Raw genomic sequence first — 57,671 nt, 5'->3', positions numbered from 1 at the left:
TCGGCAATGACTTTGCCCTGGGCGCCGAGCTGGTCAAGGCGGGTGTTCTGATCAATCCGTTCATTCTGGCTTTGGCGGCCACCGCCAATCAGGCCGAGTTGAGTATCACGCGCAGGCCGAGCGTCGGCGTGCTGGCAACGGGCGATGAACTGGTGCTGCCGGGGCAGCCACTGGCGCCGGACACGATTGTTGCGTCCAACACGTTCGGGCTGATGCCGTTGCTGGCCCCTTTTGCCAGCACGATCACCGATTTCGGTATCGCCAGGGATGACCGCGCGCAATTGCAGGCGGCGCTGGCCGGCGCCTTTGACGCCGGCATCGACGTGCTGGTCACCACTGGCGGCGCCAGCGTGGGTGACCACGACATTGTCCAGGAAATTCTCAAATCGCTGGGCGTTGAGCTGGACTTCTGGCGCATCAATATGCGGCCCGGAAAACCGCTGATGTTTGGCCGGCGCGGCAAGACACTGGTGTTCGGGCTGCCGGGAAATCCGGTGTCGGCCATGGTAACCGCCTCGGTGTTCATCAAGCCGGCGCTGCGGCAGTGGCAAGGCCTGGTCATGCCGGTGCCATCGCCACTCCGTTTGCCGCTGGCCGGACCGACGCCACCCAATAGCCCGCGCCGCCACTTCATGCGGGCAACCTTGCTGCATGGGCTGAACGGCACGGCCGTGCTGCCGATCAGCGAGACGGACAGCGGGCATACCTCGTCGCTGGCGCAGGCGGACATGCTGATCGTCCAACCCGAGAACGACCCCGGCCAGCCTATCGGCACACTGGTCGATTGCCTGCCTCTGGGCTCGTTCTAGCCAATATTGGCAAAACTAGTCGCGATTCAGATAGATATTGCAGAACATAATCAGAACACGTAATATCGTTCTGTCTCTGTTCTGATTCCGCCCGAGGGGCCCATGCTAACGCGCAAACAACACGAATTGCTGATGTTCATTCACGAGCGGATGAAGGAAAGCGGCATTCCGCCGTCATTCGACGAAATGAAGGATGCACTGGATCTGGCCTCAAAATCGGGTATCCATCGACTGATTACCGCTCTGGAAGAACGCGGTTTCATCCGCCGGCTGCCGAACCGGGCGCGCGCGCTGGAAGTGGTCAAGCTGCCGGATTCGATGAACCCGTCGCTGGGTGGGCGCAAGGCGCGATTTGAGCCGAGCGTGATCGAGGGCAATCTGGGCAAGGTGGCGTCACCCCCTGCCCGCGCGACTGCTTCCAATGGCGATGACTATGCGCGGCCGATCGCTGTCCCGGTCATGGGCCGTATCGCGGCCGGTACGCCGATCGAGGCGATCCAGTCCAATTCCCACACCATCATGGTGCCGCCGGAAATGCTGGGCGCTGGCGAGCATTATGCGCTCGAGGTACGCGGCGACTCGATGATCGAGGCGGGGATATTCGACGGCGACACGGTGTTGATCAAGAAGCAGGATACTGCCGGCACCGGCGAGATTGTCGTGGCTTTGGTCGATGATATCGAAGCAACGCTGAAGCGCCTGCGCCGCAAGGGCAATACCATTGCGCTCGAGGCCGCCAATCCGGCCTATGAGACCCGCATCTTCGGGCCGGACCGGGTCAAGGTGCAGGGGCGTCTGGTCGGGTTGCTGAGGAAGTATTGATGCGTGCTGTCCTGCTTGTCGCGGTCGGACTTCTGTCCGTCATGTCTGGCCCGAGCCTGGCCCAGGAGGCGAGCGCAAGCGTGAAGGAAACGCGCTGCTGGGTGGGTAACGTGACCTTTTCGGCCGGAGTCGGCATCAATGCCGGCGGTGGTGTTGCGGTTTGCAATGCCGGAAGCGGCTGGGGGGCCGGGAAGGCGGATACTCCGATCGCTGGTTGCCTGCTCGAAGGTAAGTTGTCGTCGGCTGGGGCTATTGTGGGCATCCGCAACAGCGACACCATGCTGCTGCAGTGCGATCCCAGCGGTCGGTGGGTGACAATCGAAACGGCGGGCAAGCAATAGCGCGGTACTGGGGCTGATGGCGGAGCGGCTGGCCGAGAAGGTTTGTGCAGTCGTTGTGCGCGGCGTTGCTGACGCGCTGGAGGTTTTGGTGTTTCGCCATCCTCTGGCCGGGGTGCAAATTGTCAAGGGAACGCGGGAGGCGCGCGAGGCAATCGTCGCCGGGGCGTTGCGCGAACTAGCGGAGGAGGCCGGGATTGTCGAGGGGGTGAGTGGGGCTTTGCTGTGCTCAAGCTCTGCAATTGTGCCGGGGCAACTTTGGCACTTTGTGCTGGCGGAAACTGCCAGCTTGCCGGAAAGCTGGACCTTCGACACCGCCGACGATGGCGGGCATCGTTTTGAATTTTTCTGGTGGCGGCTGGACGCAGAACCGGATTTCGAATGGCAGGCGGAGTTCGTGCGCGCGTTGCATTTGGTGCGCGAGGCAGTAGGCGCAATGCCGCCAAAATCGGACGCGGTGATGATGCTGTCACGGTACGCCGAGTGCATCAATACCCACTGTTTTGACGATGTCGCCGCCTTGATTGACCAAGATGCGGTGTTCTGGTTCGGAGACGGATCGCATGAGGGACTACCGGCAATCAGAGCCGGCTGCGAGACGACATGGCACAACCTGGTGGACGAAATCTATTGGCTCGAGGATGTTCGATGGATTGCGTCAAGCGTCGATGTCGCCAGTTGCATCTACCGTTTCCATTGGCAGGCGATCGTGGGCGGTGAGTGCCGGGCGGGATCGGGTCGCGGTACCAGCGTTCTTGCCTGGCGGCGTGGCAGATGGAAGATCATCCATGAGCATCTGAGTGCCCTGCCCGGCTGAGGCAGGAGGATGATGGCTGCGCGGCAAATGGCAGCGGCGTGTGACTGGGCGGCATGACCGTGATAAAAGAAAGGCCCGCCAGATTGGCGGGCCGCTGCATTGGTGGCTGCTAGTATTAGTGGTTGTCGCGCGGAATGCCGTTGGTCTGGGCGATGCGCTGATACTTCTCGGCTGGCTTCAGGATGGCGCCATCGCCAAGTTGGCCGACGATACCGCGCTGGATTTCCTGCCATGGGGTCTGGTGCTTGGGGTACTTGTAACCACCCATCGACTCCAGATCGGCGCGGCGCTTGGCGATCTCGTCGTCGGAAATCAGGATATTGGCCTGACCCTTGTTGAGATCAATCCGCACCTGATCGCCGGTGCGCAGGATGGCAAGATTGCCACCGGCTGCGGCTTCGGGGGAAGCATTGAGGATCGAGGGCGAGCCCGACGTGCCCGACTGGCGACCATCACCGATGCATGCCAGGGCAGTGATGCCCTTCTTGATCAGGTACGACGGCGGACGCATGTTGACGACTTCGGCAGCGCCCGGATAGCCGATCGGGCCAGCGCCGCGCATGAACAGCAGCGTGTGCTCATCGATGTTCAGCGACGGATCGTCGATGCGGTGGTGGTAGTCTTCCGGACCATCGAACACCACGGCCTTGCCTTCGAACATGCCGGGATGGGCCGGGTTGTTGAGGTAGCGGTCGCGGAACTCGGTGGAGATGACGCTGGTCTTCATGATCGCGTTGTCGAACAGATTGCCGCGCAGCACCAGGAAGCCCGCTTCGGTCTTGAGCGGGTTGTCGAAGTGGCGGATGACCTTGTCGTCCTGGATCGTGGTGTTGCGGCAGTTCTCGCCGATGGTCTTGCCGTTGACGGTGGGGGCATTCTCGCGAACGAGGCCCTGGCTCATCAACTCGTTGACCACGGCCGGGACGCCGCCGGCATGGTAGAAATCCTCGCCGAGATATTCGCCGGCAGGCTGCAGGTTGACCAGCAGCGGCACCTTGTGGCCGTAAGTCTGGAAATCCTGCAGTTCCAGTTCGACGCCGATATGCTTGGCGATGGCCTGGATGTGGATCGGGGCATTGGTCGAACCGCCGATGGCGGAATTGACCACGATGGTGTTGATGAAGTTGTCCTTGGTCAGGATGTCCGAGGGCTTGAGATCTTCATGGACCATGTCGACGATGCGCTTGCCGGTGCGGTAGGCCATTTCCTGGCGATCGCGGTACGGTGCGGGGATCGCAGCCGAGCCCGGAAGCTGCATGCCCAGCGATTCGGCCAGCGAGTTCATGGTCGACGCGGTGCCCATGGTGTTGCAATAGCCGGTCGACGGCGCCGACGACGCCACCAGTTCGATGAACTGGGCATAGTCGATTTCGCCGGCGGCCATCATCTGGCGGGCCTTCCACACGATGGTGCCGGAGCCGGTGCGTTCACCCTTGTGCCAGCCGTTCAGCATCGGGCCGACGGAAAGAGCGATGGCCGGAATATTGACGGTTGCGGCGCCCATCAGCATGGCGGGCGTGGTCTTGTCGCAGCCAATGGTCAGCACCACGCCATCAAGCGGGTAGCCGTACAGCACTTCGACGAGGCCGAGATAGGCGAGGTTACGGTCAAGGCCGGCGGTCGGGCGCTTGCCGGTTTCCTGGATCGGATGGACTGGAAATTCGATGGCTATGCCGCCCGCTTCGCGGATGCCTTCCCGCACGCGCTCAGCCAAAACGATATGATGGCGGTTGCACGGGGACAGGTCAGAACCGGTCTGGGCGATACCGATGATCGGCTTGTCGGACTGGAGTTCTTCGCGCGAGACACCGAAATTCATGTAGCGCTCAAGATAGAGCGCGGTCATGTCCGGATTGTCGGGGTTATCGAACCAGGCGCGCGAGCGCAATTTCTTGGGGGCGTCGCCCTTATTTGCCGTCATTTTATGAGTTCCTCAACCGCGCGACCGAGAGCTGGCCACGCCTCAACGATTTCATCCTGCTTCTAACATGCCAGTGCAAAGATTGAACGGAAATCTGATGCAAAATTGTAGGCAATTGGGCCAAGCCGAGGCGCAAATCTTACTCCGCGACCTGTCTGCCTGACCCTTTGCGCAATCGGGTCGATGCGGCAACAAAGCTGCCATTGCCAGCAATTTTACAGCCGATTTCTGCTGGATGAAACAAGCCGTTCCGATTAGGGTCGCGCGCGTTACGGCCATTGCGGCTGAATCGGATTTGCGAGGCATTTGTGACCACCAGAGCTGAATGGGTTGCGGTTGATTGGGGTACCTCCAACCTGCGCGCATGGGGAATCGATGCCAGCGGAAACACGGTATTCACCCGCTCGTCGCCCAAAGGCATGGGAAAGCTGACGCGGGAAGAGTTTCCGGGGGCGCTGACCGAATTGCTCGAGGGCGCCGAAACCGGCTCGGGCGCAGTTGACGTGCTGATTTGTGGGATGGCGGGCGCGCGTCAGGGCTGGCTTGAAGCGCCCTATCTTGACACGCCGGCTGATCTGCGCGGCCTGTTCGCCGGCGCAGTGCGCCCCGAAATGCCCGGTTCGCGCTACTTGCCGGCAATTTTGCCCGGCGTGTGCCAGAAGACCATCGGCGCAGAAAACGTCATGCGCGGGGAAGAAACCCAGTTGCTCGGCCTGCATGTTTTGATGCCGGAATTTTCGGGCGTCGTTTGCATGCCCGGCACCCATTCGAAGTGGGCAGCCCTGGAAGCTGCGCGGATCACCCGTTTTGCAACGGCGATGACCGGCGAAATGTATGAGGTGCTGCGCACCCATTCGGTGCTGCGCCATTCCCTTGCGGGCGATCTGGACGGCCCCGGACGAGCCGAGGGTTTCGATGCCGGCGTCGATGCCGGGCTGGCACGGCCGGATAATCTTTTGGGTCTGCTGTTCAGCGTGCGCGCCGGATCGCTGCTGTCGAACCGCCAGCCGGACTGGTGCGCGGGCTACCTTTCAGGCCTGCTGATCGGCTGCGAAATTGGCGCCCACCGCGACTGGATCGGCGATGCCGAAGTGCCGCTGATCGGTGCATCGGCGCTCTGTGCGCTCTATGTCAAAGCACTGGCCAAGGTCGGCGCCAAGGCGCGGCTGATCGATGCCACCGAAGCTGTTCTGGCAGGCCTGAAGGCCGCACGCCAATTTGCCGTTTAGTTTGGAGCTCTCCATGACGCACCGTCACCTCATTGCCATCCTGCGCGGCATCACGCCCAAGGAAACTGTTGCTGTTTGCGAAGCGCTGATCGCCGCCGGGATCGGCCGGATCGAAGTGCCGCTCAATTCACCCGAGGCCTTGACCAGCATCTCGCTGGCCTCCAACGCGCTGGGCGACCAGGCCGCAATTGGCGCGGGCACCGTGCTCAGCAAGAAGCAGGTCTGGGCCGTGGCCGATGCTGGCGGCACGTTCATTGTATCACCCGACACCAATAAGGCGGTGATCGAGGAGACGGTGCGGATCCAGCTGGAATCCTATCCCGGCGTGTTTACTCCGAGCGATGCCTTCAAGGCGATCAAGGCGGGCGCGACCGGCCTGAAGTTCTTCCCAGCCGAAGTGCTTGGCCCCAAGGGCATCAAGGCGATGAAGGCAGTGTTGCCGCCGGAAATTCCGCTTTATGCGGTAGGTGGCGCCAATCCGGATAACTTCAACGAGTACTTTGCCGCCGGTTGCGCCGGTTTTGGCCTGGGTACCTATATCTACAAGCCCGGCATGAGCGCCGACGAAGTTGCCGAGCGCGGTCGCATCGCCGTTGCCGCCTATGACGCAGGAAAGCCAGCATGAGCCGTACCGCCAAACTGCTGATCGACAGCCAGTGTTCGCTGGGCGAAGGCCCGATCTGGCACCCGCTGCGCAACCAGCTGTTCTATTTCGATATCAACAACAAGAAGTTGTTCGCTGCCGAGGCTGACGGCACGGCGGTCGATACCTGGTGGTTCGACGAGATCGTCGCCGCCGCTGCGGTGATCGACCGTGACACGTTGGCTATTGCCACTGAGACGGGCTTGAAGAAGCTCGATCTCAACACGCGCATGATCACGCTGATTGTCGATATCGAAGCCGACAATGCCGATACGCGCACCAATGACAGCCGGGTGGATCGCACTGGCGGCTTCTGGATTGGCACCATGCGCAAGGCCGAGGATGCGCCGGGCGGCTCGGTTTATCATTACCGGGCCGGCAAGCTGGCCAAGATCATCACCGACGTTTCGGTGCCGAACGCCACCTGTTTCTCGCCGGATGGCAAGATTGCCTATTTCACGGATTCCGGCACCAAGCGCATCCTCAAGAGCGCGACCGATCCTGAAACCGGCAAGCCGGTCGGCGAATGGAGCCTGTTCGCCGTCAGTGAGCGCGGCTATCCCGATGGTGCGGTGACCGATAGCGAAGGCTATCTGTGGAATGCACGCTGGGGCGGCGGTTGCGTCGTGCGCCACGCGCCGGACGGCTCGATCGACCAGATCATCGACGTGCCGGTGAGCCAGGTGAGTTGCCCTGCCCTTGGCGGACCCGATTTGAAGACGCTGTTCCTGACCACCGCCAACAAAAACCTGTCGGCGGCGCAATTGACCGCCGAGCGCGTGGCCGGTGGCGTATTCGCCATTGATGTCGATGTGCCCGGCCTGCCCGAAAACCTGATCAAGCTCTAGGCCTGTTGATGAACCCCACTCTTGGCGTCTGCTACTACCCCGAACACTGGCCCGAGGCGTGGTGGGACGGCGATGCGCGGCGGATGGCCGAAGTGGGCATCACATTCGTGCGCATCGGCGAATTTGCCTGGTCCAAGCTGGAGCCGACGCCGGGCAACCTGACTTTCGACTGGCTGATCCGCGCCATGGACGTGTTGGGCAGCCATGGGCTCAAGGTGATTTTCGGCACGCCCACAGCTACGCCGCCGCGCTGGATGATCGACAAGCATCCCGACATGCTGGCGGTCGACGCGCAGGGCCGGCAAAAGGGTTTTGGCTCGCGGCGGCACTACGACTTTTCGCATCTGGGCTATCGCGAAGAGTGCGCGCGTTTCGTCAAGCTGCTGGCCGACGCCATTGGGCAGCACCCTGCCCTTGCTGGCTGGCAGACCGACAACGAATATGGCTGCCATGGCACGACGTATTCCTATTCGCCGGCCGCGACCGCGGGATTCCGCGGCTGGCTCGAGAACAAGTATCATACCGTGGATGCGCTCAACGAGGCGTGGGGCAATGTATTCTGGTCGATGGAATACAACACTTTCGAGCAGATCGGCCTGCCTAACCTGATGGTGACCGAAGCCGCGCCCGCGCATAGCATGGATTTCCGCCGCTATTCGTCGGATCAGGTGGTGGCCTTCAATGGCTTGCAGGTCGATATCCTCAAGGCCGCGCGTCCTGACCTCCCGGTGATCCACAATTTCATGGGTCGGTTCAGCGAGTTCGACCACTACGACGTCGGCCAAAAGCTCGATATCGCCAGTTGGGATGCCTACCCGCTCGGCCATCTGTATCAGGGGCCAGAATCGGATGAGATGAAGGCGCAGTTCCTGCGTCAGGGCGATCCGGACTATCAGGGCCTGCACCACGATCTCTACCGCGCCGTGGGCCACGGCCGCTGGTGGGTGATGGAACAGCAGCCCGGCCCGGTGAACTGGGCGCATCACAATCCCGATCCGCTGCCCGGCATGGCAAGGCTGTGGGCCTGGGAGGCGTTCGCGCATGGGGCGGAGGTGGTGTCCTACTTCCGCTGGCGGCAAGCGCCGTTTGCGCAGGAGCAGATGCATGCCGGCCTGTTGCGGCCTGATAGCGAACCGGCGCCGGCCTATGCCGAAGCGGTGCAAGTGGCGCAGGAGCTGAAAAGCACCGGCATCGGTGGCACCACCGCCAAGGGTCGGGTGGCAATCGTTTATGACTATCAGAGCGAATGGGCCTGGCAGATCCAGCCGCAGTCGCAGGGCTTTACGCACTACGCGCACGTCAAGGCGATTTACGCCGCCTTCCGCAAGCGTGGCATCGATATCGATATTCTGCCGCCCAGCACGAAGAGTTTTGCCGGGTACGATATCGTCGCCATCCCAGCGCTGTTCGCCTGGAACGATGATCTGCGCGCTACCATTGCCGAGTTTGATGGCCATTTGCTGATCGGGCCGCGTAGCGGATCGAAGACGCAGAACTTTGCCATTCCGGCCACGCTGGCGCCGGACCTGCCCGCAAACATGCTCGACCTCAAGGTGTCGCGCGTCGACAGCACCGATCCACGCCATGGTGTGCTGGTGAAAGACGGCGGCGCGGTGCATCTGTGGCGCGAGCGCGTCGATACCCGCGCCGAAGTGGTCATGGAAGACGAGGAAAACTTCCCGGTGCTGCTGTCGCAGGGCAAGCTGTTCTACCTTGCCGCCAGCGGCGACAGGGCGCTGATGCAGCGTGTGGTGGATTATCTCATCGCCGAGGCCAACACACCGATACTGGCTCTGCCAGCCGGCGTACGATGCCGCGTCCGCGATGGCTTCCGGGTCTACTTCAACTATAGCGCCACAGCCGCCACGCTGACCAAGGCGGCCGACGAAACCGGCTATGTGGTGGGTGATGCCGAAATTCCGGCGGCCGGCGTCACCGTGGCGTCACTCGCCAAGGTCTAGTCAAATTGGGGATGGCAGCGCGAATTTCGAACGCCCGCCGTCCCTCATCCCAGCGCAGCCATTGGACACCGCCCCGCGCCAACGTGCCGGCATCGATCACCGTGGTTTGGGTGGCACAGAACGTCGGCGCGTAGAGCTTGGTCACGACCAGATCGTTGCGCGCGCAATCCTCGGCAAAGGCATCCGGCGTTTTAACCAGCGACATGGAAAACCCCTCGGCCTGATAGACGCAGCCGGAGCTATCGCAGCCAGCGCCATCCAGCGTTGGGGCAATTACCTGCTGAAATTGATCGCCCCATACTTCGACGGCAAAACTGCCTACTTTGCCGCCGAGTAGCCCCATGCCGTCTGCGGTGCGGACCGCGACCGCCTGAGTGGTGTCGGCCACCAGAATGTCGGGCCTTGGATCAAAGCCGAACAGCAGCACGGCGGGAATAGCCAAGATGGGTGCAGCATAGCGCCAGCGACCTTCGAGGAAGGCAAACCAGGCCAGCGCCGACAGCCCAATCATCAACGCCGTGGTGGTCAGCAGCGGGTTGCTGTCGAGACCCGCGCTCCAACCGGCGACGAGCCGCGCCACATCGAGCATCCGTTCGATGCCCCAGCCCATGACGGTGAGAAACACCCCGTCCAGCCCGAGTGGCATCACCAGCAGCGCCAACATGGCGGCGGGCATGATGACCAGACTGACTACCGGCAATGCCAGCAGATTGCCCAGCACCCCGAGCGGCGCCGTTTGCTGGAAGTGATAGGCCGAGAACAGCAGTGTCGCCGAACCGGCGATGAGGCTAGTCAAAGCGGTGGTCCAGAGCACATTGATGGTGTGGCCAATAAAGCCGCGCTTCCCCGTCAGTTTCCTGCGGGGTGCTTCATAGACGCCGATCAATCCGACAACGGCAGCAAAGGACAACTGGAAGCTGGCGCGGAAGATGCTGGCCGGATCGATCAGGATGATGGCAATGGCCGCCAGGGCGACATTGCGCATGGTCAGCGCCCGCCGACCGGCCAGCACCGCACCAAACACCAGTCCCAGCATCAGCGTCGAGCGCAGCGCCGGAACGTTGGCGATGCCGCCGGCCAACAGCAAATATCCGGCGACAGTAATGATGCCGCCGCCCGCCGCGATCTTCTTGACTGGCAGGGCAAGCGCGACCCCATAAATCGAGGCCAACAGCAGGCGCAGCAGCGCAAACATGCCGCCGGCCACAAGGGACATGTGCAGGCCCGAGATCGAATAGATATGTGCCAGCCCGGAGGCCGCCATGACGTCCCGCGTTTTGTCGGTGATGGTGCTCTGGTCCCCCACCACCATGGCCCAGCCGATGGACGCAGGATCGCCTTTGAGCACCATATCGATGCGGCGGCCGATGTCGCGACGCAGGGTGTCGATCCAGCGGGTGGGATTGAAACTGGTATCGGCGGTCGTCACCGTCAGAGCGCCGGTGACGTTGCCATAGGCGCCGACACCTTCGAAATAGGCATGAAACTGGCTGTCGAAACCACCGGGGATGACCGGACCGGCGACAGGCGCCAGCCGCAGGCTGGCATGGATATGGTCGCCGGGCGCCAATGGCGGCGTTGGCTTTAGAAATAGCCGGGCCCGCTTGATCGGCACCGTTTGCTCCGGATCGGCCGGGATCAGGTTTGAGACAATAATGCGCTGCTCAGTCGGACTCGCGGAGAGAATTTCATCGACCGTCGCGTCAAACTCGCCGTAAACCGGGTAAGCGAGCATGGGCGTGCCAAACAGGGCGGCATGAATCGGCAGCAGGCAAAAGCCGAGACAGGTCGCGCTGAGCAAAGTTAGTGAACGGGTTCGTACGAGGTGGCGTGTCGACAGGGCAAGACCCGTAGCCAGCACAATCGCTATAGCGATCAGCGCCCAGGTTTCGGGCTCGGTGGGCAGCGCGGCGTAGACCACCAACCCGGCGATCATCCCGAACGGAACCAGTACGATTACCCGGCGATGCTCGAACGCCCGAACAATTTGGCGCGGCAGGTCAAAGCCGCGGCGGATCGGCCTGGCCGTGTCCATCTGCGGCAGGCGCGCCGTGGGACGACGAGGCGCGACGCGGGCAATCACCCCCGCGTCCTGCCGTTCCGCCTCGATGGTGTCAGCCCCCTGCAACCGGCGCCCCCGCCCTTGCGCTCATGGCCTTCTATGGTACACACGGCTTTCAAACTCGTCCAACCGTTCCGGTCTTCATGTCTCAGGTCGTCACTCGTTTTGCTCCGTCTCCCACTGGTTATCTGCACATCGGCAGCGCCCGTACTGCACTGTTCAACTGGGCCTATGCGCGCCATACCGGCGGCAAGATGCTGCTGCGCATCGAAGATACCGACCGCGAACGCTCCACCGAACCGGCCATCCAGGCGATTTATGATGGCCTGAGCTGGCTGGGCCTGCAGTGGGACGGTGAGCCGACGCTGCAGTTCGGCCGTGCGGCGCGCCATGCCGAGGTCGCCGACGAACTGGTGGCGATGGGCCATGCCTATAAATGCTATTGTTCGCCTGAAGAACTGACCCAGATGCGCGAAGAGGCTCGCGCTGCCGGCAAGCCACCGCGCTACAATGGCTACTGGCGCGACCGCGACCCGTCTGAAGCGCCAGTCGGTGTTGCTCCGGTGGTCCGCATCAAGGCGCCGCTGAGCGGCGAGATCGTGGTCAATGACCACGTGCAGGGCAAGGTGGTGTTCAAGACCGAGAACCTGGATGATTTCATCATCCTGCGGTCGGACGGCACCCCGACCTATATGCACGCGGTGGTGGTGGACGACCATGATATGGGCGTCACGCACATCATTCGCGGTGATGACCACCTGACCAATGCCGCCCGCCAGATCATTATTTACAACGCGATGGGCTGGACCGTGCCGGAGATGACCCACATCCCGCTGATCCACGGCGCCGATGGCGCCAAACTGTCCAAGCGCCACGGCGCACTGGGCGTCAACGCCTATCGCGAGATGGGTTATCTGCCCGAAGCACTGCGGAATTATCTGGCTCGCCTCGGCTGGAGCCACAATGACGATGAAATCTTTTCGACCGAGCAGATGGTCGAATGGTTCAGCCTGGAAGCCCTCAACAAGGGCGCGGCGCGGTTCGATTTCGTCAAGCTCGAGAACATCAACGGCCACTATATCCGCGAGGCCAAGCCGGACTATCTGTATGGCGTGATGATTGCGACCGCCAAGGAAGTCGGCCGCGCCGTCGATCTCGATGGCCTGACTGCCAACAAGGATACCGTGCTGGCCGCCCTGCCCGAATTGCAGCCGCGTGCCAAGACCATCCTGGAGCTGATCGACCTGGCTCAATTCATCTATGCCGTCCGACCGCTGACCATCGATGCGGCGGCCTCGGCGCTGCTCACCGATGAGTCGCGAGCGGTGCTGGCAGAGATGCTGGACCTGCTGCGCGGGCTCAATGACTGGAGCGTTCCGGCCATCGATGCTGCCATGCGGACGCTTGCTGAAGCCAAAGGCCTGAAGTTGGGAAAGCTGGCGCAGCCCTTGCGCGCTGCGCTGACCGGGCGCACCGTGTCGCCGGGCATTTTCGAAGTCATGGTGCTGATAGGAAAGGACGCTAGCCTGGATCGGCTAGCAGACCAGGCCCGCGCTTAGTATTGCCCGATTGAGGGTAAGCCATGCTTACCCATCAGTTGCCTGGGTCGGACCAAAACTGCTACGCCAGAGGATAGGAATACGCCTGAACCAATTTGCTGGCCCCGCCTTTCGCACCATCCTGTTCGGCGGGCTGCGGGCCATCGAGGAGAGCTGAATGACCGATAAAGTCGCCAAACTCGTCATCGGGGAAAACACTTATGAGTTTCCCGTTCTTGAAGGTTCGATCGGCCCGGATGTGATCGATATCCGATCGCTGTATGCCAAGACCGGCTTGTTCACCTACGACCCCGGCTTCACCTCAACTGCAGCCTGCGACAGCTCGATCACCTATATCGATGGCGACAAGGGCGAACTGCTGTATCGCGGTTATCCGATCGATCAGCTGGCTGCCAAAAGCTCCTATATCGAAGTCTGCTACCTGCTGCTGTACGGCGAACTCCCCAATGCCGAGCAGCTCAAGGAATTTGAAGAGGTGGTGATCCACCACACCATGGTGCATGAGCAGATGCACTATTTCTACCGCGGTTTCCGTCGCGACGCGCATCCGATGGCGATCATGACCGGCGTGGTCGGCGCGATGGCCGCGTTCTACCATGACTCCACCGACATTTCCGATCCGCGCCAGCGCGAGATCGCCTCGATCCGCATGATCGCCAAGATGCCGACCATTGCAGCGATGGCCTACAAATATTCGGTCGGTCAGCCATTCGTGTACCCGCGCAACGATCTGGATTATTCGAGCAATTTCCTGCGCATGTGCTTCTCGGTTCCGGCCGAGGAATATGTGGTCAATCCGATCATCGCCAAGGCGATGGATCTGATTTTCACGCTGCATGCCGATCACGAACAGAACGCGTCGACCTCGACCGTGCGGCTGGCCGGTTCGTCCGATGCCAATCCGTTTGCCTGTATCGCTGCCGGCGTCGCCTGCCTCTGGGGCCCAGCTCATGGCGGCGCCAATGAAGCAGCGCTCAACATGCTCAAGGAAATCGGCACGGTTGACCGCATTCCGGAATTTGTGGCGCGCGCCAAGGACAAGAATGACAGCTTCAAGCTGATGGGTTTTGGTCACCGCGTGTACAAGAACTTCGACCCGCGCGCGACGGTGATGCAGGCGACAGCCAAGGAAGTGCTCGGCCTGCTCGGCGTCGAGAACAACCCGATCCTGCAGGTTGCGCAGGAACTGGAAAAGATCGCGCTCGAAGACCAGTACTTTATCGATCGCAAGCTGTACCCGAACGTAGACTTTTACTCCGGCATCATCCTGGAGGCCGTCGGCTTCCCGACCTCGATGTTCACCGTGCTGTTCGCCATGGCCCGTACCGTTGGCTGGATTGCGCAGTGGAAGGAAATGATCGGCGATCCGCAAAAGAAGATCGGCCGTCCCCGCCAGCTCTACAAGGGTTCGCCCGCTCGCGATTATGAAAGCCTGGCTTCGCGCTAAGCCTTACGCCAATGCGACAGCACCCGGTCGGCCGGGTTCTGTCGGGGCGCATCAGCTGTGCCGGTCTGCATTACCTTCACAAGCTCGCCAAAGGCCGTGATCTGGTCCTGGCGGGCTTGTTTGTTTTGAACCAGAGATTTTGCCTCGGCGGTCACCGCTGCGACGTCGGGCGTTGCAGTGACGAATTCCGGCACAACCTGCCGACCGCTGATAATATTGGCGAGGCCGACTTGCGGACGACCCAGCTTGTCGAACGTCCGGGCCTGCGGGCCATCCATAACGTAGGTCAGAATGGTCGGAACGCCGGCCAGTGCAAGCTCCAGCGTCGCCGTGCCAGCAACACTGATCGCCAGCAGCGACTGACCATAGAGTTCCTTGCGATCGTCGCGGTTGGCAGCAATCTGCACCGGCACCGGCCAGGACGCCGTTTCGCGTTGCAGCCGTTCTGACAGGCCAGGCAATGTCGGCATGAAGAAGCCGGTTACGTTAGGCTCGCTGATCAGCGCCGCCGCCAGTTCGCGCATCAATGGCAGGTGACGCCGCAGTTCTCCGTCCCGGCTCCCTGGCAGCAACGCGATCAGCCCGCTTTCGACGGGTGCCGACGGCAGGCTGACCTCACCGAGTGCCGGATGACCGACATAGCAGGTTGGCGGGCCACCAAGACGCTGCATGGCTTCCGGCTCGAACGGCAATACTGCCAGCACTTCATCAAACAACGGTTTGAGCTTGGCGGCGCGGTCCGGACGCCGGGCCCACACAGTGGGGGCCACATAAAGCAGCATGGCACCACGATAGCCCATTCGCCGGGCCCGTTTGGCAACGCGCTTGGAAAAGTCCTGCGCGTCGATCAGTACCACGATATCGGGTTGGGCATGGGCAATGGCGCGCGCGGTCTGCTCGATGCGCCAGAGCAACAGCGGCAGGCGCATCAGCACATCGGTAATGCCCATCACCGCCAGATCGTTCATCGGAAACAGTGACTTCAGCCCCTGCCCGACCAGTTCGTCGCCACCCACGCCGGCAAAGGCCAGCGGGACGCGCCGCTGTAGTTGGGCGATCAGGTCCGCGCCGATGCGATCGCCGGATGGCTCACCGGCAACCACGAATAGCTTCAACGGCTCAGCCATTGCCGAGGACCGCGCCATGAACGGCAATGCCAAGCTGGGCGGCGAGCACGACGAGGCGTTCTCGCTCGATCACCAGACTACGCCCGGCTTCAACGGCGATAATGCCGATGCCGGCCCTGGCGCAGTTGCTGACGGTGTCCGGCCCGATGGCAGGCAGATCCGCAAACAGCGGTTGCTGTGGCTTGACCGCTTTGGCCAGGATCAGCGGGCCGGAGCCATCGCCGGTGAGCCCGGCGCGAACCAGTTCACCGACGCGGGCAATCAGCGCATCGGTGCCGCCGATATCCTCAACCGCAATCACCCGTCTACCCAAAACGACGGCCGCCTGGCCGATATCAAGTGCGCCGATCGCCTGCGCGGTTTGCAGCGCGAAAGCAATCGAGCCGTCCAGCCCATGGGGGACGGCGGGGCCGCCAACGGTTCCCTGCTCCGCCAGCAGGTCCGGCGCGATTTCATGGACACCAACCAGATCGGCGCCGGTCATTTTCTTGAGTACCGAACCAAGCGCCGCCAATGTGGCGTCTCCGACCGAGGTTGCGGCGGCTTGTGCCGGTGTCTCGCCGCCATTGGCAAAGCGGATCAGTCCCTCACGCGCCTTGTCTGGCAGGTGAATGGCGCCGGCCATGACAATATGGGTGGTGCGAAAAATCTTCAGCGACCAGATGATGCCGAGCGGGTTGGCAAGATCGGCAGTGATGACCTTGACGTCAGTCAGGTCTGGGCGAGGGCTCAGCGCCAACACCTGCACCTTGTAGCCGGCGGCCTTGGCCGCTGCCACTGCATGAGGCACCAGGCCTCCCGTGCCGGCGAAAATCGATAGCCTGCCGGCCATGGCGGGGCTCCGTGTTATTCGGCGCTGGTCCCGTTTCGGGGCGTCATGATCGGCCGGTCAGATGCTGCCGCAATAAAGGCCACCACGTCCTGGACCAGGGCGTCGTTCTTGAACAGCTCCGACGCATCCTCGACGCGCTCGCGCAATGTGCCTTCGCTGGCAAAGATCAGCCGATAGGCGGCGCGCAGACGATGGATCGCTTCACGGTCAAACTTGCGGCGCTTCAGGCCGACCAGATTTAGCCCGGCGAGGCTGGCGCGATTACCGAGCGCCATGCCGTAGGGGATCACATCGGCATCGATCATCGATTGCGCGCCGATAAAGGCATGCGAGCCGATGCGGGTGAACTGGTGGACCACGCAGATGCCACCAAAAATGACATTGTCGCCAATGACGCAGTGGCCGGCGATGCCGACATAGTTGGCCATGATGACATTGTTGCCGATGATGCAATCATGGGCGACGTGGGCGTTGGCCATCACCAGGCAGTCATTGCCGATCTGGGTCAGCATGCCGCCGCCCTGCGTGCCCGGATTGATGGTCACGGCTTCACGGATGACGCAACGCTCGCCGATGACGAGGCGCGATGCTTCGCCCGCATATTTCAGATCCTGCGGCTGATGACCGATCGATGCGAATGGAAAAACCCGCGTGCCGGCACCCAACTCGGTGTGGCCATCGATAGAGACATGCGAGATCAGCTCTACACCGTCATGCAGGATGACATCGTCGCCGACGATGCAGAACGGGCCGATCTTGACGCCAGCGCCGAGTTTGGTCCGTGGCCCGACAATCGCCGTCGGGTGGATATTTGGTTGGCTCACAGCGGAGCCTCGACGATCATCGCGGTGATTTCGGCTTCGGCGATGATGTTGCCGTCAACGATGGCCTTGGCCTCGTAGCGCCCGACATTGCGGCGGCGCTGAATCTTGGAAATATGGAATTCGATGGTGTCGCCGGGCCCCGCCGGTTTACGGAACTTGGCCTTATCGACGCCCAGCATCAGCACGATGTTTTTCTTGCCGCTTCCGGCATCGTGCTTGATGACGATGGCACCAGCCGTCTGCGCCATGCCTTCGATGATCAACACGCCGGGGAAAATCGGATTATCGGGAAAATGGCCCTGGAAAATCGGCTCATTGAACGTGACGTTCTTGATGCCGACGGCGGTTTCATCGCCATTGATCTTGATGATCCGGTCGATCATCAGCATGGGGTAGCGATGGGGCAAGGCCTTGAGGATTTCGGCAATATTCATCGCAGTGAGCTCGGTGCTCCCAGTCGAGATTTCGTTCATTGCCCCTTGGCCCCCTTTAACAATTTCCGCATCGTCGCCATTTCGCGCCAGAACACTTTAAGGTCCTGAGCTGGCGCCCCAATCAAATTCGAGCCCGCAGGCCAGTCTTTGGTCACTGCCGCGCGGCCATGAACCACCGAACCGGCGCCGATGGTCATGTGGCCCGATGTGCCAACATTACCACCCATTAGCACGCCTTCGCCGAGTATTGTCGACCCTGACAGGCCCGACATCGCCGCAATCAGGCAGTTACGGCCAATCCGGCAATTGTGGCCGATCTGGACCAGGTTATCGATCTTGGTGCCTTCGCCGATCACCGTGTCGCCCAAGGCGCCGCGGTCGATGGTCGAATTGGCCCCAATTTCCACGCGGTCCTGGACGATGACACGACCAAGCTGCGGCACCTTGCGGTTGGTACGACCGAAATCGAGCCAGCCAAAGCCTTCAGTTCCAATCCGGACGCCGGAATGGATTACCACGTCGTTGCCAAGGTGGGCGCAGTCGATCGTGGTATTGGCGGCAATGGTGCAATTGCGACCAATGGTGACACCGGTGCCGATAACCGTATTGGCGCCGATGATGGTGCCGCGGCCGATTTCCACGTCCGCGCCGATCACCACTCCCGGGCCAATCAGCACGCCTTCTTCCAGCACCGGCGCATGGACCGCTGCACTGGATGCAGCCAGAATGGATCTGGTGTTGGACGGATAGAGGTAATCCAGAATATCGGCGAACACTTCGTGCGGCCGCGCCACTTCCACCGCGATGGTGCCAGCCGGCACCGCATCGCGCAGCGACGGCAGAATGATTGCTACGCCGGCATGGCTATCACGTAGGTGATCGGCATATTTTGCATTGGCGGCCAGCACGACATGACTTGGCCCAGCCAGATCAATCTCGGTGGCGCCATCAACAATATGGCTGGCCCCTGCAAGACCCTCGACCAGAGCCGATTGGCCAATGGCTGAAAGAATAGCGCCTAATGTGGCCGGTCCGGAAAAGCGGTGAAAGCGGGTATCGACCATAATGTCACTTAATAAAAGCAAGAGCCGCGGCGCTACCGCCCCGCGGCTCCATGAACTGTGGCACGCAGACTGCCCTAGAGCAAGGTCTGGATCGTGAGCTGGAACACCTGCGTCCGGTCGGACGTAGCCTTGTTGAGCACGTGAGCGAAGTCGCCACGCAGCGGCCCAAACGGCGAGTCCCAGATGATCGAAGCGCCGATCGATGTCCGCAACTGAGTGTTGGTGCTGCCCGCATCGATGGTATTGGCACCAAAGCTTGGCAGACCGTCAACCCAGGCCGCATCGGCCCAGATCGCACCGGTCAGGCCATAGCTTTCCGGCAGAACCGGGATCGGGAACTGGATTTCAGCGGAGACGCCAGCATACATCGTCGAACCAAGATATTCGCCAGTGGTCAGACGCGGCCCAAGACCACGACCCTCAAACCCACGGATAAGCTGGGAGCCGGGATTGAACGCCTCAGCCGAGTTTACCCCGTTGCCGCTCAGGTCGTTGATGACGCCAACCTGGCCCTTGATGCTGGCAATAACGCCACTGTCTTCCATCACGGGCACAAAGTAGCGTGCCTTGGCTTCCGACTTCACATAGCTGAAGTCCCACCCGACATATTGCTGAGTAAAGGTCGCATAGAGGCCTTCGGTCGGCTTTTTGGTATCGTCAAGCGTGTTCCAAGTCAGAGTGTAACCAGCGAAGGCCTTGTTATAAACCTTGCCATCGACCTGCAGCGTCGACTTCGGCGCGTCCTTGTCGACGATGGTCTTGTGCTCACCGCCAGCAAATACGGTTGCCGACAGGTCACGTGTGATCGGCAAGCCCATGCGCAGCTGGCCACCGGTGGCGGTGCTGCCATAGAAGCCCGACGAGGTCTCGTCGCTGATGCGATGATAGGCATCGACGCCAGCAGACACTTTCAGACCCGCAAAGCGAGGTTCGGTGAACGAGAAGTCAAAGGTGCGGCCCGATTGCGAGGCGCCGATAGCTGCACGCAGATACTGACCACGACCAAGGAAGTTGCGTTCAGTCAGCGAGATTTCGCCCAGCACACCTTCGGTGGTCGAGTAGCCTGCGGTCGCACCGTAATCGCCGGTCGACTGTTCGGTCACGGCAATGTTGAGCACGATCTTGTCCGACGACGAACCCTGTTCGGTGGTGATGTCGACAGCCGAGAAATAGCCCAGGTTCTGGATGGCAGTCCGGCCACGCACAACCATGGAACGGTTGAAGGGGTCGCCTTCGGCGAAAGACAGCTCACGACGGATCACGAAGTCGCGGGTCTTGGTATTGCCGGTGATGTTGATCCGCTCGACATAAACGCGCGGGCCTTCATCGACGAGATAAGTGATGTTGAACTTGTGGTTGGTAGCATCGCGATCCAGACGAGCACGCACGTCGGCGAAGGAGTAACCCTGCGTCGTGGCATCGTAGGACATGCCCTCGACCGACTTCTGCAGATCGCTGACCGAATAGCGCTGGTTCTGGCCGGTGCGGATCGAGCCCTTCAGGCCGTCTGCATTCAGGCCATCAATGCTGGTTTCAATGCCGACAGTGCCAAATTCATACTTCTCGCCTTCGTTCACCGTGAAATTGATGAAATAGGCGTTCTTGGCTTCGTCGTACTGACCAACCGAGGTCACCTGCGTGTCGGGGAAGCCGCGATTGGCGTAATACAGCCGGATGCGCTCGCGATCGACGGCAATTTTCTGCTCGTCATAGGTATCGTCCTTGAGCAACCAGCTCAGGAAGCCGCTTTCCTTGGTGCTGATGGCGCTTTTCAGCGAGCCGGCACCGATTGCATTATTGCCGGTGAAATTAATTGCAGCGATGCCAGCGCGCTTGCCTTCGTCAACCACGAAGGTGACGCGGACGCGACCATCGTCAACGGGTTCGGTCCTGGCCGTGACGGTCACCTTGGTAAAGCCATCCGCATCATAGGCCTGACGGATGCTTTCGGTGTCTGCCTGCAGACGCTGCTGCGTGAAAATGCCCGAAGAAGACAGGTCCACCATTTTGATGAGCTGCGCATCGGTGAAGCGATGGTTGCCATCGAACAGAACCGATGAAACCAGCTGTTCCGCTGCCTGGGTGACTTGCACACCAACCAGAGGAACCGCTGTACCAGCGAGAGGAGCGGCGCCCAGGATTGCGAGCGCGAGAATAGCGCCGCGCATCAACTTGGTGGGATCAATCATAACTTTTATTGCCTTCTGCGACCTGCCCGGGGAATCGCCATGCACAGCGCTCCCCCAAGCTAACTCCATTGAACCGTTTTACTGTATTTTTAACCAAGGGCAAGGCGGAAGCCGCCACGCGGTTAGCAAATGATTGGCGGCTGTGTATTCGTGCAACACATCACGAACAAAGGTTAATCAACCCTTACCAGTGCCGCGCAGATAGGCGAACAAAGTGTCGTTGAACAGCGTGAAAACCATCAGAGCCAGAACCAGCGCAAAGCCGAGTCGGAAACCGATTTCCTGCACGCGCTGACTGAGAGGACGCCCCCTGACCGCCTCGACGAGGTAATAGGCCAGGTGACCACCGTCGAGCATTGGTATCGGTAAAAGATTGAAAATTCCGATATTGAGCGACAGCAGCGCGGTGAGGTTGATCAGCGCGACGATGCCGAGAGTAGCGACCTCGCCGGAGACCTTGGCAACCTTGACCGGCCCGCCCAATTGCTCGACATCGCCCCGGCCGACGAAGAAGTCACCCAGGAATGCTCCGGTGCGGTTGACGATGAAATGGATTTCTTCAAACGTCATGCCGAAGGCCTCGATCGGGCCGGGCCGGTAAAGCGTCACATCGGTATTGCTGACATCGCGACTGACGCCAATACGGCCAATGCGCTGCGGATTGCCGAATTGATCCTTGGTGTCGATGGCTTCAGGCACCACCGAAAGGGTTTTCTCGGCCCCTGCCCGGTCCAACACTACCGTTACCGGTCGCGCGGGGCTGGTCGCCACGAAGCGCTGGAAATCCTCGAACCCACGAACTTCATAACCGTCTACCGAAACGATGCGGTCGCCAGCGACAAAGCCAGCCTGTTCCGCGACCGATTGCGCCACAACGGCGCCGATCACCGGGGGAATAGTGTAGCGGCCATAGCCGAGCAGCAGCACATAGAGGATGACGAAGGTCAGGATAACGTTGGCGACTGGGCCAGCCAACACCACAGAAATACGTTGCCAGACGTTCTTGTTGACGAACAATCGTGGTTGCAATGCCGGATCGATGGCTTCGATCGCCTCGGCATCAGGGACGCTTGCGGCGTTCATATCGCCGAGGAAGCGCACATAGCCGCCCAGCGGAACGGCCGACAGGCGCCAGCGTGTACCATGCTTGTCGTTCCAGCCGAACAGTTCCGGCCCGAAACCGAGTGAGAAGGTCTGGATGGCGATGCCGTTCCAGCGGGCGACCAGGTAGTGGCCCATTTCATGAACGAAAACGATGACGGTCAGCACCACCAGGAACGGGACGGCATACGACAAGATCCAGGGGACGAAACCGAGCATGAAAATCCCTTCGCGCCCTTCAGGGCAGCGGCATTACCAATGAAGCAGGCCCTGCGCGACGGCGCCAAAGCCGGCGTGGAGCGAGCCTAGCATAAGAACGAACAAGACGCCGAATGTGAGGCTATCCAGCCGGTCCATCAGCCCGCCATGACCGGGGATGATATCGCCGCTGTCCTTGACGCGAAAATGCCGTTTGATGGCGCTTTCGCAAAGGTCCCCGACCTGACCTAGAATGCTGATGGAAATAGACAAAACGAGGCCAATCCACCACGGCGAGTCATTGATGACCAGCCACACGATCAAGCCTGAAACCGAGCCCAAGGCCAGTCCGCCCAAGGCGCCCGACCAGGTCTTGGATGGCGAAATCTCCGGCGCCAGTTTTTCGCCGCCGATCTGCCGGCCGGTAAAGAACGCCGCCGAATCGGTCATCCAGATCACGGTGCTGAGAAACACACCGGCCAGGATGCCCGAGGTGTCGGTGCCGCGCATCGCCAGGGCCGCAACAATTACCAGACCGAAATAGATAACGCCGGCAGCGCGCCACCAGACGCCATCCCCGCCAAATGCCACGGCCACGCCACAGGCCAGCACGATGACGACAGCGGAGCCGATGACGCCAAAGGCTGGAAACGCCAGTGCCGAAACGGCTACCAACCCAATCAACACCATGCCGATCGGCTTAAGCGGCGCGCGCGTCACCATGGTTTCCCATTCGCGGTAGGCACCGGCGAACACCGCGCCAACGGCGGCGGCGAAAACATAGCTGCCGATGTAGAGCGCAAAGGCGGTAAAGGCGATCAACACCGCTGCCGACAACAAGCGGGGCCGCAGATCCTTCCAGAGATTGCGACTGGCCGCAGGTGACTCGGTGTTGGGTTCGCCCGGTGCGGTCAAGGTTTACGCGCCTCGACGCCACCAAAGCGGCGGTCGCGCCGCGTATAGGTCTGCAGGACCCGAACGAAGCTGGCCTCGTCAAAGTCGGGCCAATTCTCATCAACGAAAACAAATTCGGCATAGGCCGCCTGCCACAGCAGGAAATTGGAAATCCGCTGCTCGCCACTGGTGCGGATGATCAGATCGGGGTCCGGCAGGCCCGCCGTGTAGAGTTCGCGCTCGATGGTTGCCTCGGTGATGTCGTCGGGCGACAAGGTGCCGGCGGCGACGGCGCGAGCGATCTGGCGGGTGGCGTCGGTGATCTCCGCCTTGGCGCCATAGTTGAACGCGACAATCAGCGTCAGTCCGGTATTGGCCGCCGTCTTGGCCTCGACATCATCGATCAGGCGGATCAGCGAGGCTTCGAGCCCGGTGCGGGAGCCGATGATGCGCACCTTCACATTGTTGCGGATCAGCCGTTGCAGGTCCGATGCAACAAACCGGCGCAGCAGGTTAAAGATAAAGGCGATCTCGTCCTTTGGCCGCGTCCAGTTTTCCGAGGAAAAGCTGAACACAGTGAGGTTGGCGATGCCATAATTGATGCACAGCTCGACGACATTGCGCAGCGCCTTGACGCCCTCGATGTGACCCTCGGTGCGCAACTTGCCGCGCGCCTTGGCCCAGCGACCATTGCCGTCCATGATCACCCCGAGGTGAACTGGAATACGCAGGGCGGCGCCCGGTGCGTTTGCGGCAGTGACTGCAGGGTCCATCGACATCCACGCCCTCCCAGCGCAGCAGAACTAAGGCCTAGACCTGCAGGATTTCCTGCTCTTTGAGCGCCAGTAAGGTATCGATTTCCTGCACGGCGGTGTCAGTGGCCTTTTGCACCAGATCGCCCTGAACGCGGCTGTCGTCCTGCGCCATGTCGCCGTCTTTTTCGGCCTTCTTGAGCAGATCCATGCCATCACGGCGGATATGACGCACGGCTACCCGCGCCTGCTCGGCATAGTTATGGGCAACCTTGGCTAGTTCGCGGCGGCGCTCGGAATTGAGTTCCGGCAGCGGTACGCGGATCACCTGCCCCTCGCCCATCGGGTTCAAACCCAGGCCGCTATCGCGGATGGCCTTCTCGACGGCGTTGGACATCGAGCGGTCCCAGACCTGGACGCTGAGCATACGGGGTTCCGGCACGGTTACGGTGGCAACCTGGTTCAGCGGCATGCGCGAGCCATAGGCTTCCACCATCACTGGCTCCAGCAGGCTGGGGCTGGCACGACCGGTGCGCAGACCGGCCAGTTCGCCATGCAGCGACTCGATGGACTTGGCCATGCGGCCTTTGAGCTCGGTGAGGTTATAGGCAACAGCCATAACGTTAGTCCTTCTATTTACGCGGGTTGCCGACGCGAGTGCTGCGCACACGACCGGCAAGCACGCCCGACAGACCTTCTTTGTCGTCGAGCGAATATACAATTATCGGCATGTTATTGTCGCGGGCAAGGGCAAACGCCGCCGTATCCATGACCCGCAAATTCTGCGAAATCACGTCCTCATGGCTGATTTGTTCGTAGCGGGTCGCCTTGGGGTCCTTCTTCGGATCGGCCGAATAGACGCCATCGACATTGGTGCCCTTGAGCACGATGTCACATTCCAGCTCGATCGCGCGCAACGCCGCTGCGGTATCGGTGGTGAAAAACGGGTTGCCGATGCCGCCACCGAGCACGACGACATAACCATCTTCGAGCGCTGCCTTGGCGGCGCGAGCGGTGTATGTATCAGCCACTGACGGCATGGTCGTGGCGCTGAACACCTTGGATTTGATGCCGCGGGTGACCAGGGCTCCCGAAAGCGCGAGTGCGTTGATGACCGTGCCAAGCGTGCCCATCATGTCAGCGGTGACACGGTCACCGCCATTGGCTGCGACAGCCATGCCACGGAAGATATTGCCGCCACCGGTGACAATGGCGACCTGCACGCCCGAGCGCGCTACTTCGGCGATCTGCTCGGCCACACCGGCCAGAAATTCGGGCTGAATACCAAAGCTTTGGTCGCCAGACAGGGCTTCGCCCGAGACTTTGAGCAAAATCCGTTTGTACGCATTTGCCATCGGCAAGCCCCTAGCTGAAATGGATGGGGCGCCGAATCCGGCGACGCCAGCGCGACCGTAAAGCATTTGCCGCGAAAGTGGAAACCGGAACGACCCTGAACAGGTGTCCGTTTGAGCATTTTCAGCTCTATCCTCAACAGAGGAAAGGCGGACCTCGCGGCCCGCCTCAATGGCTTACTGCTTGACGCCCGACGTGGCGGCGACTTCGGCCGCGAAATCGGTGACGGTCTTTTCAATGCCTTCGCCGAGCGCGAAGCGCACGAACCCGGTCAGCTTGATCGGCGCGCCGACGTCTTTTTCAGCGTTCTTGATGGCGACGCCAACCTTGGTCTCGCCATCGATCACGAAAGTCTGCGCCAGAAGCGTGACGTCTTCGTAGTACTTGCGCATCCGGCCTTCGACCATCTTTTCAGCGATCTCGGCCGACTTGCCCGATTCCTTGACCTGCTCAAGAATGATGGCGCGCTCGCGCGCTACAACAGCCTGGTCGAGGTCCGCAGGATCGATCGACAGCGGGTTGGTGGCTGCAATGTGCATCGCCAGCTGCTTGCCGAGAGCCGAAAGAGCCGCCTTGTCGCCGGTCGATTCCAGACCGACGAGAATGCCGATCTTGCCCAGGCCGGTCTTGACCGCGGAGTGGACATAGCTTTCCACGACGCCATCGCTGACCGAAACAACGGCGGCGCGGCGCAGGTTCATGTTTTCGCCGATCTTGGCGATGGCTTCCGTCAATTCGGCCGAAACCGAATGGCCCGAGCCGGGGAACGGCATTTCGCCGAGCTTGACCACATCGCCGTCGCTGTCGAGCGCGAGCTTGGCAACATTGGCAACGATGGCCTGGAACTGGTCGTTACGGGCGACGAAGTCGGTCTCGGAATTGACTTCCACGACAGCGGCCAGCTTGCCGGTCGAGGCGATGCCAACCAGACCTTCGGCAGCAACGCGGTCAGCCTTCTTGGCGGCCTTGGCGAGGCCACGGGTGCGCAGCCAATCGACCGCTGCTTCCATGTCGCCGGCGGTTTCAGCCAGAGCCTTCTTGCAGTCCATCATCCCGACACCGGTCGAGTCGCGGAGCTGCTTGACCATACCTGCAGTGATTTCCATGATTCACCTTTCGGCGACCCCGAAACGGGGCCGCATGGTTCATATCAAATGTGAAACCGGGAAGACCCGATTAGTTGGCTTCAGCAGCCAGAGTGGGCTCGACCGGAGCCTGCTCGGAAGCGCCCAGATCAGCACCGAGAGCCGAGGACGAACGGCCGATACCGTCGATCGCAGCCTTGGAGATCAGCGACACATAGAGCTCGAGGGCGCGCGAAGCGTCGTCATTGCCGGGAATGGCGAAATCGACGGTGTCGGGATCGCAATTGGTGTCGACGATGGCGATGACCGGAATGCCCAGACGACGGGCTTCCTTGATCGCATTGGCTTCCTTGTTCGTGTCGATCACGAACAGCAGCGACGGCAGGTTGCCCATGTCCTTGATGCCGCCCAGGTCACGCTCAAGGCGTTCCTGCTCGCGGCTCATCATCAGGCGTTCCTTCTTGGTGCGGCCTTCGAGGCCTTCAGCACCCATCGATTCCAGCGTCCGCAAACGAGCGATGGAGTTCGAAATGGTCTGCCAGTTGGTCAGCGTGCCGCCGAGCCAACGCGAGTTGACGAAGTACTGCGCCGACGAACGGGCAGCTTCGGCAACCAGGGGAGCGGCCTGACGCTTGGTGCCAACGAACAGCACGCGGCCGCCATCGGCAACGGTGTCGGACACCAGCTGCAAAGCGCGGCTCAGCATCGGCACGGTCTGGCTCAGATCGAGAATGTGAATGTCGTTGCGCACGCCAAAGATGAAACGCTCCATCTTGGGGTTCCAACGGTGCTTCTGGTGACCAAAGTGGACGCCAGCTTCAAGCAATTGGCGCATAGAAAAATCGGGCATTGCCATGATGGCAGCTCCTTTACCGGTTGATGCCTCCACGAAACCTTGCGACGGTAAACCGCCACCGGATGGACAGCTGGGCTGGCCTGCTTCGTGTGTGAAATCGCGCTGACCGCAGCCAAACGCTGGCGCGGATATAGGGGAAGTCGAACGGGAACGCAAGGGTTGGCGGGGACTTGCTGTCACCGGCGGGTGCGCCGTTCCGTGCCGACAGGCCGCACGGGGTGACCCTGCGGGTTGAATGGTGGACGGGTCCCGAGGCGCATGGCGTCCCGATGATAATTTAGTAGTGAGACACCGTATGCCTCGGGACGCCGGGATTTATGGCGATGGCGCGCAGTGCCGGACTTTGCGCTGCCCGGCTCATGGCCCATACGCCCAAGGAAAGCACGGTCCTTTCCTCTCCCGGCAGTCGTCTTGTCATTGGCCGTTGCAACGCCGTCCGCAAGACTGATGCGGGCAGTATGGCATGGGGTGATGGGAGGGGGATTTGTTGCGGTTGATGCGCAACCTGATGAGAATGCCGATTGGAAGCCCCCCGCCCGTCAGTTCAGCCGAACGTCCGTCACGCCATCGAGCGCCTTGATGCCGCCGGCGATTTCGCTGGTCAGCCGGAAGCGGCCCGGCAGTTCGATTTCATATTCGCGGGCGCCGCCATCACGGATGACCACAAAGCTCACCGAGCCTTCGCCGCCGGGCTTGAGCTGGGTGCGGATCGGGCCGAGGCATTTGTCGCTGGCGGCAAATACAGTGAGCCGACGACCGACCTTTTCGGCGGCGCCATCGATCAATTCGGCGTCGAGCAGACGCACGCTCACCCCGTCGGGGCGCTCATCGGCGCCGACATGCAGGATCACCGATTTGCCCACCGTCAGCATGGCGCCGAATTCATTGATCTGCTCGGAGAAGGCGATGCACTCGTAACTGCCGCTCTGATCCGACAGCGTCAGGATCATCATCGGCGTACCCTTGCGGGTGCGGCGGTCCTGCCGACCGGAAATGGTGCCGGCCAGCCGGCCAGCCGAGGCGCCGTCTTTGACCGCGCGCTCGAAATCATTCCACTTCTGCACCCGCAGCTTGTCGAACACCTCGGAATAGGCATCGAGCGGGTGCGCCGACAGGTGGAAGCCGATGGCCGACAGTTCGCGGTCGGCGCGCTCCGTGGTGCTCCAGGCTGCAACGCCCTGCGGTAGCTTGATATCGTCCGGCTCAGCGGAGTCGAACATATTGCCCTGCCCCGCATTGCGCTCGGTGCTCAGGGCCTGGGCGGTGCCCATGACGGTTTCGATGGCAGCAAAGGCCTGTTCGCGGCGCGGCACGATATCGTCGAAGGCGCCGGCATTGGCCAGCGTTTCCAGCGTGCGTTTGGACAGGATACGCGGATCGACGCGGCGGGCGAAGTCGCCGAGGTCCTTGAACGGGTGATCGCCGCGCGCCTCCACGATATGCTCGGCAACCTGACGGCCCACGCCCTTGACGGCGCAGAGGCCATAATGAATGCGCTTGTCCTTGACCGAGAACACCGCCGCCGAGCGGTTGACGCAGGGCGGCACCAGTTCGATCTTGTGCTTTTTCGCTTCGCTGCGGAATTCGGCCAGCTTGTCGGTATTGCCCATGTCGAGCGTCATCGAAGCGGCAAGGAATTCGTGCGGGTAATGCGCCTTGAGATAGGCCGTCTGGTACGACACCAGCGCGTAGGTCGCGGCATGGCTCTTGTTGAAACCGTAATTGGCGAACTTGGCCAAAAGGTCGAAAATCGTATCCGCCAGGCTTTGCTTGAGCCCGAACTTCATGGCGCCTTCGCGGAAACGCTCGCGCTGCGCATCCATTTCGGCCTTGATCTTCTTGCCCATGGCGCGCCGCAGCATGTCGGCTTCGCCCAGCGAATAGCCGGACAGCAACTGGGCGATCTGCATCACCTGTTCCTGATAGACGATGATGCCGTAGGTTTCGTCGAGCACAACTTTGAGCGCGTCGTGCGGATATTCGATCTCTTCGTCGCCACGCTTGCGGGCGCAGAAGGACGGAATATTGTCCATCGGACCGGGACGATAGAGCGCCACCAGCGCGATGATGTCCTCGAAACGGTCAGGCTTCATGTCAACCAGAGCCCGGCGCATGCCGGCGCCTTCCACCTGGAACACGCCGAAGCTGTCGCCTTGTGAATAAAGCTTGTAGGTGGGCAGATCATCGATCGGGATGTCTTCGATGCGGAAGTCGCCACCATCAAGATTGATCATCTTGACCGCATAATCGATGGTGGTCAGCGTCTTGAGGCCGAGGAAGTCGAACTTCACCAGCCCCGCCGCTTCCGACCATTTCATATTGTACTGGCAGACCGGCATGTCCGAGCGCGGATCGCGATACAGCGGCGCCAGATCCTGCAAGGGACGGTCGCCGATAATGATGCCGGCGGCATGGGTCGAGGCGTGGCGGTAAAGCCCCTCAAGGTTCCTGGCGATAGCAATCAACTCGCCGACCGTTTCGTCATCTTCCGCCATCCGGCGGAACTCCGGCACGTCATTCATGGTGCGTTCGATCGACCACGGATCAGCTGGATTGGCCGGCACCAGCTTGCAGATCCGATCGACCTGACCATAGGGCATTTGCAGCACACGCCCGACGTCGCGCAGCACGGCGCGCGCCTGCAGCGTTCCGAAGGTGATGATCTGCGCCACCTGTTCGGTGCCGTATTTTCGCTGCACGTATTGAATGACTTCTTCGCGCCGATCCTGGCAGAAGTCGATGTCGAAATCCGGCATCGAGACGCGTTCAGGATTGAGCATGCGCTCGAACAGCAGGTTGTAACGCAGCGGATCAAGGTCGGTGATGGTGGTGGCATAGGCCACCAGCGAACCCGCACCCGAACCGCGCCCCGGACCAACCGGAATAGCCTGCGCCTTGGCCCAGCGGATGAAATCGGCCACGATCAGGAAGTAGCCCGGAAATTTCATCGACTGGATGATGCCCAGCTCGAACTCCAGCCGGTCGCGATAATCCTGTTCGGTCTTGCCTGGCGAAACACCGACGGTGCGCAGGCGCTCGTCCAGCCCCTCCTCCGCCATCTTGCGCAAGGCGGCTGCTTCGACGGCTACGGCTTCGTCATCGGTCAGATCAGGTGCTGCGGCGAACTTGGGCAGGATCGGGCTGCGGCTGCGGGGGCGATAGGAGATGCGCTGGGCGATCTCGACGGTCGACTCCAGCGCCTCAGGCAGATCGGCAAACAGTTCGACCATTTCGGCGCGGGTCTTGAAATAGTACTGGTCGTTGAGTTTGCGCCGTTCGGTCTGGGCCAGCACGGTGCCGCCAGCGATCGCCAGCAGCGCGTCATGCGCCTCGAATTCCTTGACCGATTTGAAGAATGGCTCATTGGTCGCCACCAGCGGCAGGCCCTGCCGATAGGCATAGTCGACCAGGCGCGGTTCCACATTGGCTTCGACCGGGCGGCCATGGCGCTGGATCTCGACATAGAGCCGGTCATCGAAGGTTTCGCGCAGCAGATTGAGCCGCTTGATGGCGTGGGCGTCCTGCCCCGCAGCAAAACAGGTGTCGATGGCCCCCTCCGGGCCGCCGGTCAGGCAGATGATGCCATCGAGCCCGTCGCGGCTCAGCCAATCGAGCCGCGCGCGCGCCAATCCCCCATCGCCTTCGAGATAGGCGCGACTGACCAGGCGCGACAGGTTGGCAAAACCAGTCTCGGTCTGCGCCATCAGCACGACGCTGCTCTTGGCCGAATGGCTGTGATTGCCGCGCTCGCTGGTGCGCTCTTCGGTGGCGGCAAAATCGATGGCGAACTCTACCCCAATCAGCGGCTGAATGCCCTTTTTGGCGGCTTTCTCGGAGAATTCCAGGGCCCCGAACAGATTGCCGGTATCGGATATGCCCAGCGCCGGCTGATGATCGGCCTTGGCCAGCTCCAGAATCTTTTCAAGCTGAATCGCGCCCTCGAGCAGCGAGTAAGCAGAATGGACGTGCAGATGGATGAAGCCGGGGCCGCTCATATGGGTCTTTCCTAGACCGCCTTTGTGACAGGCTCGGGGCGATCCGCAAACCGCCCCAGACGATCAATCCACATAAAGCGTCAGAGCAGACGCGTGACGCCGTCCATCCACGCCAGCGAGCCGACTGTGAAGGCGCACAGGGTAATGAACGCAGCGAAGTCCTTGAGGAAGATCAGCATGTTCGTGTCCTTTGTTTCGGTTATGTTCTTATATGTTCGTATTTTGTTCCTGTCCATCGCCAAAGCGGGTTTAGCGGGGATTGGGAAAGTTTGGTTAGGGATTCGTTAGCGAATGGACTGCGGCGCGTACCGGATGGGACGGGTGTTCCCGGGCGGATCGATCGCCAGAATGTGTCGGTGAGAGGTCCATGCGGCAGCCGAAAGGCCGCGCCGCAGCTGCGCTATTTGGATCATGATGGTCGTCGTCGCCCCCAGATATCCCTCTGGTAGCAAGCGGCATGCCAAGTGATTCGGGGGTGTGAGACCGCGCTTACGGGCGGTTTCGCATTTTGGCAGAGCAAGTTTTGCCGATGACGGCGGAAATTGCCGGTTCAGGCTGCCGTCACAGTGTGTGATCGACCACCAGGCCATCCCGCAGCGTCACGATGCGGTCAGCGCGGCGCGCCAGATCGTGGTTGTGGGTGGCGATGAGGGCGGCGGCGCCCACTTCCTTGATCAGCGTCTTGAGCGCTTCGAACACCAGGTCGCTGGTGGCGGGATCGAGGTTGCCGGTCGGCTCATCGGCCAGGATGACGCGCGGGCGGTTGGCGGCGGCGCGGGCGATGGCGATGCGTTGCTGTTCGCCGCCGGAGAGTTCGGCGGGTCGGTGGGTGGCGCGCGGCGCGACGCCGAGGATTTCCAGCAGTTCCATCGAGCGGACGTCCGCCTGCTTCTGCGACTTGCCGGCGATCAATTGCGGCATGGAGACGTTTTCGAGCGCGGTGAATTCGGGCAGCAGGTGGTGGAACTGATAGACATAGCCCACCGTGCTGCGGCGCAGCTGGGTGCGGCCACGGTCACCGAGCGTGCTGGTGGGAATGCCGGTGATTTCGACTTCGCCGCGCTGCGGGATTTCAAGCAGGCCGCACAGGTGCAGCAGCGTCGACTTGCCGGCTCCCGACGGGGCCACCAGGGCCACCAGTTCGCCGCTGGCCACTGTCAGGTTGGCGGCTTCGAGCACGCGCACCATCTTGTCGCCTTCGCCGTAGTGACGGTGGACGTCGCGCAGAACCAGATGCGGACTATTCATAGCGCAGTGCCTCAACCGGATCGTATTGGGCGGCGCGCCAGGCCGGATAGATGGTGGCAAGGAAGCTCAGGCCCAGCGACAGGGAAATGACCACGGTCACCTCCATCGGATCGATCTTGGACGGCAGCGACGACAGGAAGAACACTTCGGGCGGAAAGATCGCCACACCGAGCGTGTTGGACACCGCCGAGCGCAGCGCTTCGGCATTGGCGGCAACGATCAGGCCAAGCACCAGCCCGGTGCCGGTGCCGATCAGGCCGATGGCGGTGCCGGTCATCGAGAAGATGCGCATGATCGAGCCACGCGTGGCGCCCATGGTGCGGAGCACGGCGATATCGCCGCCCTTGTCCTTCACCAGCATGATCAGGCTGGAAATGATGTTGAACGCCGCCACCACGATGATCATCGAGAGGATGGTGAACATCACCACCCGCTCGACCTGCAGTGCCGAAAAGAAGGTTTCGTTGCGCTGCTGCCAATCGGTCAGGATCAGTGGCCGCGCCTTGGGATCGGCTTGCAGCCGCTGGCGCATGACAGCAGTGTTGTCGGGGTCGTCGATGAAGATTTCCGCGGCCGTGGCGCGATAGACGCGGGTATAGGCGGCGTCGATTTCTGCGTCGGTCGCCAGCGGATCAAGCGGCGGTTGGCCGGGCTTGAGCACGTCGTCGTAGAGCTTGAAATAGTTCTGCGCCAGTTGCAGCGGCATATACATGTAGAAGCTGTCGAACTCGACCATGCCGAGGTTGAAGATCACATCGACCTTGTACGAGCGGAACTGCGGCGTATTGCCGAACGGGGTCTTGGGACCATCCTGGCTGATCAGCGTCACGGAATCGCCGATACCGACGCCCAGGGTTTGCGCCAGCCGATAGCCGATGGCGACGCCCTTGGACTGGTCCCAGCTATCGAAGCCGCCTTGCTCGGCGCTGTGATAGAGCAGATCGAGTTTTTCGAGATTGGCTTCGTCCATGCCGCGCACGGTGACGCCGGTGGATTGGCCGGCGCCGGAGGCCAGCACCTGCCCTTCGGCGTAATAGACCGCAAATTTGACGCCGTTGACCTGCTGCAGGGCGTCGACGGTTTCCTTGTAGTCGGTGAACTTTTGTTCGATCGGGAAAGCGGTGAAGTGACCATTCAGCCCGAGGATTTTGCTGAGCAATTCCTCGCGAAAGCCGTTCATCACCGACATCACCACGATCAGCGTGGCCACGCCGATGGCGACACCGACCATGGTCAGGCTGGCGATCACCGAAATGAACGCCTCCTTGCGGCGCGCCCGCAGGTAGCGGCCGGCGATGATCCATTCAAAGCGCGAGAACGCGCGCGTACCGGTCGTCGGTGCAGCCGCTGCCTGTTCGGTCAAATGTCATTCCGCCTTTGCGGTTCAATCAGGCCCTTGAGCCGCGCGACCGCTGCCGCAATCGGCAGGGTTTCGCGTTCGCCGGTCTGGCGGTGCTTGATTTCGGCCTCGCCGGACTTGAGGCCGCGTGGCCCCAGGATCAGCTGGTAGGGAATGCCGATCAGATCGGCAGTGGTGAACTTGGCGCCGGCGCCCTGATCGCGGTCGTCATAGAGCATGTCGATGCCGGCAGCATTCAATTCGGCATAAAGCGCGCTACACGCAGCGTCGCATTCCGCGTCGCCAGCCTTGAGGTTGATCAGCACCGCCTCGAACGGGGCAACGCTGACTGGCCAGACAATGCCGGAGTCATCGTGGAATGCTTCAATGATGGCGGGCACCAACCGGGTCGGGCCGATGCCGTAAGAGCCCATATGCACGGTAATTTCCTTGCCGTCGGAACCGGTCACGGTTGCCTTCATCGGCTCTGAATACTTGGTCCCGAAGTAGAAAATATGGCCGACTTCGATGCCGCGCGCCGAAACCCGATGTTCCTCGGGTACGGCCGCCTCGTACTCGGCCATATCCACCATTTCTTCGGTGGCGGCATAGAGCGAGGTCCAGTCATCAAAGACCGGCTTCAGATCGCCACGGAAATCGGTATCCCTGGCGGGAATAGGCTTATCGAGCAGGCGACGATCGCAGAACACGGCGCTTTCGCCGGTATCGGCCAGGACGATCCACTCGTGGCTCAGGTCGCCACCAATGGGGCCGGTATCGGCGCGCATCGGAATGGCCGTAAGGCCCATGCGGCGATAGGTGCGCAGGTAAGAGGCGAAGACGCGTTCATAGGCCTTGACCGCATCTTCCTTGCTCAGGTCGAACGAGTAGCCGTCCTTCATCAGGAATTCGCGACTGCGCATGGTGCCGAAGCGGGGACGCACCTCATCACGGAACTTCCACTGGATGTGGTAGAGGTTCAGCGGCAAGTCCTTGTAGGACTTTACGTAAGTGCGGAAAATGTCGGTGATCATTTCCTCATTGGTCGGACCATAGAGGTATTCGCGCTCGTGCCGGTCTTCGATGCGCAGCATTTCCTTGCCATAAGCTTCGTAGCGGCCGCTTTCGCGCCATAGATCGGCCGACTGGATGGTGGGCATCAGCATTTCGATCGCACCGGAGCGGTTCTGCTCCTCCTCGATGATCTTCTGGACCTTCATCAAAACCTTGTAGCCGAGTGGCAACCAGGAATAGAGACCGGCGGCCTGCTGGCGGATCATGCCGGCGCGCAGCATGAGGCGATGCGAGACGATTTCGGCCTCTTTTGGAGTGTCGCGCAGCACCGGCAAAAAGTATTGGGAAAGGCGCATGGCAACTCCGGAAAGGCTTCGACTGTTGGTTTGATTCTTGGCTTTTGTTGATGCCCACTCAAATCGTACTCGTCCACCCGTTGCAAGCATGGATGCCATGCAGATTTTGCGTGACAGGGCCATTTCTTGTGATATGGTCCTCCTCAATAAAACAAAGGCGGCAAAAACCGCCGGACGTCGACAACGTCAAGGGAGGAGCGTTGGCCGCCACCTCGGTGTGCCTAAGACCAACGTATTGTCGAACAAACTCATCCAAGCAGGGCCTAGTGCCCTGCTTTTTTGTTTTTGCTCAATGGCTTAGTGAGAGACCCTGATGTTGCGGGTTAACGCAGTTTACAGCGTCAGTCAGGACGATTTTGCGGCGATTTGGAACGTTCCAGCGCCCAATTTTTGACAGGATCGGGCGTTTCTCGCCAGTTTTGACGGCGATGTAAAAATGCCCCACTCTGTTCAAAAAGAGCCCTGCAGAAATGGTTGATGACCGCGCGTTTCGAAGAGTTGCGATGGCGCTGGCCGACACCGTCGAAGCGCCCCATTTTGACCGCGCCGCCTTTCGGGTGAAGCGGATCTACACCACGCTCGCCGCGGATGGGCTGACGGCAAATTTGAAGCTGTTGCCAGACGAGCAGGAGTTCAAATGCCTGGTTGCGGCAGATGCCTTCGCGCCGGTGCCGAATGCCTGGGGCAAACAGGGCTGGACCACGCTGACGCTGGCCAATGTCGATGAGGCCGAATTGCACGCCGCATTGGAAATGGCGTGGCGCCATGCGCTACCGGCGGAGAAGAAGAGGCGGTAGGCGGACGAACCGCCTACCTGAAATATTCCTGCAGCCAAGGCGCCGATAGCGCCCAAAAGAGCAGCAGCGTCACCACGGCGGCAAGCCCTGTATTGATCAGCATCTTGGGGCCGATGCGGGACAGGGTTGGCGCCCCGGGATCGGTACCCGGGACGACGACGCCGTCCTCGATCTGGCTGCGCACCTTGAACGGCAGCACCATGAACAGGCAGATCCACCAAACGATAAAATAGACTGCGATATAGCTGCCGATAGGCATGATTGGTGTCCCTAAACGCGGTGGACGAAGACGGTGACGTTGGGCTTGCGGCCCCAATAGGCGTTCACTTCGTTGCGGATGGCCTTGAACAGCGCCGAATTCAATACCTCGGTGTCGCTGCGGCGCTTGGGCGGCACGCTTTTCAACACGCCACTGATCGTGGTTTCCAGCAGTTCGTTGAGCGATTCATCCTCGGTTTCCGGCAGGCCTTCGATGACGAAGTCCGGACCCGATACCACCTGGCCGCCGCCATTGACGGCGATAGAGACAACGATGTGGCCACCGAACGACAGCCGGCGACGGCCCTTGACGCCGCTTTCTTCCGGCGTGCAGAGCACGAGGCCATCGAGATACAGCTCGCCGGTGCGCACTTCGCCGGGATGCGACATTGGCTCCGGGAACAGGCGCACCATGTCACCATTGCGGGCCGAGATGACGTTCTCGATGCCTTCGCTGCGGCCGAGCTTGGCATGGGCCTCCAGATGCGCGGCCTCGCCGTGCACAGGCACCAGTACGTTGGGCTTCACCCAGCTATAGAGCCGGCGCAGTTCTTCGCGGCGCGGGTGGCCGGTGACATGGACCAGCGCATCATTCTGCGTGATCACGTCGATGCCGCGATCGATCAGCATGTTCTGGATGTCGATGACTTCGCGCTCATTGCCCGGAATGGCCCAGGACGAAAAGATCATCCGGTCGCCGGCATTGAGATCGATCACCGGATGTTCGCCACGGGCGATGCGGGCGATGGCCGCACGCGGCTCGCCCTGGCTGCCGGTGCAAATCAGCACGATCTTGTTGCGCGGCAGGCTGCGATACATGTCCTGGTCATGCATGATCGGCGCGCCTTCGAGCATGCCCAGTTCGCGGGCAATGCCGGTAATACGGTGCAGCGAGCGGCCCGACAGCACGACCTGGCGGCCGGCCTTTTCAGCGGCGCGGGCAATCGAGATCACCCGGCCAACGTTCGAAGCGAAGGTGGTGACGGCAACACGATGGGGCGCGTCGGCGATCATGGCCGCAAGATTGGCGCCGACTTCGGCCTCGCTCGGGCTTGAGCCGTCCTTCATCGCATTGGTTGAGTCACAAATCAGCGCCAGTGGCGTCGACGTGTCCTCGCCGATCTGCTGCAGGCGCGCGACGTCGGTGGGTGCATTGCCAACCGGGGTCGGGTCGAGCTTCCAGTCGCCGGTGTGCAGCACGCGGCCAATCGGCGTGGTAATCAGCAGACCGTTACTCTCGGGAATCGAGTGGGCAACGTTGATCGCCTCGATGGTGAACGGGCCGACGGTGAACGGCTTGCCCGGGCGCATGATCTTGACGTCGACATTGTCGACAATGCCATCCCCTGCCCGCTTGGCGGCCAGCATGGCGGAGGTGAACGGGGTAGCATAGACCGGCTTGTCGAAGCTGGGCCACAGGTCCAGCACGGCGCCGTAATGGTCTTCGTGGCTGTGGGTGAGGATCAGCGCCAAAACGTCATCGGCGCGCTCCTCCAGAAATTCCGGATTGGCCATGATCAGCTCGATGCCTGGCAGGCTCGGATCGCCGAACGACACGCCGCAATCGACCACGATCCACTTGCGGGTCTTTTCCGGGCCGAAGCCGTAAGCGGCCATGTTCATGCCGATTTCGCCAACGCCGCCGAGCGGTACGAAGACGAGTTCGTCCCTTTGGTTTTTAGCCATGGGTTGTATTAGTCCTTATAAAATGCGCCGGTCCGGGCAATGGGACCTTTCGCCCAGCCTGTCGCGTACGCCGTAATGTGTGGTCAGCTTCGGGCGCTGGCCGTTGCCCCAAAATGGACATCGCCGGCTGTGATGGCGATGCGTTGATCGTTGTCGGCGCGGACGATCAGCCGTCCTGCGTCGTCGATGGTTTCAAAAATGCCGCGCACGATCTCGCCGTTCTGATTGACGGCGACCGGCGCGCCGATACCAGCTGCGGACCGGCGCCAATGGGTCAGAACGTCGGCAATCCCGCGACCATCGGCCCAGATGCCGAACATCTCGACCCAGGCGTCGCTGAGCGCTTCAAATACCTGCTGTGCCGAACGGGGGGTGCCCAACTCGGCCAGACTGGTGGCGGGATACGGCAATCCGGTGGGCGCTGCAACCACATTGACACCAATGCCGACGGCAATTGCGTGACGGCCATCGTCGAGTTTTTGCGCTTCCAGCCCGATGCCGGCCAGTTTGGCACCGTCAGCCAGCACGTCATTGGGCCATTTGAGCGCGATGCGGGCTGGTTTACCATCGGCGCCGTCGATACCGACACGCACCGTGCCCTCGGGCAGGATGGATGACAGCGCCAGGTTCAAGGCAACGCCCGCAACGAAGCCGACCGTTGCAACCGAAGATGGGTCGGCATCGGGAACAATCAAGAGCGTAGCTGCCAGATTGCCTGGTGGGCTGACCCAGACGCGGCCACGACGGCCCCGGCCTGCGGTCTGTTGCGGCGTGACAAACCAGATACCACCTGGGTCGCCGGCAGCGGCTGCCGCCAGCGCTTCTGTATTGGTCGAGCCTATGGCTTCAAAGCTACGCAGGCGATAGCCGGCCGCGCGAGCTTTGGGCCCAAGGGTAAAGCCGGTCACCTAGAACAGGCTTCCCGCGGCTATGTGCGCCACGCTGGCAAGCGGTCCGCCCACGGTGAAGTAGTAGGTGATGACCAGGAAACCCGAAACCGCCATGATGATGGTGAGTTCGTTGGGAACCGCAGCGAACTTGGCCTTGGGCTCATCGAAATACATCGTCTTGACGACGCGCAGGTAATAGAACGCGCTGACCGCCGAGGCGAGCACGCCGATCACCGCCAGCACATAGAGCTGGGCCTGGATAGCAGCGAGGAAGACGTGCCACTTGGCAAAGAACCCCGCCAGCGGCGGCATGCCGATCAGCGAGAACATCAGCACCGCCATGATGGCAGCAACAAACGGACGGGTCTGGGCAACGCCTGCCAGATCGTCGATGTTTTCCACCTGGCCGTCTTCGGTGCGCAGCGACAGCAGGCAGGCGAACAGGCCAACCGTCATGGTCACATAGATCGCCATATAGATGGCCACGCCTTCAACGCCGCCTACGTTGGCAGCCGACAGGCCGACAAGCGCGAAGCCGACATGGCCAATGGACGAATAGGCGATCAGTCGCTTGATCGACTTCTGGCCGATGGCGGCGAACGCGGCGAGCACCATCGAGGCAATCGACAGGAAGATGATGATCTGCTGCCAATCATGGGCGATCGGCGAGAAAGTGTTGGCGGTCAGCCGCACCATCAGCGCCATGGCCGCAACCTTGGGTGCGGTGGCAAAGAAAGCCGTCACCGGGGTCGGAGCACCTTCGTACACGTCGGGCGTCCACATATGGAACGGTACGGCCGAAATCTTGAAGGCGACGCCGGCCAGCAGGAAGACGATGCCGAACACCAGGCCGATGGAACGGCCTTCGGCCGCGATCTGCGCCAGGATGGCCGGCAGATTGGTGGTGCCGGTAAAGCCATAGACCAGCGATGCACCGTAAAGCAGCATGCCGGACGACAGCGCGCCCAGCACGAAATACTTCAGGCCGGCTTCGGTCGCCTTGCTGTCGTCGCGCTTGATCGCGGCGACGACATAGAGCGCCAGGGACTGCAGCTCGACGCCGACGTAGAGGGTCATGAGATCGTTGGCCGAAACCATCATCATCATGCCCAGCGTGGCCAGCAGCGCCAGCACCGCATATTCGAACTTGTGGACGCCGTTTTCCTCGGCATGCGGCAAAGCCAGCATCAGCGAGAAGGCCGAACCGCCCAGCACCAGGGTTTTCATGTAGCGCGAGAAGCCGTCGGCGATGAAGGTGCCAGAGAACAGCACGCCATCAGCGGGCTGCACCAGCACCAGTACGGCAACGGCCAGCAGCAGGACGATGGCCAGATAGTTGACGCTGATCGACTTTTCCTTGTTCAGGACAATGCCGAGCAGCAGCAGGATGACGGCGCCAATCGCGACGGCGATCTCCGGATAGACCGGAGCCAGGCTGGCGAAGGACGTGATTTCGGAACCCATTGGTCCCCTCCTAATGCGCTACGGCGGCTTCGGCAGGCGCGGGTGCGTCCAGCGAAGCTGTGTAATGGGATACGAGCGCATCGACCGAAGCCGCGGTGGCATCGAGAATAGGCGCGGGATAGAAGCCGAACACGATGGTCAGCACGATCAGCGGGTACAAAATGATCTTTTCGCGCAGGTCCAGATCGAGGATGCCCTTGAGGGCTTCCTTGGTCAGTGCGCCAAAGATCACCCGGCGGTAGAGCCAAAGCGCGTAGCACGCCGAGAAGATCACGCCGAAGGCGGCAAAGAACGCCACCCAGGTATTGACCTGGAACACGCCGAGCATGGTCAGGAACTCGCCGACAAAGCCGGACGTGCCGGGAAGCCCGACATTGGCCATGGTGAAGATCATGAAGGCCACGGCGTAATGCGGCATCCGCTCGACCAGGCCGCCATAGGCGGCGATATCGCGGGTGTGCATACGGTCGTAGATCACGCCGACGCAGAGGAACAGCGCACCGGAGACGAAGCCGTGCGAGATCATCTGGAACATCGCACCCTGGATGCCCAGGTTGTTCGCAGCGAAGATGCCCATGGTCACAAAGCCCATATGGGCAACGGACGAATAGGCGATCAGCTTCTTGACGTCGGTCTGCACCAGCGCGATCAGGGAGGTGATAATGATGGCCGCGACCGACAGGGTGAACACGAACGGCGCGAAGTAATGCGACGCATCGGGGAACATCGGCAGCGAGAAGCGCAGGAAGCCGTAGCCGCCCAATTTGAGCAGAATGGCGGCCAGGATCACCGAGCCAGCCGTTGGCGCTTCAACGTGCGCCTCCGGCAACCAGCGGTGGAACGGCCACATCGGCATCTTGACGGCCAGCGAGGCAAAGAACGCCACCCAGAGCCAGCCCTGCATCTGGGCCGGGAATTCATGGGTCAGGAGCTTGGAAATGTCGGTGGTGCCGGCATTCCAATACATGGCCATGATAGCCAGCAGCATCAGCACCGAACCGGTGAAGGTATAAAAGAAGAACTTGTAGCTGGCCTGGATACGGCGCTTGCCGCCCCAGATACCAATGATCAGGAACATCGGCAGCAGCGTGCCTTCGAAGAACACGTAGAACATCGCCAGATCGAGCGTGGTGAACACCCCGATCATCAGTGTTTCCAGGATCAGGAAGACGATCATGTATTCGCGCAGGCGCACTTCGACCGAGCGCCAGCTGGCCAGTACACAGAACGGCATCAGCAGCGCCGAGAGCACCACGAACAGCATCGAGATACCGTCGACGCCGACACGATAGCCGATACTGTCGCCGATCCATGGCACGTTGACCACGAACTGGAAGCCAGCATTGGAGGCGTCGAAGGCGCGCCACATCAGCAGGGACAGCGCGAACACCACCAGCGAGGTCGCCAGGGCGATCCAGCGGATCGCATCGAGCGCCGTCTTGGGCGTCAGCAGCAGGATAACGACCCCGGCCAGCGGCAGATAGGTCAGGAGCGTCAGGATGGAATTGTCGAAGGTCATCAGATCAGTCCCCCGGCCGCGATGGCCCAGGTCAGGAGAGCCGCGATGCCGATCAGCATGGCGAAGGCATAGTGGTAAAGGTAGCCCGACTGCAGCTTGACCACCCATGAGGTGACGTTCTGCACGCGGCGGCCTGCCCCTTCGGTCAGCGTCTGGTCGATGATCTTGTCATCGAACTGCTGCCACAGCTGACGACCGATAAACAGCGCCGGCTTGACGAAGATGAAGTCGTATAGCTCGTCGAAGTACCACTTGTTGAGCAGGAACTTGTAGAGGCCCGGATTGGTATCGGCGAGGCGCTTGGGCATCTGCGGATCGCGGATGTACATGTACCAGGCGGCAACAAAACCCAGGATCATGGCAATGGTCGCCGACCACTTCACCGGCCACGGCACTTCGTGTACCGACTCGATGAATTCCTTGTTGACCACCACGGCACCCTTGAAGAAGTGGTCGATGTGCTCAACGTCGTGGAAGAACATGCCGTAGAAGACCACACCGGCCAGAACGGCGCCGGCAGCCAGCGCATAAAGCGGCACCAGCATGACATTGGGCGATTCATGGGCGTGGTCATAAGCACTGCCGTGATCCGCGTGGTCATGGGCCACGTGATCGTCTGGCTCTTCGGCGGCGTGATCATGCCCGACAGCCGGACGCGGCGTGCCGTGGAAGGTCAGGTGGATCAGGCGCCAGGAGTAGAAGCTGGTGAACAGCGCCGCCACGACCAAAGACCAGAACGCGAACGTCCCGGCATTGCCACCGACGGCGTAGGCAGTTTCGATGATCGAGTCCTTGGAGAAGAACCCGGCAAAACCGAAATCGGTGCCCGGAATGCCGACACCGGTCAGCGCCAAGGTGCCGATAAGCATCATGGCGTAGGTGATCGGGATCTTGTGGCGGAGGCCGCCCATGTTGCGCATGTCCTGCTCGTGGTGCATGGCGTGGATCACCGCGCCGGCGCCCAAAAACAGCAGCGCCTTGAAGAAGGCGTGCGTAAAAAGGTGGAACACGCCCGCCGAATACGCCCCTGCCCCCAAAGCCACGAACATGTAGCCGAGCTGCGAGCAGGTCGAATAGGCGATGACGCGCTTGATGTCGTTCTGCACCAGACCGACGGTGGCGGCAAAGAACGCAGTGATGGCACCGATGACCAAAACGAAGGTCAGCGCGGTCGGCGAGGTTTCAAACAGTGGCGACAGGCGCGCCACCATGAACACCCCGGCGGTGACCATGGTTGCGGCATGGATCAGCGCCGACACCGGGGTCGGGCCTTCCATGGCGTCCGGCAGCCAGGTGTGCAGCAGGAACTGCGCCGACTTGCCCATGGCGCCCATGAACAGCAGCAGGCACACCACGGTCATGGCATCGAGATTCCATGACAGGAAGTGCATGACCGGCATGGCGTCCTTGTTGAGTCCTTCGGCCGCATGGAACGCCCCATCGAAATCAATGTGGCCCAGCACCATGAAGGCAGCAAAGATGCCAAGCGCGAAGCCGAAGTCGCCGACGCGGTTGACGATGAACGCCTTCATCGCCGCCGCGGTAGCCGACGGCTTGGTGTACCAGAAACCGATCAGCAGATAGGACGCGAGGCCCACGCCTTCCCAGCCAAAGAACATCTGCAGGAAGTTGTCGGCAGTCACCAGCATCAGCATGGCGAAGGTGAACAGCGACAGGTAAGCAAAGAAACGCGAGCGATGCGGGTCTTCGTGCATGTAGCCGATGGAATAGACGTGAACCAGGCTCGACACCGTGTTGACCACGACCAGCATGATGGCAGTCAGCGTATCGATGCGCAGCACCCAGCGCAAATCCATGTCACCGACCTGGATCCAGCGGGCGACCGGCACCTTGAGTACCTCGGCATGGCCTTCGGCCACGGCACCCACTAACCCGCTGCCGAATGCGACAGGCAGGAAGACAACCCAGCTCAGCACGGCCGACACGATCAGCAGACCGGTGGTGATGTATTCAGAGTTACGATGGCCGAGGCGGCTGCCGAGCAGGCCAACCACCAGCGCGCCGATCAGGGGCAAAAAAACAATCGCTTGGATCATGGCGAGCCTTTAGCCCTTCATCATGTTGATGTCGTCGACCGCGATGGAGCCGCGGTTACGGTAGAAAATAACCAGAATGGCGAGGCCGATGGCGGCTTCCGCCGCTGCGACCGTCAGGATCAGCAGCGCGAACACCTGGCCCTGCAGATCGTTGAGCGCGGCCGAAAAGGCCACGAAGTTGAGGTTGACCGCTAGAAGGATCAGTTCGATCGACATCAGGATGATGATGACGTTCTTGCGGTTCAAAAAGATGCCGAACACGCCCAGCGTGAACAGGATTGCCGCTACGGTCAGGTAATGACCGAGCCCGATTTCCAAGCCCATGTTCTGTCCCCTACAACCCTTGACCGCTTTTGACTTTGACAACTTTCATCGCATCGGCTGGCTTGCGCGCCGCCTGGCGCACCGGGTCCTGCCGCTTGATGTTGACCTTGTGGCGCAGCGTCAGAACGATGGCGCCGATCATGGCCACCAGCAGCACCGCACCAGCGCCCTGGAACAGGAAGACGTAGCGTGTGTAAATCACCAGGCCCAGCGCCTTGGTATTCTGGACGCCCATGTCGATGGGCAAAGCCGCAGCACCCGTCAGTTGCGGCGCCACCACGAAGCTGCCCGCGACCAGCACCAGTTCAAGCAGCAGGATGACCCCGATGACCACGCCGATCGGCATGTATTGCAGAATGCCCTGCCGCATCGAGCCGAAATCGACATCGAGCATCATGACCACGAACAGGAACAGCACCATGACCGCGCCGACATAGACCACGATCAGCAGCAGCGCCAGGAACTCCGCCCCCGCCAGCAGGAACAGGCCCGAGGCGTTGAGGAATACCAGGATCAGGAACAACACCGAATGGACCGGGTTGCGCGAGGAAATGACCATCAGCGCCGAGATTACGGCGATGGTCGAGAACACGTAGAAGAAGAACTGCGGAAGGCTCATCGTCTTCCCTCTCAGCGATACGGAGCGTCGGCGGACAGGTTGTGCGCAATTTCGCGCTCCCACCGGTCGCCGTTCGCCAAGAGCCGCTCTTTGGAAAAGTAGAGCTCTTCGCGGGTTTCTGTTGCAAATTCGAAGTTCGGGCCTTCGACGATGGCATCCACCGGGCAGGCTTCCTGGCAGAAGCCGCAATAGATGCACTTCACCATGTCGATGTCGTAGCGCACGGTGCGGCGGGTGCCGTCGTTCTGACGCGGGCCAGCTTCGATGGTGATGGCCTGGGCCGGGCAGATCGCTTCACACAGCTTGCAGGCGATGCAGCGCTCTTCCCCGTTGGGATAACGGCGCAGCGCATGTTCGCCGCGGAAGCGCGGGCTGACATGGCCCTTTTCGAAGGGGTAGTTGATCGTCGGCTTGGGCTTGAAGAAATACTTCATCGCCAGGAAAAACGTCGAAACGAATTCCCGCAGCAGCAGCGAATTGAGAAAGCGGACGGCTCCCATCAGGCAACCCCTCCATGCCAGCCCCAGCCCGTGAGCTGAAGAATGAAAGCGACGACGATGACCGAAAACAGCGACAGCGGCAGGAACACTTTCCAGCCCAGACGCATCAACTGGTCATAGCGATAACGGGGTACGAAGGCCTTGACCATGGCGATCATGAAGAACACGAACGAGGTCTTGCCGATGAACCAGATAGCGCCCGGAATCCAGGTGAAGGGCGGTATATCGAGCGGCGACGCCCAGCCACCCAGGAACAGGATGGTGGTCAGCGCGCACATCATGATGATCGAGATATACTCGCCCAGCATGAACAGCAGGTATGGCGTCGACGAGTATTCCACCATGAAGCCGGCCACGAGTTCGGATTCCGCCTCGGGCAGATCGAATGGCGGACGGTTGGTTTCCGCCAGGGCCGAGATGAAGAACACCACGAACATCGGGAACAGCGGAATGAAGAACCAGTTGAGGAACGTCAGTTGTGGCAGGCCGATCAGGTGGGCGAGGCCCATTTCCTTCTGCGCCACCACGATGTCGGTCAGGTTCAGCGAACCGACGCAGAGCAGCACGGTGATAATGACGAGGCCGATGGAGACTTCATAGGACACCATTTGCGCCGCCGACCGGAGCGAACCGAGGAACGGATACTTCGAGTTCGAGGCCCAGCCGCCCATGATGATGCCATAGACACCCAGTGAGGAGATCGCCAGCAGGTAAAGGATGCCGACATTCATGTCGGACAGCGCCCAGCCCTGGTCGATCGGCACCACCACCCAGGCGGCAAGCGCCAGCATGGCCAAAACGAAGGGGGCGAGCAGGAACACCACCTTGTCGGAGCCAGCAGGGATCACCGGCTCCTTGAGCACGAACTTGAGCAGGTCGGCGAACGACTGCAAAAGGCCAAACGGACCAACGACGTTGGGTCCGCGACGGATCTGCACTGCGGCCCAGATCTTGCGGTCGGCGAGCAGGATATAAGCGGTAAAGATCAGCAGCGCGACGAGCAGCAGCAGAACCTTATAGACAAAGCCAATCTGCGTGCCGCCGAGGCCGGGGACACCAAGCAGGTAATCGAGCGCTTGAAGAATGAAGTCCATAACGCTCCCCTACTCCGCTGCCTGCCGCACGCCGGCGGCAATAGCGGCGCATTCGCCCATAGTGGCCGAGGCCCGCGCAATCGGATTGCTCAGGTAGAAATCGGCAACCGGCAGGTTGAATTTGGCTGACTTGGTCTTGACTGCGGCCTTGCCCAGCTTGGCGACATCGGCAACCGATCCGGCAGCGATGGTGTCGATGCGGGCAAGGTGTGGATACTGAGCGTATATAGCGGCGCGCAACTGGTTCAGCGAATTGAACGGCAGCGGCTTGCCCATCACGCCGGACAGGGCGCGGATGATGGCCCAGTCTTCCTTGGCTTCGCCCGGCGCGAACACCGCGCGGGTGGTCATCTGCACGCGGCCCTCGGTATTGATATAGGTGGCCGACTTTTCGGTGTAGGTCGCCGCCGGCAGGATGACGTCGGCGCGGTGGGCGCCCTTGTCACCATGAGTGCCGATATAGACCACCAGTGCCTTGCCCATCGCCGTCATATCGTATTCGTCGGCGCCGAGCAGGAACAGCACGTCGAGTTCGCCCTTGCCGGCCAGACCGATCTGGTCGGCCGAGCAGACACCACCATCATGGGGCACGAAGCCGATGTCGATGCCGCCGACGCGGCTGGCGGCGTTGTGCAGCAGCGCAAAACCGTTCCAGCCTTCGGCGACATTGGCGCCGGAGGCAAGCTTGGCAGCCAGCGCGATGGTGTCGCGGCCGATCTGCTTGCTGCCGGCAGCGCCATGCGAGACAGCGCCTTCGCCAACGATGACCAGCGGGTTCTTGGCATTGGCCAGCGTCTCGGCAAATTCGCCCCTGCCCGCAGCCAGATCGGCCAGGGTTTCGAAGCCTTCGCCGAGATAGGCGTAATTATAGGTCAGGTCAGCGCGTTCGCCGATCACGGCAATCGGCAGGCCCTTGGCGCGCCAGGTCTTGCGGATGCGGGCATTGATCAGCGCCGCTTCCTTGCGCGGATTGGTGCCGATGATCAGGATGGCGTCGGCCTGTTCGATCCCGGCAATGGTGGGATTGAAGATATAGGCCGAACGCGGCATCGACGGATCGATCCCCGACATGGCCGGACGAACGTCGGTCATGCCCGAGCCGATCGAGGCCAGCAGCGCCTTGAGCGCGAACATTTCCTCGACGCCGGCCAGATCGCCAGCGATGGCGCCGACCTTGCTGCCGGCCTTCTTGATGGCGGCGGCGACGGTCGACAGCGCCTCGTCCCAGCTGGCGGGCTTGAGCTTGCCGCCCTTGCGGACATAGGGGCGATCAAGACGCTGGTTCTTGAGACCGTCCCAGATGAAGCGGGTCTTGTCGGAAATCCATTCCTCGTTGATCGCTTCGTTGACGCGCGGCAGCACGCGCATCACTTCACGACCACGGCTATCGACGCGAATGTTGGAACCAACGGCATCCATCACGTCGATGGACTCGGTCTTGTTCAGTTCCCACGGACGGGCTTGGAAGGCATAAGGCTTGGAGGTCAGTGCGCCAACCGGGCACAGATCGATGACGTTGCCCTGCAGCTCGCTGGTCAGCGCCTTTTCGAGATAGGTGGTGATCTCGGCGTCTTCGCCGCGACCGAGCAGGCCCATTTCGGCAATGCCGGCGACTTCGGTGGTGAAGCGGACGCAACGCGTGCAATGGATGCAGCGGTTCATCGAGGTCTTGACCAGCGGGCCAATGTATTTGTCTTCGACGGCGCGCTTGTTTTCGGCAAAGCGGTTCTTGTCCACGCCATAGGCCATGGCCTGGTCTTGCAGATCGCATTCGCCGCCCTGATCGCAGATCGGGCAATCGAGCGGATGGTTGATCAGCAGGAATTCCATCACGCCTTCGCGGGCCTTCTTGACCATCGGCGTGTTGGTGAACATTTCTGGCGGTTCGCCGTTCGGGCCCGGACGCAAGTCCTTGACGCCCATGGCGCAGGACGCCTGCGGCTTGGGTGGGCCACCTTTGACTTCGACCAGGCACATGCGGCAATTGCCGGCGACCGACAGACGCTCATGATAGCAGAAACGCGGGATTTCCGCGCCTGCGGCTTCCGCCGCCTGCATCAGCGTGTAGTAATCGGGGACCTCGACGAGTTTCCCGTCGACCTTGATATTTGCCATGGTCTCTGCCGCTACCTAAAACAAGTTCAACACTGCCAACACCCCATGCAGGATGTAGCCGGGCACCCGAAGATAGCCCGAAAATTTATCCTTGCCCCAGATCGACCAAGCGGAACCGCCCAGGCCAATCACGGCAAATAAAGCCAACCCAATCCCGCCGCCGGCAATACCCGCCACCAGAAGGCCGACGCCGACCCAGAATACTGTCGCCGTTGCACGGACAATGATCATGTCCGTCTTGGTGTAGGCGCTATCTGTTTTGGCTGGAGCGGTTTCGGGTTGCGCCATCGCCTACTCCGCCGCAATCGACGGCACGGCGCCATCGGACGTCGAGGAATAGGTATACTGATCGATGCGCTCTTCGATGACGTGACGGAAGTTACGGATCAGGCCCTGGATCGGCCAGGCAGCAGCATCGCCGAGCGCACAGATAGTGTGGCCTTCGATCTGCTTGGTCACTTCGAACAGCATGTCGATTTCGCGCTTCTGGGCGCGACCTTCGACCATGCGTTCCATGACGCGCATCATCCAGCCGGTGCCTTCACGGCACGGCGTACACTGGCCGCAGCTTTCGTGCTTGTAGAAAGCCGAGAGGCGCCAGATGGCCTTGATGATGTCGGTCTGCTTGTCCATGACGATCACGGCAGCAGTGCCGAGGGACGACCCCACTTCACGCAGACCGTCAAAATCCATTACCGCGTTGCGGATCTTGTGGCCCGGCACGCACGGCACCGAAGCGCCGCCGGGGATCACGGCCAGCAGGTTATCCCAGCCGCCACGGATACCGCCGCAATGCTTTTCGATGATCTCTTCGAAGGTGACGCCCATGGCTTCTTCGAAGGTCGCCGGCTTGTTCACATGGCCCGACACGCACATCAGCTTGGTGCCGGTATTGTTGGCGCGGCCGATGGAGGCAAACCAGGCACCGGAGCGGCGCAGAATTTCGGGGACGACGGCAATCGATTCCACGTTGTTTACGGTGGTCGGGTTGCCATAGACGCCCATGCCGGCCGGGAATGGCGGCTTGAGGCGCGGCTGGCCCTTCTTGCCTTCCAGCGATTCCATCAATGCGGTTTCTTCGCCGCAGATATAGGCACCGGCGCCGTGGTGGACGATGATGTCCAGGTCCCAGCCGTGGATATTGTCCTTGCCGATCAGCTTGGCGTCATAGGCTTCCTGAACGGCGTGTTCGAGGTGCTGGCGTTCGCGGATGAATTCGCCGCGCACATAGATGAAGGCCAGGTGCGCATCCATGGCGCGGGCGGCCAGCAGGCAGCCTTCGACCAGATGGTGCGGATCGTGGCGCAGGATATCGCGGTCCTTGCAGGTGCCAGGCTCGGATTCGTCGGCATTGACCAGCAGGTAATGCGGGCGACCGTCATTGACCTTGGGCATGAAGGTCCATTTCAGCGCGGTCGGGAAACCGGCGCCGCCACGGCCACGCAGGCCCGAGGCCTTGACTTCATTGGTGATCCAGTCACGGCCGGAATCCATGAATTCCCTGGTGCCAACCCAGGCGCCGCGTTCGCGCGCGCCAGCCAGCGTCCAGTCGTGCTGGCCGTAGAGATTGGTGAAAATGCGGTCTTTATCAGCGAGCATCGTTCACTCCTACCGCGGCTTCTTGCCGAAGACGCGGACATATTCGGCCTCGCCACCGCGCGCCAGCGCGTCGGCCTGTGCCAGCCAGTTGTCGCGGGCGATCCGGCCCTTGAATCCCAGGCTGCTTTCAACGGCAACAATATTTTCAGGGGTCAGGGCGGCGACTTGCAGCCACTTGGTGATGCCAAGGCTGTTCATCCGCGCTTCGAGCGCCGGGCCGACGCCGGAGATCAGCTTGAGATCATCCGCCGGACCCTCGGGAGCCGGGAACAGCGAAGCAGCACCACCCTTTTCAGCCACCGGATTAACTTCCGTAGGTGAAGCCTTAGGGGCGATAATCGGTGCCGCGGTGGCAGTGCCGCCGGCGATGGCGCCATCGGCTGGCGCGGAACGCACCTTCTTGCCGGGGGCCTTGCCGCCGTCAATCTTGCCGGCGGGCGACTCGGCGCCGACCGCGGTTTCGCGCATCGCCTTGTTGGGTTTGCCATTGGCATTGGCGGCAGCGTTGGCGGCGAGACGTTCGCTATCGGCCTTGGCACTGGACACCTTGGCAGCAGCGGGCGTGCCCTTGAGCGCGGGGGCCGATTCTTCGGTCACGTCGCGTGGCTTGGCAGCGCTGGTTGCGGCCTGTGCGGTTACTGGCGCGGCAGCTGGCGGCGGCGTCACCGACGGTGCTGCAGGAGCAGCTGCAGCAGGCGCAGCACCTGGCGGAGCCGGAGGTGGTGCGGGCGGAATGAACTTTTCGCGGGTGGCTGTCGGCTTGATCAGCAGCGTGGTCTGGCCCTGTTCGGCAGCCGAGGTCACGCGGTCGATCTGGGTGCCGGTCTTGACTGCGTCGCCGCGCCCTGAACGAAACTCTTCGACGATTTCCTCGAACCGCTCCGCGGTCAGGTCTTCATAGGTATCGTGATAGATCGCAACCATTGGCGCGTTCACACAGGTGCCCATGCACTCGACTTCTTCCCAGCTCAAAGTGCCATCGGCACTGAGGTGGTGCGGGTCGCGGTGGATCTTGGATTTGCAGACGTCGATCAGCGCTTCAGCGCCGCGCAACATGCAGGGCGTCGTGCCACAGACCTGGATATGGGCCTTGGAGCCAACCGGCTGCAGCTGGAACTGGGTATAGAACGTCGCCACTTCCAGCACGCGGATATAGGCCATACCGAGCATGTCGGCGATGGTTTCGATCGTGGCGCGGCTAATCCAGCCGTCCTGATCCTGAGCACGCATCAGCAGGGGGATAACAGCCGACTGCTGGCGTCCAGCCGGATACAGGCCGATCTTCCATTCCGCCCACTTGGCGTTGTCATTGCTAAAGGCGAAGGAAGCCGGCTGAACCGAATCTTCCGCTAGGCGACGCGCAACCATCAGCGATCAACCTCTCCGAACACGATATCAAGTGAGCCAAGGATGGCCGCAACGTCAGCCAGCATGTGGCCGCGACAGAGGAAATCCATGGCTTGCAAATGGGCAAAGCCCGGCGCGCGAATCTTGCAGCGATACGGCTTGTTGGTGCCGTCGGAAACCACATAGACCCCGAATTCGCCCTTGGGGGCTTCCACGGCGGCGTACACTTCGCCGGCCGGAACCTTGTAGCCCTCGGTGTAAAGCTTGAAGTGATGGATCAGCGCTTCCATCGACTGCTTCATCTCGCTCCGTTTGGGCGGAACCACCTTGCCGTCGGTCGAGGCCACGGGACCCTTGCCTTCGGGCTTGTTCAGCTTGTCGATGCATTGCTGCATGATGCGCACCGACTGCCGCATTTCTTCCATGCGGATCAGGTAGCGATCGTAGCAATCGCCATTGGTGCCGACCGGAATGTCGAATTCCATATCGGCATAGCAATCGTAAGGCTGGCTCTTGCGCAGATCCCAGGCAGCGCCCGAACCACGCACCATGACGCCCGAAAAACCCCAGGCCCAGGCCTGGTCCAGCGTCACGACGCCGATATCGACATTGCGCTGCTTGAAGATGCGGCCTTCGGTAATCAGGCCATCAATATCCTTGAGGGCCTGCGGGAAGCTCTTGCAGAAGCCGTCAATGTCATCGACCAGATCCTGCGGCAGATCCTGATGCACGCCACCGGGCCGGAAATAGGCGGCATGCATGCGGGCACCCGAAGCGCGCTCATAATAGCCCATCAGAATTTCGCGCTGCTCGTAACCCCACAGCGGCGGGGTCAGCGCGCCAACGTCCATGGCCTGCGAGGTGACGTTGAGCAGATGCGACAGCAGGCGGCCGATTTCGGCATAGAGCACGCGGATCAACTGGCCGCGCATCGGCACGGTGATGCCAAGCAGCCGCTCGACGCCCAGGGCAAAAGCATGCTCCTGGTTCATCGGCGCCACGTAATCGAGGCGATTGAAATACGGCACGGCCTGCAGATAGGTCTTCTGCTCGATCAGCTTTTCCGTGCCGCGATGCAGCAGGCCGATATGGGGATCGACGCGATCGACGATTTCACCATCCAGCTCCAGCACCAGGCGCAAAACACCATGCGCAGAAGGGTGCTGCGGGCCAAAGTTAATGTTGAACGTGCGGACGTCAGCTTCGGTACTCATTGCTTGGCCTTCTCGTCGCCGGGCAGCACGTAATCCGTACCCTCCCAAGGTGACAGATAGTCAAAGGAGCGGAATTCCTGCGCCAGTTTCACCGGCTCATAGACCACGCGCTTGCGTTCTTCGTCGTAGCGGGTTTCAACAAACCCGGTGAGCGGGAAGTCCTTGCGCAGCGGATGGCCGTCAAAGCCATAATCCGACAGGATGCGGCGCAGATCGGGGTGTCCCGAGAACAGGATGCCGTAGAGGTCATAGGCTTCGCGTTCGAACCATTCGGCGCCAACAAACACGCCGGTAATACTGGGTACCGGTACGGTGTCGTCAGCAGCCAGCTTGATGCGGATACGGGTATTCTTGTGCGGGCTGAGGAAGTGATAGACCACCTCGAAACGCTCATCGCGCTCCGGGAAATCGACGCCGCAAATGTCGACAAAGCTGATGAACCGGCACTGCGCATCGTCGCGCAGGAAGGTCGCCACATCCACGATCGACTCGCGGGTGACGGTCAGCGTCAATTCGCCGAAGCTGAGCTGCTGGCCAAGCACCACATCGCCGAGCGCGGTGGCGATATGATCGCCAAGCGCTACGAGCGGATGCACGGGAGTCTCCGGCAAGGGATCGACCTGGGGTTCGTCTGCCATGGTCCGCAGTCCTAACGTTCGATGGTGCCGGTGCGCCTGATCTTCTTTTGCAGAAGCAGCACACCATAAAGCAGAGCTTCCGCCGTTGGCGGGCAGCCAGGCACATAGATATCGACGGGCACGATCCGATCGCAGCCGCGCACCACCGAATAGGAATAGTGATAGTAGCCGCCGCCATTGGCGCAGCTGCCCATCGAGATGACGTAGCGCGGCTCCGGCATCTGGTCGTAAACCTTGCGCAGCGCCGGGGCCATCTTGTTGGTCAAGGTGCCTGCCACGATCATCACGTCCGACTGGCGTGGTGAGGCGCGCGGGGCAAAACCGAAGCGTTCCGCGTCATAGCGCGGCATCGACATCTGGATCATCTCGACGGCGCAGCAGGCCAGGCCAAAGGTCATCCACATCAGCGAGCCAGTACGGGCCCAGTTGATCAGATCGTCGGTGGCGGTGACGAGGAAGCCCTTGTCGGCCAGTTCGTCATTGATGTCGGTGAAAAACGGGTCGTCCGATCCGAAAGGCTTATTGGTACGCGGATCCAGAATGCCCTTGGGCTGCGGTGCGACCAGCGTGCCGGTGTTCTCGCTCAATCCCATTCCAGGGCTCCTTTGCTCCACTCGTAGATAAACCCGACGGTTAGAACGCCGAGGAAGATGATCATCGACCAGAAGCCGAACCAGCCGACATCCTTGAAGGCCACGGCCCAGGGAAACAGGAAGGCCACTTCCAGATCGAAGATAATGAACAGGATCGACACCAGGTAAAACCGCACGTCGAACTTCATGCGCGCGTCGTCGAATGCGTCAAAGCCGCATTCGTAGGCCGAGACCTTTTCCGGGTCCGGGTTCTTCACCGCCAGAACGAATGGCGCGACGAGCAGAGCCAGAGAAATCACACCCGCGAGGGCAAGGAAGATGACAATCGGCAGATAGTCGCTGAGCAAATCAGTCATGCGGCAGCCTGTGTGTTCTAGCCGGTCTGGCGACCGGGCACGTGAGTGACGCGAGCAATTTGGGCAAGCGTACCGACGCGGTAACGGATGGCTAGGGCTTAGACCTTCCCCAAGCCCGTTTCAAGGGAAAGAAAATATGAACCGAAACATCATGTTTCTTGGCATTTTGAGCGTGGCAATTTATTCCAAAATGCTGCCCAACCGCCTGCTTCTGCGCGACTAAATTCCCGGAATAGCGCAAGCCGACGCAAAACCGCAAACCTCGCTGTGGGGCAAAATTACCGGCTAAACGGCCAGGATGAACCGCAAGGCCCAAAACCAAAAAGGCCCCGCCGGAGCGAAGCCATTTATCGTGTCAACCTTGGACCAATCGCGATGCGATTCGTCAGTCTCAGGCAAAACCAAACTTGCCATGATCGACTAGAGTCGGCACCACCGAGGCCAAAGCTCGCCGGGGTGCCGAACGTAACCGCATAACTTCAGCTGTATCTTCGCTGCCTTGGGAAGCGGCGATGCTGGAGGCGCCTGCAACGGGTGCTTCCGGACAGGTCGATCGAGCACAAAATAGAAAAGGCCCCGCCATGGCGGAGCCTTTTGTCGCTAAACAACATCGGCGAACCGCTTTGCGATTCGCCGACTGGTGTTTGCAAGACATCTTGGTCTTGGCTCAGGCGAGGTCGCCGGAACCAGATTTGCAGTGTCGCAAATTAGAAGTGGTAGAACACGCCGACGGTTGCCTTGGCGGATTCGAAGAAGTTGTCGGCAGCGCCGTCAAAATCACCGAGGCCGAGGACTTCACCACGAACCGAAACGTTGTCGGTGACGGCAACGTCAACGCCAGCGCCCAGAGCATAGACGCCGGTCGAAACGCCAGCAGTGCTCGAACCGCCAACGCCGCCTGCTGCGTAAACCAGAACGTTGTCAGTTGCGACAACGCCAACGTGAGCCAGCGCGAGGAACAGACCGGAGTCCTTGCCCGAACCGAACACGTAGTCACCCTGCAGTTCCAGGCCAACGACGACCGGAGCAGCAACGGTGAAGTTCACACCGACGACGCCGCCGATGACGCCCTGGGTCGAACCAGCAGCCAGACCAGCAACAGCTGGGGTACCGTTGAATACGCCGCCAGCTTCAACACCAGCGTAGAGGCCATCCCACGAGAAGCCCGAGGCTTCAACGATTGGCTGCGGGGTGGTCGGGATCATCAGGTCGGCTGCATAAGCACCCGAAGCCATCAGTGCTGCGGCGACAACGCCGAGCGAGAGAGAACGTACAAACATATCTTGCACTCCATAGAATTAGCCGTAGTCGAGACGTTAAATGACTCACCCGCGGGGGCGTGACAACCCCACAATAGATCAAATTGGTCAGCGCGGATAATGTTCGATGACCATTTGGGGGCAGGTGTTGCGTGAAAGGGACTAATTAGGCCCAATTTGAGACACATTTTACCAATTTGCAAGCGGGGCATCCCTGCCCTGCGGCGACGGGATGCCGCATTTGTGTTCGGTTGTGGACGCTTGAAATTCAGACTCAGGCAGCAACTTACAAACGCCAAGGGCTCCGCCTTGGCGGAGCCCTTGTTAAAGCAGAATCACGAGCGGATCAGAAGTGATAATTTGCGCCTACGGTAAACTGATCCTTCTGATTGCCCCCGGTGATCGGGAAGCCATGCAGGTATTGCGCCCGCACTGAGACAGCATCCGTCACCGCAAGCTCGACACCGCCACCAAGCAGGAAATCGCTCTCTGCCGGCACACCAAGATCGATGCCATAACCAGCAGCGCCATAAGCGACCACATCGTCAGTAACGATCAGCCCGGCCCGGCCCAGGATTTGACCATAGCTGGTATTGCCAACGCCACCGGTCAGGCCGTGAACGGCCACTTCAGCGCCCAGCAGGTAGAAATCGAATGTGGTGTTGACACCAGCGTCCACACCCAACCCATACTGCTGTCCGCCAACAGGGCTGCCCTGCAAGCCGCCATAAACGCCGGCGTAAAAGCCATTCCAATCGAACCCGGCCGGTTCGGCGACAGGCATCTCGACGGGCGTGGATGTCGGCACGGTGATGATATCGGCGGCAAAAGCGCCGGTGGTGGCAGAGGCCGCCAGCGCGGCGATCGCGAAAGTCTTGAACATGCGCATCGCTGTTCTCCTGGTTCGGACTGTCCTCACGGAGCAACGTAGCGAGACCCGCAAATGTTCCGTCCGTGCTGTTCCGGCGACCTCTGGCTAAAATTGCGGAATTGAAACCGCAGCCAAAACGCCGGTCGATCCAGATTTGCCGAGGGATGCGGGCAAAGTTGGTCTGTCAGCCGGCCAAAACAAGGCACGCCCCGAGCGTGGCCCATCTGCAACAGAAGGGGGTTGGGCGCCGGCTTCAGCCCTTGATCGGCACGACCCTGGCGGCCACGCCTTCGCTTCGATGGTCGCGGGCAAGCGAGGCGACGCCCGAATCGACCAGTGCCGCGCATTGGGTCGCCGCCAGTTCGATGCGCGCCAGCAGGTCAGGCTCTGCCGGCTGGCCATCTTCGAAACTGGCGTCATCGGCATAGATCGCCGTCGGGATGGTCAGGGCCGAGAAAAAGCCGAACAATGGCCGCATCTGGTGCTCGACCACCAGCGCATGGCGCTGGCCACCGCCGCTGGCCGACAGGATCACCGGCCGCCCGGTCAGGGCCTGCATGTCGATGAAATCGAAGGCATGCTTGAACAGGCCGGTATAGGAGCCCTTGTAGACCGGGCTGGTCACCACCAGGATATCGGCCTGCTCGATGGCCTCGATCACGGCCAGCGCCTGACGGTCCAACTGGCTGCGCAGATAGGCCGCGCCCAGGCCGGGGCCGGCATCGACGATATCGAGATGGGTCACATCGGCGTCGAGGTGAGACTGCACGCGGCGCGCGATCAGTTCAGCCAAATTCCACGATCTGGACGGGCGATGGGTGTTGCCGCTGAAGGCCAGGATATTCAGCCGGGCCGATGCCGCCATCTCAGATCAACTCCATGCGCGGGCCAAACCGCCCTGCCCCTGCATAATATATGTGGCGCGCTGCGCCAACCAGACAAACCGAACCCGGCCGCGCGATCCACGCAGCCGGGTTCGGGTATTCAATCGCGATCGGTGCCTAGAGCTGGCCAACCAGAACCGGGGTATCCGCGTATTCCTTGGGGAACAGCGCCTTGAGGTTCTCGACCTTGGGAATATCGTTGTAGGCAATGTAGGGATAGGTCGGGTTCAGGGTCAAAAAGTCCTGGTGGTACTGTTCGGCCGGGTAAAACGCCTTGCCGGTTTCAATCGTGGTGACGATTGGTCCGGGGAAGATGTTGGCGGCAGCGAGCTGGTCGATATAGGCCTTGGCGACCTTGGCCTGCTCGTCATTGCTGGCAAAGACGGTCGAGCGGTACTGGGTGCCGTGATCCGGACCCTGATAGTTCAGCTGGGTGGGGTTGTGCGCCACCGAGAAATACACCTGCAGCA

General features: G+C 61.2%; 52 protein-coding genes (1 of these 52 running past the window's edge). 11 read left to right on the top strand and 41 right to left on the bottom strand.

The window, feature by feature from the left end; all coding sequences use genetic code 11:
• From glp to ABIT12_RS11765, 4 genes are all read left to right on the top strand, one after another.
• A protein-coding gene (gene glp, locus ABIT12_RS11780) for a gephyrin-like molybdotransferase Glp (RefSeq protein WP_348043729.1) crosses the window boundary here: on the top strand, positions 1 to 809 show its 3' portion. Its footprint begins 400 nt before the window's first position; 809 of the gene's 1,209 nt are visible here — the last part of the coding sequence; its start codon lies beyond the left edge, outside the window; its stop codon occupies positions 807 to 809.
• Positions 810 to 911: 102 nt separating this feature from the next.
• Positions 912 to 1,631 carry a transcriptional repressor LexA gene (gene lexA, locus ABIT12_RS11775; RefSeq protein ID WP_348043727.1) on the top strand — a complete coding sequence of 240 codons (720 nt, stop codon included), beginning with the start codon at positions 912 to 914 and terminating at the stop codon, positions 1,629 to 1,631.
• On the top strand, positions 1,631 to 1,972 hold the full coding sequence (locus ABIT12_RS11770) for a hypothetical protein (RefSeq protein WP_348043725.1): 342 nt from the start codon (positions 1,631 to 1,633) through the stop codon (positions 1,970 to 1,972). The genes lexA and ABIT12_RS11770 overlap by 1 nt, the downstream gene beginning before the upstream one ends.
• A gap of 16 nt (positions 1,973 to 1,988) precedes the next feature.
• Positions 1,989 to 2,786: a nuclear transport factor 2 family protein gene (locus ABIT12_RS11765; RefSeq protein ID WP_348043723.1), complete on the top strand. Its 798-nt coding sequence runs from the start codon at positions 1,989 to 1,991 to the stop codon at positions 2,784 to 2,786.
• A gap of 115 nt (positions 2,787 to 2,901) precedes the next feature.
• Here the strand turns inward: ABIT12_RS11765 and ABIT12_RS11760 are convergent, their stop codons facing one another.
• Positions 2,902 to 4,707 carry an IlvD/Edd family dehydratase gene (locus ABIT12_RS11760; protein WP_348043721.1) on the bottom strand — a complete coding sequence of 602 codons (1,806 nt, stop codon included), beginning with the start codon at positions 4,705 to 4,707 and terminating at the stop codon, positions 2,902 to 2,904.
• 308 nt (positions 4,708 to 5,015) lie between these two features.
• Between ABIT12_RS11760 and ABIT12_RS11755 the strand changes: the two genes are divergently transcribed.
• From ABIT12_RS11755 to ABIT12_RS11740, 4 genes are read left to right on the top strand one after another with little or no spacing between them, the layout of a single operon-like run.
• Entirely contained in the window at positions 5,016 to 5,936 is a 921-nt protein-coding gene (locus ABIT12_RS11755; RefSeq protein ID WP_348043719.1) for a 2-dehydro-3-deoxygalactonokinase, read from the top strand.
• Between the two features lie 13 nt (positions 5,937 to 5,949).
• A complete protein-coding gene (locus tag ABIT12_RS11750; protein WP_348043717.1) occupies positions 5,950 to 6,561 on the top strand; it encodes a 2-dehydro-3-deoxy-6-phosphogalactonate aldolase in 612 nt (203 codons plus the stop codon).
• A complete protein-coding gene (locus tag ABIT12_RS11745) occupies positions 6,558 to 7,427 on the top strand; it encodes an SMP-30/gluconolactonase/LRE family protein (protein WP_348043715.1) in 870 nt (289 codons plus the stop codon). Before ABIT12_RS11750 ends, ABIT12_RS11745 begins: the two co-directional genes overlap by 4 nt.
• A gap of 8 nt (positions 7,428 to 7,435) precedes the next feature.
• Positions 7,436 to 9,388, top strand: a complete 1,953-nt coding sequence (locus tag ABIT12_RS11740) for a beta-galactosidase (RefSeq protein ID WP_348043713.1) — start codon at positions 7,436 to 7,438, stop codon at positions 9,386 to 9,388.
• Here ABIT12_RS11740 and ABIT12_RS11735 read toward each other — a convergent pair.
• On the bottom strand, positions 9,360 to 11,516 hold the full coding sequence (locus tag ABIT12_RS11735) for a ComEC/Rec2 family competence protein (RefSeq protein ID WP_348043711.1): 2,157 nt from the start codon (positions 11,514 to 11,516) through the stop codon (positions 9,360 to 9,362). The genes ABIT12_RS11740 and ABIT12_RS11735 overlap by 29 nt on opposite strands.
• A 77-nt stretch (positions 11,517 to 11,593) precedes the next feature.
• Here ABIT12_RS11735 and gltX point away from each other — a divergent pair, with 77 nt between their 5' ends.
• Together gltX and gltA are read left to right on the top strand one after the other, a co-directional pair.
• Complete coding sequence (gene gltX / locus ABIT12_RS11730) at positions 11,594 to 13,009, top strand: glutamate--tRNA ligase (protein WP_348043709.1); 1,416 nt, start codon at positions 11,594 to 11,596, stop codon at positions 13,007 to 13,009.
• A 157-nt stretch (positions 13,010 to 13,166) separates the two neighbouring features.
• Complete coding sequence (gene gltA / locus ABIT12_RS11725; protein ID WP_348043707.1) at positions 13,167 to 14,456, top strand: citrate synthase; 1,290 nt, start codon at positions 13,167 to 13,169, stop codon at positions 14,454 to 14,456.
• On the opposite strand, the gene ABIT12_RS11720 is transcribed toward gltA, so the two are convergent.
• The 17 genes from ABIT12_RS11720 to proS all read right to left on the bottom strand — a co-directional run bounded on the left by ABIT12_RS11720 (position 14,453) and on the right by proS (position 35,117).
• On the bottom strand, positions 14,453 to 15,583 hold the full coding sequence (locus ABIT12_RS11720) for a lipid-A-disaccharide synthase (protein WP_348043705.1): 1,131 nt from the start codon (positions 15,581 to 15,583) through the stop codon (positions 14,453 to 14,455). The genes gltA and ABIT12_RS11720 overlap by 4 nt on opposite strands.
• Entirely contained in the window at positions 15,576 to 16,415 is an 840-nt protein-coding gene (gene lpxI / locus ABIT12_RS11715) for a UDP-2,3-diacylglucosamine diphosphatase LpxI domain-containing protein (protein WP_348043703.1), read from the bottom strand. The genes ABIT12_RS11720 and lpxI overlap by 8 nt, the downstream gene beginning before the upstream one ends.
• A gap of 14 nt (positions 16,416 to 16,429) precedes the next feature.
• Complete coding sequence (lpxA, locus tag ABIT12_RS11710; protein WP_348043701.1) at positions 16,430 to 17,239, bottom strand: acyl-ACP--UDP-N-acetylglucosamine O-acyltransferase; 810 nt, start codon at positions 17,237 to 17,239, stop codon at positions 16,430 to 16,432.
• Positions 17,236 to 17,712, bottom strand: coding sequence for a 3-hydroxyacyl-ACP dehydratase FabZ (gene fabZ, locus ABIT12_RS11705; RefSeq protein ID WP_348043699.1), 477 nt, complete (start codon positions 17,710 to 17,712; stop codon positions 17,236 to 17,238). Before fabZ ends, lpxA begins: the two co-directional genes overlap by 4 nt.
• Positions 17,709 to 18,737 (bottom strand): UDP-3-O-(3-hydroxymyristoyl)glucosamine N-acyltransferase, encoded by a 1,029-nt coding sequence (gene lpxD, locus ABIT12_RS11700; RefSeq protein WP_348043697.1) that lies wholly within the window; start codon positions 18,735 to 18,737, stop codon positions 17,709 to 17,711. Before lpxD ends, fabZ begins: the two co-directional genes overlap by 4 nt.
• Positions 18,738 to 18,811: 74 nt before the next feature.
• The gene (bamA, locus tag ABIT12_RS11695; protein WP_348043695.1) at positions 18,812 to 20,926 is read right to left on the bottom strand and encodes an outer membrane protein assembly factor BamA; all 2,115 of its coding nucleotides are present in this window, start codon (positions 20,924 to 20,926) and stop codon (positions 18,812 to 18,814) included.
• Between the two features lie 177 nt (positions 20,927 to 21,103).
• A complete protein-coding gene (gene rseP, locus ABIT12_RS11690) occupies positions 21,104 to 22,246 on the bottom strand; it encodes an RIP metalloprotease RseP (protein ID WP_348043693.1) in 1,143 nt (380 codons plus the stop codon).
• 33 nt (positions 22,247 to 22,279) lie between these two features.
• Positions 22,280 to 23,140 (bottom strand): phosphatidate cytidylyltransferase, encoded by an 861-nt coding sequence (locus ABIT12_RS11685; RefSeq protein ID WP_348043691.1) that lies wholly within the window; start codon positions 23,138 to 23,140, stop codon positions 22,280 to 22,282.
• Entirely contained in the window at positions 23,137 to 23,898 is a 762-nt protein-coding gene (locus tag ABIT12_RS11680) for an isoprenyl transferase (protein ID WP_348043689.1), read from the bottom strand. Before ABIT12_RS11680 ends, ABIT12_RS11685 begins: the two co-directional genes overlap by 4 nt.
• A 31-nt stretch (positions 23,899 to 23,929) precedes the next feature.
• On the bottom strand, positions 23,930 to 24,490 hold the full coding sequence (gene frr / locus ABIT12_RS11675) for a ribosome recycling factor (RefSeq protein WP_348043687.1): 561 nt from the start codon (positions 24,488 to 24,490) through the stop codon (positions 23,930 to 23,932).
• A 13-nt stretch (positions 24,491 to 24,503) separates the two neighbouring features.
• Entirely contained in the window at positions 24,504 to 25,226 is a 723-nt protein-coding gene (pyrH, locus tag ABIT12_RS11670; RefSeq protein WP_348043685.1) for a UMP kinase, read from the bottom strand.
• Positions 25,227 to 25,400: 174 nt separating this feature from the next.
• A complete protein-coding gene (gene tsf / locus ABIT12_RS11665; protein ID WP_348043741.1) occupies positions 25,401 to 26,333 on the bottom strand; it encodes a translation elongation factor Ts in 933 nt (310 codons plus the stop codon).
• A 67-nt stretch (positions 26,334 to 26,400) separates the two neighbouring features.
• Positions 26,401 to 27,165: a 30S ribosomal protein S2 gene (gene rpsB / locus ABIT12_RS11660; protein WP_348043683.1), complete on the bottom strand. Its 765-nt coding sequence runs from the start codon at positions 27,163 to 27,165 to the stop codon at positions 26,401 to 26,403.
• Between the two features lie 539 nt (positions 27,166 to 27,704).
• A complete protein-coding gene (dnaE, locus tag ABIT12_RS11655; protein ID WP_348043681.1) occupies positions 27,705 to 31,160 on the bottom strand; it encodes a DNA polymerase III subunit alpha in 3,456 nt (1,151 codons plus the stop codon).
• Positions 31,161 to 31,721: 561 nt separating this feature from the next.
• Positions 31,722 to 32,408, bottom strand: a complete 687-nt coding sequence (locus ABIT12_RS11650; RefSeq protein WP_348043679.1) for an ABC transporter ATP-binding protein — start codon at positions 32,406 to 32,408, stop codon at positions 31,722 to 31,724.
• On the bottom strand, positions 32,401 to 33,771 hold the full coding sequence (locus ABIT12_RS11645; RefSeq protein WP_348043677.1) for an ABC transporter permease: 1,371 nt from the start codon (positions 33,769 to 33,771) through the stop codon (positions 32,401 to 32,403). Before ABIT12_RS11645 ends, ABIT12_RS11650 begins: the two co-directional genes overlap by 8 nt.
• A complete protein-coding gene (gene proS, locus ABIT12_RS11640) occupies positions 33,768 to 35,117 on the bottom strand; it encodes a proline--tRNA ligase (protein ID WP_348043673.1) in 1,350 nt (449 codons plus the stop codon). The genes ABIT12_RS11645 and proS overlap by 4 nt, the downstream gene beginning before the upstream one ends.
• A 503-nt stretch (positions 35,118 to 35,620) precedes the next feature.
• Here proS and ABIT12_RS11635 point away from each other — a divergent pair.
• On the top strand, positions 35,621 to 35,914 hold the full coding sequence (locus ABIT12_RS11635; protein ID WP_348043671.1) for an MmcQ/YjbR family DNA-binding protein: 294 nt from the start codon (positions 35,621 to 35,623) through the stop codon (positions 35,912 to 35,914).
• Positions 35,915 to 35,927: 13 nt separating this feature from the next.
• Here the strand turns inward: ABIT12_RS11635 and ABIT12_RS11630 are convergent, their stop codons facing one another.
• The 22 genes from ABIT12_RS11630 to ABIT12_RS11525 all read right to left on the bottom strand — a co-directional run.
• Entirely contained in the window at positions 35,928 to 36,173 is a 246-nt protein-coding gene (locus tag ABIT12_RS11630; protein WP_348043669.1) for a DUF1467 family protein, read from the bottom strand.
• Positions 36,174 to 36,184: 11 nt separating this feature from the next.
• Positions 36,185 to 37,858, bottom strand: coding sequence for a ribonuclease J (locus tag ABIT12_RS11625; RefSeq protein WP_348043667.1), 1,674 nt, complete (start codon positions 37,856 to 37,858; stop codon positions 36,185 to 36,187).
• A gap of 83 nt (positions 37,859 to 37,941) precedes the next feature.
• The gene (locus tag ABIT12_RS11620; protein ID WP_348043665.1) at positions 37,942 to 38,766 is read right to left on the bottom strand and encodes a biotin--[acetyl-CoA-carboxylase] ligase; all 825 of its coding nucleotides are present in this window, start codon (positions 38,764 to 38,766) and stop codon (positions 37,942 to 37,944) included.
• Positions 38,767 to 40,212: an NADH-quinone oxidoreductase subunit NuoN gene (gene nuoN, locus ABIT12_RS11615; protein WP_348043663.1), complete on the bottom strand. Its 1,446-nt coding sequence runs from the start codon at positions 40,210 to 40,212 to the stop codon at positions 38,767 to 38,769.
• A 10-nt stretch (positions 40,213 to 40,222) separates the two neighbouring features.
• The gene (locus tag ABIT12_RS11610; RefSeq protein WP_348043661.1) at positions 40,223 to 41,731 is read right to left on the bottom strand and encodes an NADH-quinone oxidoreductase subunit M; all 1,509 of its coding nucleotides are present in this window, start codon (positions 41,729 to 41,731) and stop codon (positions 40,223 to 40,225) included.
• Positions 41,731 to 43,788 (bottom strand): NADH-quinone oxidoreductase subunit L, encoded by a 2,058-nt coding sequence (gene nuoL / locus ABIT12_RS11605; protein ID WP_348043659.1) that lies wholly within the window; start codon positions 43,786 to 43,788, stop codon positions 41,731 to 41,733. The genes ABIT12_RS11610 and nuoL overlap by 1 nt, the downstream gene beginning before the upstream one ends.
• Before the next feature lie 9 nt (positions 43,789 to 43,797).
• Positions 43,798 to 44,106: an NADH-quinone oxidoreductase subunit NuoK gene (gene nuoK / locus ABIT12_RS11600; protein WP_348043739.1), complete on the bottom strand. Its 309-nt coding sequence runs from the start codon at positions 44,104 to 44,106 to the stop codon at positions 43,798 to 43,800.
• Positions 44,107 to 44,122: 16 nt separating this feature from the next.
• Positions 44,123 to 44,731 (bottom strand): NADH-quinone oxidoreductase subunit J, encoded by a 609-nt coding sequence (locus ABIT12_RS11595; RefSeq protein WP_348043657.1) that lies wholly within the window; start codon positions 44,729 to 44,731, stop codon positions 44,123 to 44,125.
• An 11-nt stretch (positions 44,732 to 44,742) separates the two neighbouring features.
• A complete protein-coding gene (gene nuoI, locus ABIT12_RS11590) occupies positions 44,743 to 45,231 on the bottom strand; it encodes an NADH-quinone oxidoreductase subunit NuoI (protein WP_348043655.1) in 489 nt (162 codons plus the stop codon).
• Positions 45,231 to 46,325, bottom strand: a complete 1,095-nt coding sequence (nuoH, locus tag ABIT12_RS11585; RefSeq protein WP_348043653.1) for an NADH-quinone oxidoreductase subunit NuoH — start codon at positions 46,323 to 46,325, stop codon at positions 45,231 to 45,233. Before nuoH ends, nuoI begins: the two co-directional genes overlap by 1 nt.
• Positions 46,326 to 46,334: 9 nt before the next feature.
• On the bottom strand, positions 46,335 to 48,440 hold the full coding sequence (gene nuoG / locus ABIT12_RS11580) for an NADH-quinone oxidoreductase subunit NuoG (protein WP_348043651.1): 2,106 nt from the start codon (positions 48,438 to 48,440) through the stop codon (positions 46,335 to 46,337).
• A 15-nt stretch (positions 48,441 to 48,455) separates the two neighbouring features.
• Positions 48,456 to 48,728, bottom strand: a complete 273-nt coding sequence (locus tag ABIT12_RS11575) for a hypothetical protein (RefSeq protein ID WP_348043649.1) — start codon at positions 48,726 to 48,728, stop codon at positions 48,456 to 48,458.
• A 3-nt stretch (positions 48,729 to 48,731) separates the two neighbouring features.
• The gene (gene nuoF, locus ABIT12_RS11570) at positions 48,732 to 50,039 is read right to left on the bottom strand and encodes an NADH-quinone oxidoreductase subunit NuoF (protein WP_348043647.1); all 1,308 of its coding nucleotides are present in this window, start codon (positions 50,037 to 50,039) and stop codon (positions 48,732 to 48,734) included.
• Positions 50,040 to 50,048: 9 nt separating this feature from the next.
• Entirely contained in the window at positions 50,049 to 51,407 is a 1,359-nt protein-coding gene (gene nuoE / locus ABIT12_RS11565) for an NADH-quinone oxidoreductase subunit NuoE (protein WP_348043645.1), read from the bottom strand.
• The gene (locus ABIT12_RS11560; RefSeq protein WP_348043643.1) at positions 51,407 to 52,600 is read right to left on the bottom strand and encodes an NADH-quinone oxidoreductase subunit D; all 1,194 of its coding nucleotides are present in this window, start codon (positions 52,598 to 52,600) and stop codon (positions 51,407 to 51,409) included. The genes nuoE and ABIT12_RS11560 overlap by 1 nt, the downstream gene beginning before the upstream one ends.
• Positions 52,597 to 53,238, bottom strand: a complete 642-nt coding sequence (locus ABIT12_RS11555; protein WP_348043641.1) for an NADH-quinone oxidoreductase subunit C — start codon at positions 53,236 to 53,238, stop codon at positions 52,597 to 52,599. Before ABIT12_RS11555 ends, ABIT12_RS11560 begins: the two co-directional genes overlap by 4 nt.
• 11 nt (positions 53,239 to 53,249) lie before the next feature.
• Complete coding sequence (locus ABIT12_RS11550) at positions 53,250 to 53,831, bottom strand: NADH-quinone oxidoreductase subunit B family protein (protein ID WP_348043639.1); 582 nt, start codon at positions 53,829 to 53,831, stop codon at positions 53,250 to 53,252.
• Positions 53,822 to 54,187 carry an NADH-quinone oxidoreductase subunit A gene (locus ABIT12_RS11545; protein ID WP_348043637.1) on the bottom strand — a complete coding sequence of 122 codons (366 nt, stop codon included), beginning with the start codon at positions 54,185 to 54,187 and terminating at the stop codon, positions 53,822 to 53,824. Before ABIT12_RS11545 ends, ABIT12_RS11550 begins: the two co-directional genes overlap by 10 nt.
• A 707-nt stretch (positions 54,188 to 54,894) precedes the next feature.
• On the bottom strand, positions 54,895 to 55,467 hold the full coding sequence (locus tag ABIT12_RS11540; protein ID WP_348043635.1) for a hypothetical protein: 573 nt from the start codon (positions 55,465 to 55,467) through the stop codon (positions 54,895 to 54,897).
• A gap of 325 nt (positions 55,468 to 55,792) precedes the next feature.
• Positions 55,793 to 56,335 carry a porin family protein gene (locus ABIT12_RS11535; protein WP_348043633.1) on the bottom strand — a complete coding sequence of 181 codons (543 nt, stop codon included), beginning with the start codon at positions 56,333 to 56,335 and terminating at the stop codon, positions 55,793 to 55,795.
• 235 nt (positions 56,336 to 56,570) lie between these two features.
• Entirely contained in the window at positions 56,571 to 57,182 is a 612-nt protein-coding gene (gene msuE / locus ABIT12_RS11530; RefSeq protein WP_348043631.1) for an FMN reductase, read from the bottom strand.
• 136 nt (positions 57,183 to 57,318) lie between these two features.
• The coding region (locus ABIT12_RS11525; protein WP_348043629.1) for a peptide-methionine (S)-S-oxide reductase at positions 57,319 to 57,671 on the bottom strand (353 nt) is incomplete at its 5' end.

It is taken from the genome of Devosia sp. (assembly GCF_039927955.1).
In the GTDB taxonomy this organism is placed as follows: domain Bacteria; phylum Pseudomonadota; class Alphaproteobacteria; order Rhizobiales; family Devosiaceae; genus Devosia.
The sequence above is the reverse complement of the archived record's forward strand: the minus strand, read 5'-3'. Positions and strand labels throughout refer to the sequence as shown.

Bases quoted from the DNA above. Each gene is read 5' to 3' on its own strand.
- lexA (WP_348043727.1), top strand. From the start codon at position 912: ATGCTAACGCGCAAACAACACGAATTGCTGATGTTCATTCACGAGCGG.
- ABIT12_RS11680 (WP_348043689.1), bottom strand. From the start codon at position 23,898: ATGTCGATGGACCCTGCAGTCACTGCCGCAAACGCACCGGGCGCCGCC.
- ABIT12_RS11635 (WP_348043671.1), top strand. From the start codon at position 35,621: ATGGCGCTGGCCGACACCGTCGAAGCGCCCCATTTTGACCGCGCCGCC.
- ABIT12_RS11535 (WP_348043633.1), bottom strand. From the start codon at position 56,335: ATGCGCATGTTCAAGACTTTCGCGATCGCCGCGCTGGCGGCCTCTGCC.
- ABIT12_RS11750 (WP_348043717.1), top strand. From the start codon at position 5,950: ATGACGCACCGTCACCTCATTGCCATCCTGCGCGGCATCACGCCCAAG.
- nuoL (WP_348043659.1), bottom strand. From the start codon at position 43,788: ATGATCCAAGCGATTGTTTTTTTGCCCCTGATCGGCGCGCTGGTGGTT.
- rseP (WP_348043693.1), bottom strand. From the start codon at position 22,246: ATGCTCGGTTTCGTCCCCTGGATCTTGTCGTATGCCGTCCCGTTCCTG.
- ABIT12_RS11770 (WP_348043725.1), top strand. From the start codon at position 1,631: ATGCGTGCTGTCCTGCTTGTCGCGGTCGGACTTCTGTCCGTCATGTCT.
- ABIT12_RS11650 (WP_348043679.1), bottom strand. From the start codon at position 32,408: ATGAATAGTCCGCATCTGGTTCTGCGCGACGTCCACCGTCACTACGGC.
- ABIT12_RS11575 (WP_348043649.1), bottom strand. From the start codon at position 48,728: ATGGCGCAACCCGAAACCGCTCCAGCCAAAACAGATAGCGCCTACACC.
- ABIT12_RS11625 (WP_348043667.1), bottom strand. From the start codon at position 37,858: ATGGCTAAAAACCAAAGGGACGAACTCGTCTTCGTACCGCTCGGCGGC.
- ABIT12_RS11550 (WP_348043639.1), bottom strand. From the start codon at position 53,831: ATGGGATTGAGCGAGAACACCGGCACGCTGGTCGCACCGCAGCCCAAG.
- fabZ (WP_348043699.1), bottom strand. From the start codon at position 17,712: ATGAACGAAATCTCGACTGGGAGCACCGAGCTCACTGCGATGAATATT.
- ABIT12_RS11540 (WP_348043635.1), bottom strand. From the start codon at position 55,467: ATGTTTGTACGTTCTCTCTCGCTCGGCGTTGTCGCCGCAGCACTGATG.
- rpsB (WP_348043683.1), bottom strand. From the start codon at position 27,165: ATGGCAATGCCCGATTTTTCTATGCGCCAATTGCTTGAAGCTGGCGTC.
- gltX (WP_348043709.1), top strand. From the start codon at position 11,594: ATGTCTCAGGTCGTCACTCGTTTTGCTCCGTCTCCCACTGGTTATCTG.
- msuE (WP_348043631.1), bottom strand. From the start codon at position 57,182: ATGGCGGCATCGGCCCGGCTGAATATCCTGGCCTTCAGCGGCAACACC.
- lpxD (WP_348043697.1), bottom strand. From the start codon at position 18,737: ATGGTCGATACCCGCTTTCACCGCTTTTCCGGACCGGCCACATTAGGC.
- ABIT12_RS11745 (WP_348043715.1), top strand. From the start codon at position 6,558: ATGAGCCGTACCGCCAAACTGCTGATCGACAGCCAGTGTTCGCTGGGC.
- gltA (WP_348043707.1), top strand. From the start codon at position 13,167: ATGACCGATAAAGTCGCCAAACTCGTCATCGGGGAAAACACTTATGAG.
- nuoI (WP_348043655.1), bottom strand. From the start codon at position 45,231: ATGGGAGCCGTCCGCTTTCTCAATTCGCTGCTGCTGCGGGAATTCGTT.
- frr (WP_348043687.1), bottom strand. From the start codon at position 24,490: ATGGCTGTTGCCTATAACCTCACCGAGCTCAAAGGCCGCATGGCCAAG.
- ABIT12_RS11765 (WP_348043723.1), top strand. From the start codon at position 1,989: ATGGCGGAGCGGCTGGCCGAGAAGGTTTGTGCAGTCGTTGTGCGCGGC.
- nuoN (WP_348043663.1), bottom strand. From the start codon at position 40,212: ATGGGTTCCGAAATCACGTCCTTCGCCAGCCTGGCTCCGGTCTATCCG.
- nuoG (WP_348043651.1), bottom strand. From the start codon at position 48,440: ATGGCAAATATCAAGGTCGACGGGAAACTCGTCGAGGTCCCCGATTAC.
- ABIT12_RS11720 (WP_348043705.1), bottom strand. From the start codon at position 15,583: ATGGCTGAGCCGTTGAAGCTATTCGTGGTTGCCGGTGAGCCATCCGGC.
- nuoH (WP_348043653.1), bottom strand. From the start codon at position 46,325: ATGGACTTCATTCTTCAAGCGCTCGATTACCTGCTTGGTGTCCCCGGC.
- ABIT12_RS11740 (WP_348043713.1), top strand. From the start codon at position 7,436: ATGAACCCCACTCTTGGCGTCTGCTACTACCCCGAACACTGGCCCGAG.
- ABIT12_RS11610 (WP_348043661.1), bottom strand. From the start codon at position 41,731: ATGACCTTCGACAATTCCATCCTGACGCTCCTGACCTATCTGCCGCTG.
- ABIT12_RS11630 (WP_348043669.1), bottom strand. From the start codon at position 36,173: ATGCCTATCGGCAGCTATATCGCAGTCTATTTTATCGTTTGGTGGATC.
- ABIT12_RS11760 (WP_348043721.1), bottom strand. From the start codon at position 4,707: ATGACGGCAAATAAGGGCGACGCCCCCAAGAAATTGCGCTCGCGCGCC.
- ABIT12_RS11555 (WP_348043641.1), bottom strand. From the start codon at position 53,238: ATGGCAGACGAACCCCAGGTCGATCCCTTGCCGGAGACTCCCGTGCAT.
- nuoE (WP_348043645.1), bottom strand. From the start codon at position 51,407: ATGGTTGCGCGTCGCCTAGCGGAAGATTCGGTTCAGCCGGCTTCCTTC.
- lpxI (WP_348043703.1), bottom strand. From the start codon at position 16,415: ATGGCCGGCAGGCTATCGATTTTCGCCGGCACGGGAGGCCTGGTGCCT.
- bamA (WP_348043695.1), bottom strand. From the start codon at position 20,926: ATGATTGATCCCACCAAGTTGATGCGCGGCGCTATTCTCGCGCTCGCA.
- proS (WP_348043673.1), bottom strand. From the start codon at position 35,117: ATGCGCCTTTCCCAATACTTTTTGCCGGTGCTGCGCGACACTCCAAAA.
- ABIT12_RS11560 (WP_348043643.1), bottom strand. From the start codon at position 52,600: ATGAGTACCGAAGCTGACGTCCGCACGTTCAACATTAACTTTGGCCCG.
- dnaE (WP_348043681.1), bottom strand. From the start codon at position 31,160: ATGAGCGGCCCCGGCTTCATCCATCTGCACGTCCATTCTGCTTACTCG.
- ABIT12_RS11545 (WP_348043637.1), bottom strand. From the start codon at position 54,187: ATGACTGATTTGCTCAGCGACTATCTGCCGATTGTCATCTTCCTTGCC.
- nuoF (WP_348043647.1), bottom strand. From the start codon at position 50,039: ATGCTCGCTGATAAAGACCGCATTTTCACCAATCTCTACGGCCAGCAC.
- ABIT12_RS11595 (WP_348043657.1), bottom strand. From the start codon at position 44,731: ATGAGCCTTCCGCAGTTCTTCTTCTACGTGTTCTCGACCATCGCCGTA.
- pyrH (WP_348043685.1), bottom strand. From the start codon at position 25,226: ATGGCAAATGCGTACAAACGGATTTTGCTCAAAGTCTCGGGCGAAGCC.